Source organism: Rhizobium sp. L51/94 (assembly GCF_019355555.1).
Taxonomy (GTDB): domain Bacteria; phylum Pseudomonadota; class Alphaproteobacteria; order Rhizobiales; family Rhizobiaceae; genus Rhizobium; species Rhizobium rhododendri.
In genome coordinates, this window is record NZ_CP072143.1 from 230,686 (window position 1) to 288,356 (window position 57,671).

Consider the following 57,671-nt stretch of genomic DNA (forward strand, 5'->3'; position numbering starts at 1 on the left):
AACCGGCTTTGCCGATGGCGAACTTACGTTCGACCTTATGGCCGACCCATATCTGGCAGTTGGACCAATAGCGCAAAGAAGTGATCGATATGATTCGCATGACATGGTTGGGCCAAGCAAATCAAGTCACCAGATTATCGCCAGAATCGACAACCTGATAAGCTGATAGATAGTGTCGTTAGTACGTGTGTACTATTCGAAGTTCTCCCATTGAAGCGAATCTGTGGTCTTTTGATCACAACCTGAGATTATTGAAATCGAGGCCAAAGAATGGCATTTTTCTGCTAATAAAACTAGGGCATGCATCGGATATCTCATCCGCGGGATCCCAAGCGCCGGAGTGTCTTTGAGGACATGCGCATGAACATTTCGTTGTTTCTATCAAAGTGGGCAGCAAGGCTGCACATCTCGGCAATCCTCTTGACTGCGTTTTTTGCGATGATCTCTTCCGAGACTGCGAGCGGGGCCACCTCGCCATGCCCGACTTTGAATGCGACCGTGGTTCAGGGCGGTTCTGTGGTCATCGACGTTTCCAGCTGCGATGGTCCAGACAATTTCGGCATCGGCTGGAACGGAGTGCAGCCCGCTCACGGAACGATCTCGATCAGTTCGCAGAGCGGGTCGGGCACGCAGACCGTCACCTATACCCACAACGGCGATTCGGCCACCAGCGACACCTTTCCGCTGGAAGACGAAGACGGCAACAACATCACCGTCAACATCACCATCACCCCGTCGCGGTCGGCGAGCATCGCGGTGAGCCCGTCCAGCCGAAACGAAGACAGCGGCGCGGCCTTCACCTACACGGTGACGCTGAGCCAGACCAGCAGTTCGGCGACCACGGTGAACCTGACCAGGAGCGGGACCGCGACCAGCGGCACCGACTACAGCGGCGCTGTTAGCAGCGTCGTGGTGCCCGCCAATGCCACCACCGCCAGCTTTCCCATCACCCCGGTCGCGGACAGCACGGTGGAGCCGGACGAGACGGTGATCTTCAGCGTCGCCAGCGGCACCGGCTACGGCATCGGCAGCCCTTCCAGTGCCACCGCCACCATCCTCAACGACGACGTGCCCACCGCGTCGATCGCGGTGGCTCCGTCCAGCGTGGCCGAGGACGGAGCGGCCAACTTGATCTACACCGTCTCCCTTAACCAGGCGGCGCAAAGCGCAGTGTCGATTGCTTTCAATGTTGGCGGCAGCGCGAGTTCCGGCACTGACTACGCAGCCGTCAGTTCGCCGCTGGTGATCGCCGCCGGGCAGACCAGCGGTACCATCACCATCAATCCGACCGCCGACAGCACCGTCGAACCTGACGAAACCGTGGTGATCAGCCTCGCCGCGGGTAGCGGCTACAGCGTGGGCTCCCCAAACAGCGCCACCGGCACCATCCTCAACGACGACCAGCCGTCGCTGTCGATCAACGACGTGTCGTTGAACGAAGGCAACGCCGGCACCAGCAACTCCACCTTCACCGTCTCGCTGAGCCAGCCGGCCGGAGCCGGTGGCGTTAGCTTCGATATCGCCACCGCCGACGGCACCGCAACAGCGGGCGTGGACTATGTCGCGTCCAGCCTGACCGGGCAGACCATTCCCGCCGGCAGCAGCAGCGCCACCTTTACCGTGCTGGTCAACGGCGACCCGCTCAACGAGCCGAACGAAACCTTCTTCGTCAACGTCAGCAACGTCTCCGGTGCCAGCGTGGCCGATGCGCAGGGCGTGGGCACCATCGTCAACGACGACGCGGTGCCGTCGCTGTCGATCGACGACGTCAGCGTCAACGAAGGCAACAGCGGTACCAGCACGGCCACCCTCACGGTGAGCCTGAGCGCAGCCAGCGGGCAGACCGTCTCGGTCAACTACGCCACCGCTGACGGCACAGCAACGGCCGGCAATGACTATGTCGGCCGCTCCGGCACGCTGACCTTCGCGCCAGGCACCACCGCGCAAGGCGTGGCGGTGACGGTCAATGGCGACATTGCAGTGGAGCCCAGCGAGACCTTCAGTGTCGGCCTGTCCGGTGCCAGCAACGCCGGCATCGCCCGTGCCACCGGCACCGGCACAATCCTCAACGACGACGCGGTGGTGACGGTCGGGCCGGCATTGCTGCCAGCGGCTACCGCGGGCAGTGCCTACAGCCAGACCCTGAGCGCCAGCGGCGGCACCGCGCCGTACACCTTCGCGGTCAGTGCCGGCACGTTGCCGGCCGGGTTGAGCTTGAGCCCCGCCGGCGTGCTGTCCGGCACGCCCACCGCCAGCGGCAGCTTCAACTTCACCGCGACGGCGACCGACAGCGCCGGCAGCCCCACCAGCGGCAATCGCGCCTACACGCTGGCCGTGGCCAGCCCGACGATTACCCTGCCGGCCACTACCCTCGCGGGCGGTACTGCTAACCAGCCGTACACGGCTGCCATCAATCCGGCGACCGGCGGCATCGCGCCGTACACCTATGCGATCAGCGCCGGCGCGTTGCCGGCTGGAATCACGGTCAACAGCGCGACTAGCGCACTCAGCGGCACGCCGACCGTGACCGGTAGTTTCAGTTTCACCTTGACCGCGACCGACAGCACCACCGGCACCCCCGGGCAGGCGAACCAGAGCTACAGCCTGAGCATCATATCACCGACGCTGACCATCACGCCGTCGACATTACCGGCAGGCGCCATCGGCGCGGCCTACAGCCAGACCCTGGGCACCAGCGGCGGCACCACGCCGTACACATATGCAATCTCCGCCGGCGCTTTGCCGTCTGGGCTAAACCTGACGACTGCGGGCGTGCTCTCCGGCACGCCGACCACAAACGGGAATTTCAACTTTACGATCACTGCGACCGACGCTAACAACGCCACGGGATCTGCCAGCTACAGCCTTGCTATTGGCGTACAGGCCCCGATCGCGGGCAATGTCGTAGCTACGGTGTCGGCCAACTCCTCGGCCAACTCGATAACGCTTAATCTGAGTGGCGGCTCTGCCACATCGGTCGCGATCGCAACCCAGGCCAGTCATGGCATGGCAACCGCATCAGGATCGTCGATCACCTATACGCCGACGACCGGCTATTTTGGATCAGACAGCTTCAGTTATAGGGCAACCAACGCAACCGGCACGAGCTCGGCTGCGACGGTGACCATCACGGTGGCGGCTCCAACCTTCACCTTCTCGCCTGCAGCCGGGACGCTGACGGCCGGAACGGTGAACGTGACCTACAGCGAGACCTTGACGGCCTCGGGCGGTACGGCTCCCTACAATTACTCTGTCACGACAGGCGCTCTGCCGACCGGCCTTACGCTCAATAGCTCGACCGGCACCATTACCGGTTCGCCGACCACAAACGGCAACTACAACTTCACGATCACTGCGACCGACGTCAATACCGTTACTGGATCGGCAACCTATGCCATATCCGTGACGACCCCATCGGTCACACTCGCCCTGTCCCCGGCATCGGGGGCCTTAGCGGGGGCAGCGGTCGGAACCGCCTACAATCAATCGATCACCGTGACCAACGGGACGGCACCCTATACCTATTCGGCGACCGGCCTTCCGGCAGGGCTCACCCTCAATACATCCACCGGAGCGATTACCGGCATGCCGACGACGGCAGGCAATTACACCATCGCGCTGACTGTCACTGACAGTGCCAACCCGGCCGATACTGGCAATGCGTCTTACACGCTTGCGGTCGCTGCAGCACCAGCAGTGACATTCAGCTTCTCGCCGGCTGCAGGCACGCTCCCTGAAGCCATGGCGGGCGAGGATTATAGCCAGCAGATCTCCGCCACCGGCGGAGCCACGCCGCTGATCTATAGCCTTGCGTCCGGCATTTTACCGGATGGGCTGACGCTGAACGTCTCGACGGGCGAACTAAGAGGTCCGATTAGCGCAACGGCGACGGTGAAGGATTATGCATTCACGCTTCAGGTCCGCGATAATAATGGTGCCACCGGGACCGCGGCATACACGCTGACCGTCAAGGAGCGCACCGTCAGCGTCACCGACAAGGTGGTGACTGTGCCAGCGGGCGGAACTCCGAACAATGTCGACCTCACAAGCGGCGCGACGGGCGGCCCGTTCGTCTCTGCAGAAATTGCCTCCGTAGAGCCGGCGAATGCCGGAACACTCTCCATCGTTCGCGGCGAGTTCGCGCAGGCGAGCACACCGACCGCGCTTGGGTGGTATCTGAAGTTTACTCCTAATCCGGCCTATTCCGGGCGGGTGCAAGTTAACTTTCGCCTGAGCAGCGCGCTTGGTACGTCCAACACCGGAACCGTCACCTATAATATCGGCTACGATGCCGCCAAGGTCGCCAGCGACATCGATACTCTGGTGCATGGCTTCGTGCGCAGTCGCCAAAGCATGATCTCATCGACGATCTATGTTCCGGGCCTTCTTGAACGCCGACAGATGGGGCAGTCGACCGATCCGGTCACCGCTCGCATGATGCCATCCGAAAACGGTATGACGGTCAACTTCTCGACCAGCCTTGCGCAGATGGAATCAGCGCGTGATGCGGATGAGGACGCCGGCGGTGGGTATTCCTCGCCGTTCAATATCTGGATTGACGGCGCGTTCCTCGCCCATAACGACAAGGATATTAATGGCAGCAAGTGGGGCCGCTTTGCCATGCTAAACCTGGGCGCTGACTATCTCCTCACCGAAAAGGCCTTGGTTGGCCTTTCCTTCCATTACGACTATATGACCGACCCGACGGATGAGGACGCGATGCTCACGGGTAACGGCTGGCTCGCCGGTCCCTATGCGTCGCTCGAGATTGGCAAAGGTGTGTTCTGGAATGCCAGCCTGCGCTATGGCGGATCGAGCAACGATATCGATACCGTATTCTGGGATGGAACCTTCGACACGACACGCTGGATGGCCGACACCTCGATAGTGGGGCAGTTCAATGTCGATCAGGAGACGACCCTCTCTCCGAAACTTCGGGTGGTATATTTCTCCGAAAAGGTCGAAGACTACACTGTCCAGAACAGCGGCGGCGACGCGATCAGCATCGACGGGTTCAAGGAAGAACAGTTTCGGGTCAGCCTTGGCGCGGAAATCGCCCGGTCGTTCACGCTGGAAAACGGCGGGAAGCTTACTCCGAAGCTTGGGCTGACGGGCGGTTTCTCTGGTCTAGACGGGTCCGGCGCGTTTGGGCAGATCACCGCCGGTCTTTCAATGCAGACAGCTGAAATGTGGTTGCTAGATGCAAGCCTACTCTTCAATCTCGAAGGCGAGGGTGAGAAATCAGCCGGCGCTCGTGTGAGGGCAAGCAAGCAGTTCTGAAGGACGAGACCAAAGGACCACCTTCTGACGCCGATGCGACGCGTCGGCGTAGACGGCCGCGGTGCAACGACGAGACATAGGTATCCACCAGCATTGATAACTAGCGTTGGTGGGCTCATCGCTATCTTCGTTGTGATGTTTGTCGTTCCGAACGATCGCGCTCGTTGGTGAAATGTTGGTCCGCGACCGCACTAAGCGGGGTGATTTCTCTCTTATTAGGCGAGCATAAAATAATCATCGCGTAATCCTCTATTGCTTTTCTTCCCTATTTGTTCCTTTCGCTAGTGTCTCGAGCGCGGCAGAGTTGAGCATTTCACTAACACACATGCGATCGGCGTTGCAGCTACGGGGTGTGATTTTAACCCCGTTTTGAGTACGAAAAGGTGATCGACTGTGGTAATTTAAAATGCGAGCATTGCTTATGAGAAAATTTGTGCCGGGCAAGCGAAGGGATGAAGAATTCGATACGGAGAAGGCTCAAGCCTTAATCCGGATTATTATCGTCACCGGAGCGATTATTTATACAATCGTGCCAATACTGGCGGGCACCGCGCCGGTGGAGGCCTGGGGAGTGCAGATCCTCTACTGCTACTTCTGGCCATTTTCAATCGTGGTCTACTATTGGATTTCAAAGCGACCAGGAGAAAACCTAGTTCGTAGAGGCATAACGATCAGCCACGACCTCAGCGCGCTCACTTACACGATCGCGGTTGGGGGGGCCACGTTCCTCCCGCTCTTTGCGATCATGCTCTGGGTGACGGTTGGGAATGGTCTGCGCTACGGGCAAGCTTACCTCGCGGTGTCAACTTTAGGTACGCTCATTGGGATTGCAGTAATCACACACTTCAATTCCTATTGGAACGATAACCCCTTTATGGTCCTCACCTTTGCGGTCACCACTGTGTTGGTGCCCGCGTACATCTATGCTCTGCTCGGACGACTGCATAAAGCTTACGCTGCCGAACAGGAAGCAAACCTTTCAAAATCGCGGTTCCTCGCCCAGGCGAGCCACGATTTGCGGCAGCCAATCCATGCGATTAGCTTGTTCACGGCGTGCCTGCGCGATTCCAGCTTGCAGCAAAAAGAATTGCAAATGGTGGAAAACATTGACCGATCGTTGCAAAGCGTGTCGCGCCTGTTCAAATCTTTGCTGGATATTTCGACGCTGGATAGCGGCACGGTCACGCCGAAATGCGAGAACATTACGATCGCCGAGGTCATTGAAGATGTCCTGCGGCAAAACTCCGAAGCGGCACATCTGAACGCCGTTGAGCTGCGCGTCGTGACCTGCGATGTCGCTGTCGAGATTGACCGTGCTTTGTTTACTACGATGTTGCAGAATATCGTCAATAACGCTGTCAAATATGCCGCCGGCCGGGTCATCCTCATCGGTTGCCGGCGCCGCTCAGGACGCTTGGCTGTGCAGGTCTATGATCGCGGCCCAGGCATCCCATTCGAACATCAGGCAAAGGTCTTTGAAGAGTTCTATCAGGTCCGTGAACGGGGCGACAAAGATGTGGAAGGTGTAGGCCTTGGTCTGCCGATCGTCCGGCGACTTGGGCACCTGCTCGATATCGACGTGGACCTGCGCTCGGTGCCAGGTAGTGGAACTTGCGTGACACTGGGCAATCTGCCAATCGTGCGCAAGGAGGCGCGGATGGAACCGAAGCCCGTCGCAGGACAGCCGATGATAGTCAACGGGCTGCGCGTGCTTCTGGTTGAGGACGACGAAGCCGTGTTGGCGGCGACGGCAAGTCTTCTACGCAAATGGGGATGCGAGGTTCAGGCGGAACCGGCGATACCCAAAAATCTGGCGGAATGTGATTTGCTGATAACCGATTTCGACCTTGGCGGTGGCATCACCGGGACGGAGTGCATTTCATTCGTTCGCGAGCGGAGCGGTAGGGACATCCCGGTTGTGGTTATGAGCGGCCATGACGAAGCACGCGTCAGAGAGGATCTAGGGTCCGCAGAAATCCCGATCCTATCCAAACCGGTTAGGCCGGCCGAACTGCGCTCAATCATCGTGGTCAAGGCGCTGGAAGCCCGCAAGATGATGGCGATGGGCTAGACGACCCCTCCTAGACGCATCGCAACCAATGCTGCGCGGGGCTTTATCGACAGCGAGAGGCTCGTTGCAGCCGTAGGTCGTGGCCGGCTCGCTAGTACATGTGAGCTAGTTCCCCCCGCTGGCGGTTCGCGATAAACGAAGGGCAGGGCCATTCAACTGGAGGTAACCCGCCTCCCAGGGCCCAGTACCACTCGTGCATCGTCCTCATTCGTATTTAAATTTTGGAGAGAGATAGTGAAGCGTTTAATTATGATCGCCGGCCTGGCGATGCTTGCAGGATGCGTGAACCCATATGTCGGCGGCAATGTGGATAAGATCAACCCGGAATACGCACGGCAGCATCTGATAAGGGGCAAAACAACCAAGGAAGAAGTCCGCCGGGCATTCGGGGAACCATCGCCGAGCTTGTCTAGCATCCAATCCAACGGTACCGAGGATTGGGTATACACCGCAGAAAAGGGCACCAATATGCTCGACGCTGCCAGCTCTCTTATTCCTGTGGCGGGCATCTCGACTGCCTCTCATATCGCTCAAAGTGGACGCCGGGACAGCCAGTATCAGCTGCTGAAAATCTGGTTCGACAAGCGGGGGATTGTCGATCGCTGGGGCATGTAAGGATTTGACGACGTGCGAGGCTGCAAAAATGTAGCCTCGCCAGTTCGCCCAACCGCGTGAGACGTTTTAGGATTACCAGGAACCGGCGCTCGAAAGGACACCTTCCTTGGGTACTGAGTGCATTATAATAGCGGACGATCACCCCGTATTTCGCGACGGCTTGTGCTCATTGATTGCACGTCTTGTGCCAGACGCGACCGTGCTGGGCGTGGATACGTACGAGGCGGCCGTTGCGCTGGCGAGAGCAGAGCCTCAGCAACCGAGCATGTTCGTCCTCGATCTGTTTTTCTCGCGCACCAACATCCGATCGGAGCTCGAGGCCCTTCGGCACGAGTTCGACCGTTCCACGATCGTCGTCGTCACCATGGCCGAGGATCGAGCGACAATGCAGGCAGTACTTGCCTGTGGCGTCAACGGATTTATCAACAAGTCCGTCTCCCCAAAGGAATTGACCGATGCCCTTTTGGCCATGCGCCAAGGGGAAATCATCGTCCGCCTACCGGCCAATGCTTATACGGCCAACGTTAAGGAGGTACACCTGAGCGAACGTCAAGCCGAAGTCTTGAACCTTGTCGCAGCCGGCAAGACGAACAAGGAAATCGCTTCGGCTCTTGAGATATCGCCATTTACCGTTCGCATCCACGTCTCGGCAATGATGCGCGCGCTTGGCGTTTCTTCACGCTCCGCGGCAGTGACCAAGGGCATCAGTGAAGGCTTGGTCAATGTAGATGACAAACAGCTCATGTAACGGGGCCGCGACTGTAAGCCGCCCCTCAGGTGGTTCTCACGGGTAGACTAGTACAGCTGTCCTAATTGCGCCTTGGACTCTTTTCTTGTTTAGCTTTTGGCGGTGCACGCGCCTCCAGGCCGTGTGCTTTAATGTTATCAAAAGAGGAAATAACATGGAACATTCAATGGTTTCGCGGGAAGATGCGCACTCGAACCTGCGCGAGCTCACCGATCAGGAACTTGACAACGTCAGCGGTGGCTGGGAGTTGTCAGGATTTGGCTACTCCATCGGAAAGACCGACGTCGCGGGCGGAAGCTGGTCCTATATCTACAAGGGCCAATCCCTCGTCTATTCGGAACTCTGCATGAGATAAGATTGCGGCGCGCAATCCTGGGTCATTACTGATCTTAAGATCGCCCTCAAAGATTGAGCAGCGGCAATCATGGTGAGCCATCTTGATTGCCGCGCTTCGAATGAACCGTTCAAATATCGGTCGATGCCATCCTAGCAACTTGAGTTGCGCAAATAACGGGGCGTCGTCTGCGTCGCTGGCTGTTTACCTCTGTTGCATACTTAGACCAAGACCCTGCCTCCAGCCTCCTAGCCGTTTTTTGCAATGGCAGCGTCTGCAGGCAGAGGTTGACCCACATGGAAAAGCATGTCGGCGACAGCAAGGGAGGAGGGCCGATGAGCGACAATGACGCGTGTGATAGGCAGTTGCCTAATGGCGTGGTTAACACGCTCTTCGTTCTCCTCATCCAGATGGCTTGTTGCTTCGTCCAGGAGTAGAATCTTGGGTTTTCGGTACAGCGCTCTTGCGAGCACGATCCTCTGCCTCTGCCCTCCTGACAAAGCACTTCCCATGTCGCCCACCACGGTGTCGTATCCCATTGGCATGCGAATGATATCGGTGTGGATGGCCGCGACCTCGGCGCAGAATTGCACGTGCCTAAAGTCAACGTCTCCAGCAAAACCTGCAATATTGTCCGCGATGGATCCCGCAAACAGCCTGTCCTCCTGAAGGACAAACCCGATATGATCGCGGAAATTTGCAAGCCCGAGTGATGCGATGGACTGGCCTGCGAACAATACCTCGCCCCGTGTTGGCTTTATCAACCCGCCCATGATTTTAAGCACGGTCGACTTTCCGGCCCCTGAAGGCCCGGCGATTCCTAAACATCCGCCGGCGGCCACATCCAGATTTATCCCGGTCAGAACATCTGGCTCATTCTCCGAATATCGGAAGGCGATGTCCCGCAGCGCCAAGGCCCCATATGCCGAAGTGCTCTTATCGACCTCAACAAAAGGTGCCGGATAGGTTTCCTCGTCAGTGGTCAACGCAATATCTGCAATTCTCTCGCCATGCAACGATAGCATGCGCAGCGAGACCGCTGTGTCGAGAAAACTGTTGATCCTCTCGGCAAACTGATCCTTGTAAGTCAGGAACGCAATGAACATCCCGACCGAGAGCGTTCCTCCGAGAATGGCGTGACCGCCGAGATAGATCATGAGGATTCGGTCCAATCCGAACAGGGCTTGCGCTGCTGCCTGGAAAACAAGGTTGAATTTTTCCGTCTGGATATTGGCGCCGACGCGTTCGACAAGATAGTTGGTCCAAAGCGAGCGGCGTTGCTTCTCGAGGCCGAGCGCCTTGAGGCTTGCCGCGCCGCGCACGGTTTCCATGAAATGGGATTGTTCTTTGGCTTCATGAATGATCGCCTCGTCGGACAGCGCGCGATATCGGGAATAGGTGAGTGAACGCAGTACCGCGTAGAGGCAGACGGACGCGATCGCGACGAAGACGAGGCTGCCGCCATACGCAATCATCATCGCAACAAGGGCAATCGACATCACGCCGTCAACGATGGCAAAAATAGCCTTGTTGGTGACAGTTCTCTGGATTTCATCCAGGGAACCGAACCGCGAAACGATGTCTCCCACATGCCGTTTTTCGAAGAAATCGAGAGGCAGCTGCATCAGTTTGTCGAACAGCCCGACTTTCCACTGAAGAGTGATGCTGGAACCGACGATAAGCGCTGCCCTTGATCTGACAAATCCAAGGAAGACTTTCAAGAACAGGAGACCGAACAGGCCGATGGCAATCAACGCCAGAAGGTCGTAATCCGATGTCACGACCACCTGATCGATGACGAGTTGGAACCCGATCGGCATCGCAATTGTCACGGTCTCCAGCAGAAGCGAATGACCAAGGATGGCAAGGACGACTTTACCGAGTCCCTGGGTTCTCGACACCATCCTCCAGATACTGACCGCGTCTTTCTCTGTCTTCATCTCAAACTGTTCGGTGGGCCACGCTTCGAGTGCGACACCGGTAAAATGCTTCGATGCTTCGCCAATGTTGATGACCCGCCGGCCGTGGCCTGGGTCATGGAGGACGAGATTGCGCCGATCGACCTTGGTCAAAACAACGAAGTGGTTACGATCCCAATGAAGGATGCAAGGCAATCGCAGCTTCGAGAGCGCGTTTAGCTCCGCACGCAGAGCTCGGGTGGCGAGCCCAAGGGCAGTGCCCATCGTTACCAGATTGCGGATCGTGACCCCTTTGAGGGATGTTGGGAACTTGCGTCGGATTGCCGGCAAATCGATCTGATAGCCATAATACCCGGCAAGCATGGCCATGCAGGCCAGGCCACATTCCGTCGCTTCGGCCTGGATGATGATCGGCGGCTGCGATCGCAATCCGCTGGAGATCTTCGACGTGAGAAGGGACAGGACTGGCGGCGCGTTCATCGGTCTATTCCGTCCGTGGACGTTGCCCGTCCCAAGCTGTAAAGCGGATCCAGTACCCACTGATAAAGAGGGCGCGTGTCAGCCAGAATGCTTGCTTCCAACCGCATCCCGGGCTGAACCGTCGTGGATTTTCCATATGCTTGAACAACTGGATGGTCGGGCTGGACTGTGATCCGATACATCTCCTCCCGTTGGCCGGCTTCCGGTCTCGCCAAACCGGAGATCTGTGTTTCGTCGGCCGATAGCGTCGTACCAGAGACGGCGGCCACTGTGCCCGGGTATTGGCCAAACTTCTGATAGGGGAAGGCATCGTAGCGCATGAGGACGCGTTGTCCTTCTTTGACGAAGCCGATGGCGCTGCTGGGAACAAGCAACTGCGCCGCCAGGGGATCGCCTGCGGGCAGGACTGAAAGAAGCGGCGTACCGGTTGAAACAGTCTGTCCCGCATGCGCGATCAGCGCTGTAACCGTTCCGTCCCTAGGCGCAGTGAGTGTGATTTCCCACTTTGCCTCGCTCTCGGAGAGTCGTTGTTCGACCTCTATGATGTCCTGCTTCATTTTGCCGATCTCGGAGGCCGCGTTGAGATCGAATGAGGCAAGCTGAGCCAACGTGTCTTGCAAACGCGTCTGGATTTCGGCCCGATCGCGCTTGAGTTGTTCGATCTGTGCTTGCTGAGACATTACGTTTTGAAGGCGTGGTTCGTAGTCGGAATCCTTGGCGAAGCCGCGTTTCAGATTGGCTTTCTGCTTTTCCGCCATCGCCTTCAGCAGTACGGCATGTTCCGACGCCAAGGCGATCTGGTCGTCAATCTGCCGTCCCTCGGCCTCGATGCTCTGGCGGACGCGCTCCAGGCCCGTTTTTTTCTCTCGGTTGATCGCGTCCTGCCGATCAAGGTCAACGCGCAAGATTTCTCTCTTTTCTCTCAATAAAGCGATGACAGCTTCTTCGGTCGATCCGTTCGACGTCGTGTTATCGAGGCGAAGGGTATACAACGGCTGTCCCAGCCGAACTTTGTCGCCGTCGTTGACCCATTGCTTGGTGATCCATCCGTTCTGGGGCGAAGCGATGCGGCTGATTCCAGTCGAGGGCATCATTACCCCTTCTACTCGGACCCGCCGTGTGTAGTGTCCGAACACGGTCAACACGACGGCGAACGCAACGACCAACAGCGAGACCGTAGCGCTTAGCTGAAAGGGTAAGTTCTGTATGACAACCGGTCTGCCCACCCACCCCAGAGACTGAGCTTCACGAACTGCCGGCCGGAAAAGATGGGAAGGTTCGTGTTTCAGTGTCGGCTCCTGGCGGTTGGGAGCCTGAACTGCGATGCTCCGTAAGGTTCTAACCCATCGCGAGCGGTCATTAGCCGCTTTGTAGTACCCGGCTGCAGCCTGATCGAAATGATGCGCACTATTATCGCAGATTGCATTAGAGCGTAACTAGTACAGGTGTCCTAGCGCCGGTGATATCGGGGCAGTCTCACGCCAGATTGGCGAACGCGACGGTAGAAAAGCGCACGATTGCTCATCTATTTCTCGACCAGTTCGACCCGACGGTTCTTGGCCCGGCCCGCATCACTTAGGTTGCTGGCAACAGGCGCGTAGGGACCAACGCCCTGAGCGGAAAGCCGGCTGGCGTCGATGCCAAATTTGTCTGTAAGGGCTTTCACGACTGCGGCGGCACGCGCCTGCGAAAGCTCGATGTTGTGCTCGATCGCCCCTGAACTGTCGGTATGGCCGACAATGTAGACCTTTCTCGTTGCATCGCGCACCAACATCTCGGCCATTTGTGCCAGCGTTTTGTCCGACTCCGGCTTCAAAGTCGCACTACCAGTTTCGAACTGGATGCCATTGAGCGCAATGTGGCCGGCTTTGCCCAGGCCATCGCTCATCGCTTTTGCGTCCACAGTGACCTGATTTTTCTGCATCTCGCGGCCTTCAACGACTTGCAGCAACACACCGACCTGCTTCCCACTGTCCTGGCTTACCAGCACGGAAACATCGACCGGTCCCTCAACGCGGTCCAGACGGGCAGTCATTGCCCGCACATCGCCGTTGGTAGCGTTAAGAAGGTCGATTCTGAGATTGAAAAGGCTGGACCCCATCGCTTGATTGACCGGGTCGACAAGTGCAGCGGCGAAATCGTAGCCGCCGCAGGTCTCGCCTTCGCACTGGTATGACGGCTGGAACCCGGCCGCGCTCAATGTTTGTTCGTAGTTACGGTAGACTTCCAGCGCCGTTTTCCCCTCGGGTACGGCGTAGGCGATGCTGGTCAGGCGGCCTTCGGCGGCCTGGCTTTTGGCAAAACGGTTTTTCTGACTGGCGTCATACGGCCCCAAGGGCAAGGTTACTGCCGCATAGTCCTGTTGCCGGTAGCCGATGATTGTCGCACCGACAAAGCGCGAGACGATTGGATTGTCTTTACCTCCCTTGATGTCCTGCGTCGGCGTTTCGGCCGCGGCGAATGTAAATAGACCCGTGACAGCAATGAGGGAGATGGTCGCGAGACCTGTTCGGAATCCAGACATATCGAAATCCTTTCGTTGGTGGATATTGCCAACGCTCCGAGATTCACGGGCGACCAGGCATGAGACGCGCAAACTGGCCTCAATGCGTCGGAAACGGCGGCTGTGTGCCTACAGGGCATACATTCCAGGGAGGCAAATGCAATTAGTATGCTTGCACTAGTTGCCTTGTCCTGGCCCCGCCGGTTCCGTTAGTTTGCATTTTGCAATGGCGAAGAATCCGGTCTACTGAAGGCGTACTTTTTGAGAACTAAATCTAGCGGTGATTGCCGCTGGCCTGCAGATCTGCAGAATAGAATTTCTGGAAAGGTATGGTATTGGCAAAGTAGGCGAGGCGGGATCGTAGGCGGAACAAGAGGAATTATTGGCCAGAGGCGGTGTGAAGACAGATGGCCCACACCCGATCGATATCCATGTGGGTCAGCGGGTACGGATGCGGCGAAATCAAATAGGGATGTCTCAGACAACCCTAGGGGAATGTCTCGGAATTACATTCCACCAAGTTCAGATTATGAGCGTGGAACGAACCCCGCATCAGCACATCCAAGGTCTACGAAATGGCAACCGCTCTCAGTGTGCCAATCACATATTTTTTCGAGGATTTGACGCCAGGAGGCAAAATCGAAATCGAACCAATAGCGAAACTGGAACGCCACAGGGAGTACCTTTCGAGCAAGGAGGGATACAAGCTCATTGATACGATGAGTACGCTTCCCCGTTTGCCAATCTGTCCTCCCATACTGGCTGTGTATGCTTACAAAATTGGCTGTCGTAAGCAAAGCGCATCCGAAATAATTAATAAACGCTTAGGTAGTGCGCGCTACTTTATTAGAAGCTGAAGTCCGCGTGGCGAGTCGCCGATCAGCTGTGATTGACGACGGTGGAAGATGCAGCATACCGGTGGGGTCGGCAAGCTGGTTCCAACCGAGGCCATCTGACCGTTTGCGACGCAAATGATTTGCTAGCGGCACCCTTTGCAAAGATTCATTACGCCGGAGTTACAAGTGAAACACGTATCTATCATTGGAAAATTTCTAATCATTATGGCTGGCTTCGGGCTGTTCGCGCTCGGCGTATCGCTCTATTCGGGCCGGCAGCTCAGCATGGTCGATGCAGGCTACAGCTCCCTGCTCGATCGCGAATCAGCCGCTGCGCTCGCAACAGCAAGAGCCAACCAAAGTCTCCAGGCTGTCCGAGCCTCGGTTGCAGACCTGTTGATGTCGAACACCGATCAGCTCAATGCCGCTGCGGAGAACGCGATTAAGGAGAATCAGGACGGCTTCGTCAAGTATATCGACGAGGTCATCGCGGCCTTGCCTGACAGGGCTGAAGCACCCGCGTTGAAGGCAGAAGGCCTTCAGCTTCTGACAGGAAAGTGCGCTGCAACGATTACCGCGGCTAGGGCTTCTACTACCCCCGCAGAAATCTCAGCCTCGGAACAAATCTTTCTAAATCAGTGTCAGCCAGGTTTTGCTGAAATTTCGCCCAAGATCACTGCATTGGGCAATAGCATTGCCGACTCAGCGTCTAAAGAAAGCGACAGGCTGACCAGCGTGACCAACAGCACGATCATGACGACGCTCACGATCGTTGCAGTTGGACTTGTCGCGGTGCTCGTGCTTGGATTCTTTGCCATTCGTTCCTGGCTTGTTACGCCAATCCAGCAGTTGGCGAAGACGATGAACGTGCTTGCCAGTGGCGATCTGACAGCAGCGGTCGACGGTGCTGACCGGCGCGACGAGGTTGGCAACATGGCCAAAGCCGTTCAGGTATTCAAGGACAACGGGCTTCGTGCGAAAGAACTCGAACGAGATGCCGAATCGACCAGAACCGCCAGTGAATCAGAACGGAGCCGCGTCGCCCAGGCGGACCGCCAGCGCGCCCAGGAGATGGCCCAGGCAACCTCCGGCCTCGCAGACGGGCTCAAGCACCTTTCAAGCGGCGATCTGACGTTCCGCCTTGGGGAGGCCTTCGCCAGCGACTTCGAGAGCCTGCGAGCCGATTTCAATGCCGCCGTCGACCAGTTGGCCTCGAGCATGCGCTCGGTTTCAATAGCGACGGGATCCATCGACAGCGGTGCACGCGAAATCAGCCGGAGCGCTGACGATCTCTCTAAACGCACGGAACAGCAGGCGGCCTCACTGGAAGAAACTGCAGCTGCACTCGACCAGATCACGATCAACGTTTCGAATTCTTCCAAGCGGACTGAAGAAGCCCGTCACGTAGCCATCGAGGCCAACAAATCGGCACGGCGCTCGGGAGAGGTCGTCTCCAACACGGTCATTGCCATGCAGCGTATAGAGCAATCTTCAAACCAGATCTCAAGCATCATCGGCGTCATCGACGAGATCGCCTTCCAGACCAATCTGCTGGCCTTGAATGCGGGCGTCGAGGCGGCCCGCGCTGGCGAGGCAGGTAAAGGTTTTGCTGTCGTGGCGCAGGAAGTCCGCGAACTCGCCCAGAGGTCAGCGCAGGCTGCCAAGGAGATCAAGGATCTGATCCGCAACTCCGGCGAAGAGGTCAGCAACGGCGTCAAGCTCGTGCAGGAGACCGGACAGGCCCTGAAAGTCATCGAGGAGCAGGTCATTTCGATAAACACGCAGCTGGACTCGATCGCAACATCCGCCAAGGAGCAGTCGGTAGGTTTGGCCGAAGTCAACACCGCTGTCAACCAGATGGACCAGGTTACTCAGCAGAACGCTGCTATGGTAGAGGAATCGACTGCGGCGAGCGCCGCACTTGCCGGCGAGGTCGATCGCCTGCGGGAGATCATCGCTGAATTCAACGTTGCCGGTGCCCGTGAATCAACTGCGTCGCGTAGGCCGGAGGTTGCCCATAGTCACCATAAGGCGGTGGCTTCTCCCGCGCGACGCATGCTTGCAAAAGTGGCCGGTGCTGTCGGCATGGGGGGTGCCAGTGCCGCCGCGGCGGAAAGCTGGGAAGAGTTTTGATCGCAGCTAAGCGAACGACGAGCGGTACGGTTTGCGTAGCACCGTGTGCCAATGGCGGAAGCTCTTTCAACACCATCCGCGGCTCTCGCGGATGGTAGAAACAGAGGCTCCGACAGATTTGGTGCCCGGCGTTCCAACGTTATAGAAAGGGATCAATGTGGAAGGCAATGTTATACTCGAAATGAAAAATTTTAGGGCTGCACACCCCGCTCATCCCCCAGAGTCAGAGTTGACTGATCAGCTCAAGAAGCTGAGGAATTGTATGGAGAGGATGCATGGGGTCGTTTGTCATATGATCCATGACGTAGAATCTCTTGCCGAAAGCCAGATGACCCAAGAGGTTGGTGTAGAGCCGAACCCGTCTCATGAAAACCATCGACCACTCTCAGTCCTCCAAGGAAGCGCACTGCCAGAAACACCTTCTGTCTATTCAGTTGGTCCGCTGGAAGTGTCAGGTTCGCACACCTTTGCTTGAGTGCGTCATCTGTCCGGTAGCCAGCCGGTCATCGCGGTGAGTCACATTCAGCTTGGAAAGCTTCCAGAACAATTAATGAGTTCAGGTCGTCGTTTTACTGGATAATTTCCTCGCCGGCCCGTTCCGGTGAGGAAATTGACACGTCGGCAGCGTCAGAAAACATACTTACGGACGGCACCAGGGCGCTGTTGTGATGCTGCGTTCAGTGCGCGACCAAAAAGAGACCCTGAACGCGATCATGGCGTTCAGGGTTTTTAGTGCGTCAGTATTTGTAGTAGTGCGCCCGATCATGTGGGGCATTCACGGGCAGACTTAAATATAAGACTGAGCTGATGTAGAACTGATGGCAACGAAATCTTCGACGAGTCTCCGTCCGAGGTAACATCAAAGTGATAGCCCGCCTCTGATCGGCCTTACGTCTCAAGCGCCTCTTCAGCTTGGGGAGCTTCCAGGCACACGCCCGAAAGCTTCAGACAGAACCCCGACGGCGTGGAGGGCACGCACCCCGGTCGCTGGCGGTTCAAGGCACAACGGCCTGAACGAAGTTACCCGGAAGCCGTATATGGGCTGACAGCGAACAAGCTGCCCAATTATTTATACAACCATTGCCATGGAAAGATTTCTCGTTATTCAGCCTCGGCTCATGTAGCCCATTTAGTAGATGGCTGGCAGCCTGATTGCGATTAGGCAATTTCTCAAAAACTCCAAACGAAGTAACGCGTTTGGAGTTGTTCGCGTTTCTCTGTGATTGCCTGTATATTATTTTAACAATTCAATGAGTATTTGCTACACTCAATACGGGTTTAAATATAATTCGTGCTCGGTAGGTTTTAAATTAAACGTTAACCATACAAATCTATAGCTACAGCTAGCAATAGCAATTATCCTTCGTATTTCTTGTTTAATAGGCATGACGCCGAGCGCTATTTCCGGGCCCGAACCGGAATGTCCCTTCCATCCTCCAGTGCCAAAGGGGCATTCAATCCCATGACGAGTATCAAGACTAATAATGCCGCAATGTCGGCTCTCATGACACTGCGCAACGTCAATAGCAGTTTGACCCAGACTCAAAGCGCGGTTTCTTCTGGCTTGCGCATTTCCAAGGCATCAGACAACGCGACCTACTGGTCCATTGCGACAACAATGAAGTCCGACGTCGGTGCTTTGGGCGCGGTATCCGACGCTCTTGGTCTCGGCGCAGCGAAAGTCGATACTGCATATACCGCAATGGACAGCGCTATAAGTATCGTTAGCCAGATCAAAGACAAGCTCGTCACCGCCAAGGAAGGCAGTGTCGATAAGAGTAAGATCCAGGGAGAGCTTACCCAGCTCCAGGCCCAGCTGAAAAGTGTTGCCACTTCAGCTTCCTTCAACGGTGAAAACTGGGTTGTCGCTGCTTCAGGCGGGTCTGCTTCAGTTGTTTCCTCCTTCATCCGCAATGCCTCTGGCGGCGTCTCAGTTACCACGTCAGCCTTTGCCTTCAACGCCGGATCGCATGGTAACGTTCTGTTCGGCTCGGATGGTGCCGGCGGTGCTGACATGAGCACGGGGATCCTTGGGAGTGCTGAATCGATCGGATCTTCGAGCTTTTCAGTCTACAGCCTCGATATTAGCGGAATGACAGGCGGCGGCATCGATAGCGCCATGAATATGGTGGAATCGGCAATGTCTTCGATGACAAGTGCTGCAGCCCAGCTCGGCTCGTTGTCGAGCCGTATCGATTTGCAGACGACATTTGCATCGTCGTTGAGCGATAGCATTACATCAGGCGTCGGCAAGCTGGTTGATGCCAACATGGAGCAGGAATCGAGCAAGCTGTCCGCCCTCCAGACGCAACAACAGCTTGCGGTCCAGTCTCTCTCAATCGCCAACTCTTCGGCGCAGAGCATCCTCAGCCTATTCAAGTAAATGGCGCCGAATAGTGGGCGTATTTGAAAGCTGCAGATGGGGAGCACGGCTTGAGGATTTAGACGTGCTGATCAGGATCAGAATGCAGCTGTGGAAGCTTCACAAGAGTTATGGTGAAGTCGGCTTCCTCGCTACACAAGCAGCGAAAGCATCAGGGCCAAATCGGAAATTCCTCACGAAATCTAGAAACAGACTTAGTCGCAGGGATTTAATCTACCTCCTGCGGTCTACTTTATCCTTCCAAAGGGAGCGCACTAATCGGTCAACTTATTGAGGTCGATTTACTCGACCATAACGGGGAAACGGTGCAAACGTTTTTCATCCCGACCCATCAGATTTGTGCAATACGGCCCAGTGCCAAGGACGTATGCTGGATACACGCGGTCGGGATGACTATTAATCAAAAGCCAATGGCTCTCCGCTCGAAAATGAAATTCGCCGAAGTAGAAGCCATCATCTCACAGGTTTAGTCTGGAGATGTCTCTATCCTCACCGGCACGGGTTTTTGCCGGTGAGGGAACGGTTATGCGGGCCACCAGTTGAAGCGGCGACTGAAGAAGGTCAGGCGCAGGACGGTCGAGATCATAAAGAGCTCTGACAAAGCGAACGGCTTTGAAGTGCTGCCCCGGCGCGGGGTCGTTGAGCGGACCTTCGCGTAGTTTGGCAGATGCCGGAGGCTGGCAAAGGATTTCGAAAAGTCCATCGCCTCCTCAGACGCTGGATCATGATCGCCCACATTCGCCTGATCATTCGGCGGCTTGCAAGGCATCGATATAATTGAAGGCTTTTTATAGCGCGGCGATCAGGATGAGACGTGTCTCACCTTGATTGTCGCCGCGCACTTTTCGAGTCCGACTCTGAGCGATTATTCCAATCATCCAGTTCGACCAATTCCGAATGAAGAACACCAGTCCATCGGGTTGGGCTTGTCGTTGCGCGGGTCCATGGCATGACAATGGGTCTTTTTGTGTTGCGGCATGGACCAGTTTGCATGTCGGTTGATTAATAGGCAATCGCCCGGCGACGGTATCTAGTCGGCTGGACGAAGCTCGAGCTTGTCCACGCTCCAGAGCCTTAATCGGCACCGTAACGTTAACCGCGGATCGACCAAAGTGTAGGATCTGGCGGCATCAACAAATTTACCCGTGATCCTCTTTATCGTCGGCATCCAGCGGAAGTGATTGCCCAAGCCGTTTGGCTGTATTTCCGGTTTCCGCTCAGCGTGTGGATGGTCGAGGATCTGCTAGTAGCGCGTGACGTAATCTTCTCTCACCAGACCGTTCGAATTTGGGCCGAGAAATTCGGCAGGCGCTTTGCCAATGACAGCCGGAGGCGATCTGCCGGCAAGCTTGGGGACAAATGGCACCTTGATGAGCTTGTCATCACCATCGGTGGAAAGAAGCACTGGCTTTGGCGCGCCGTTGACCAGAACGGCTTTATCCTCGATGGGCTGGTGCAAAACCGCCTCAACGCCAAGGCGGCGAAAATATTTGATGCGCAAGCTCCTCAAAGCACAAAGCCGCGCGCCGCGTGCAATGGTCACTGACAAGCTACGCTTCTACGACGCGGCCAAGTGGCAGATCCAATTATTGTCCAATTGTCTGACCTGCGTGATGAAGAACGCAAGCCAAGCGCGTAAAGCCTCTACGGATCGCCTGCTCGCACGTGCAGCCATTTGGCGAAATTCAGTCTCATATCATTTTAGCAATATATAACTTGCGTGCGCCTGCCATAAAGGGCGCTGGCCTATGAAAGCGGTTAACTCTGATGGAGGCACACAGCCGATATTACATATGTTGGTTGATCTAGGTAATTTCTCTTCATCGGTTGATTCTGGGATAAAAAGCGGCCGAAGAAAAAGCAATAAGTTTTCCATTCGCGGAAGCTGCGGATCGGTTTCTCACTACTCTCTTTCGAGCACACTGATGAATGTCCCCGATGCCGAACTGCTCACGCAATCTGCACACTCGCCTCGATCAAAGAATAGTCGCCTATTCTGAAATTATCCCGCAACATTTTTCGTATCTGAAACAGCGCCGCATCCCAGGGTGAAACAATGCTAAAACGGATCGGTAAAGATCAACTGCGCATCGGGATGTTTATCGAGGCGTTGGAAGGCGTTTGGCAAGATACCCCAAACGCTGGCCGTCGTTTCCAATTGAACCGCGAGGATTTAGCGACAAGTCTAAAAGATAGCAGGATCAGCGGCATTGTCATCAACACATCGAAAGGACTTGATGTTTCTCCGTCGAGCTCGATGCAACTCGGGACCGATGTCCTAGCTCCTCCTGTCAGGACGCTATCGACCTCTAGTACCCGGCAAGCGCGCGTTCTGACGGCTGAGAAAATTAAACGTTCCTCTGCGCTGTTAAAGGACATTTTCAACGGCGTTAGCGCCGGATCTGCCGTCACGGTCGAAATGGTAGCGCCCGTCATTGAGGAAATTACCAGCTCAGTGGATCTTAATCCTTCAATCCTCATCAGTATGACGCGGCTGAAGACAAAAGATCAGGCGACCTTTCTACATTCCTTAGCGGTCGCGGCTTTGATGATCCGGCTGGCGCGACATCTCAAACTCGATGCGGCAATGGTTGCGCTACTTGGAATGAGCGGCCTAGTCCATGATATTGGAAAGATTGGTATGCCAATCGAGATTTTGACGAAGGCCGGCCCCCTCACCGATAGCGAGATGGACCTCGTTCGTCGACATCCTTCGCTCGGGCATCACATACTCTCGCGTGGCAAGGGCATGCCGGACGTTGTGCTCGACGTATGCCTTCATCATCACGAACGACTTGACGGAAAAGGATATCCCATCGGCCTGACGGTCCCGCAGCTCAGTTTTTACGCAAGAATGGCCGCAATCTGCGATGTCTACGATGCCCTCACGTCTGCGCGACCCTATAAGAAGCCTTGGACGTCCTTGGATGCGGCATCATGGATGCTGGATACAGAAGGAGCCTTTGACCGACCTCTCCTCCATCAATTCATCGATGGCGTGATTAGAGCATGACATCGTCGATCCGATTTACAACATCAACGTACAACGGCGTACTACGCAGAGTAGGCGGATATTGGACGAATATATGTCGCACTAGTATCTTTTTCATTCCGACGACCTCAAAAGGTCCAGTCGCCGGAAACCTATGTGGGCTATGCCCGCGCCGAGAACTTTTTGCCGGAAGACGGTCTCGTTAAGCATGCCGCTCACGACTATCAACTCCAGAACACCACTCTCAATCAGTGGGGCCTGACAGGAAACTGAACAGTGGGCGACGAGATGGCCGTGTCGAACACCAGAGATGGCGGTATTTTTTACACATTCCACGCACGGGATCTGCATCTTCTACTCGGACCTGGCGCCGATGGGAAGCCTGTGCGGTTTCAGGTGATGATCGACGGCAAGGCTCCCGGCGAAAGCCACGGAACGGACACGGATGCCGAAGAAAAGGGAACGATCACGGGCCAGCGTCTGTATCATCTGGTCCGCCAGAAGGGGCCGATGCCCGATCACACGTTCCAGATCAAGTTCCTCGACCCCGGTGTTCAGGCCTACGCGTTCACGTTCGGCTAGGACGGACTTTGATGATGGAGAGACGATGAAGCTGTTTATGTTTTATATCGGAGGCGATTGCGGGAATTCAAACATCGAATTGCACGATGTGAGGTTTTCGATCGGTGAGACTGCGGAAGATTGCCGCGACGATCTGCGCAAGCAGTGGTGGGGAGAGCCCAAGAGCCTGCACCTTGATTGCTGGGGTGAGGTCCAACAGGCTGATGGCTACGATGTGACGCTGACGACCAAACCGTTGGCGTCGGAGCCGGAGACGAAACTGTTTTTCGTCAATCTGGGTGGCTATGATCCCAGCGAGTTTGGTGAGTTACACCGCAATATTCTGCTTGTCGCGCCGGACGCGAAAGCGGCCACGAAAAAAGCTCTTCAGCAAATCAGAAACTGGAAGCTCCCGCACAAGGACAACGTGTTTGAGGTGGAGAAGGCGGTCGATGTTACAGAGTTGATGGGCCGATATGGATATTGTCTCCAGCTGACTGAGGAGACAAGCGTAAAGCCATTTGGGTTCACCTGTGCTTATATTCGAATTGGGGTTTAGGCCCGTCTAGGTGGCACGCCAGATGGGCGCGTTGACGACATACCGCTGACTAGCTGACCTACTCAGCGAAAACAGCAAAGTAGTTGAGTCAACTTTCTGAGCGGAACTTCCGTGGTCTGGCGTTTACCGGCGCATCGGATGACAAATAGCCATCCGCCACATATCCATGCCCGGCCAAGGCGAGTTTTGTCGTCGGTGTGAATAAGTGATTGCGGAACAGCGCGGCCGATCCCGCTGCGTTCCGACGCAACGAAACACCGTATTGTGCTGTCGGTCCCAAAGGTTCGGGAAGCGGAACGACAACGACGTCCGGGTCACCTTCACTGAGCAATCCGTTGGATGCGTAGCTGATAAATGCGTCTACTGTTCCTTGTCCGATCAGGTAACTGGCGGGTGTCGCGCCTTTCGGGATCGGAGCGGAATTTCGCCCGCCCACCAACGCCTGGGCCTTGCCAGCAAGCAATCTTCCTTTGCCGGGATGACGACGCTCGACGTTCTGGAAGAACTCGACAGCGTAGTCTCCGGAGGGATCAGCCTTCGGAGTAGATGTTCCCAGCCTCACTTCCGGATCCGCAAGCACATCGATCAGATTTCCTTCGTTAACTGCAAGGCTTCGGCGAGCGATCACGCATAGACGGTTTTGCGCAAAGCAAAGGGCCGGGCCGGTTAGCCCTAGCGAATGCAATTTTTCCGGATGAGTCATGTTGGCGGATGCGAAGACGTCGAACATAGCACCTTCCTCAATCTTCTCTCGAAGTAGGCTTGCCGGACCGTGTTCAATGTGCACAGGTATTCCCAACTGACGTTCGAACTCCGAAATAATTTCGACGAAGACGTTGCGAAGACTTCCCGCTGCTAGGACGACAAGAGGCGTCGGCTGGGTCCTGGTCTGCATGGGTGTTTCCTGTCTAAATCCGTGAAATTCGGTCTCTAAATATGGGCACGATGGAAGTGTACCCATTTCCATCGTGTGTAAAAGTTACGGAGCGTATCGGGATGCCGTATAGCGCCGAGAGATTTTCGTCCGTCATCAGGTTTCCTACTGGCCCCAGAGCCGCTTCGGTTTCATCAAACAGCATCAGAACATGATCGGCGATCGCGAGCGCATGATTGGGCTGATGGGTTGTAAAGGCCACCGCAAGGTTTTGGCTCTGGGCAACACCCCGCATGAGGTCCAGCACGCCTGCCTGATTTTTGAAATCGAGGGCAGATGCGGGTTCATCAAGCAGGAGGCACTCGTTTTCTCCGGCTAACGCCCTGGCAATGAGAACGAGTTGCTTCTCGCCACCTGAGAGGTGATTGAAACTCATTTGCGAAAATGACTGCATGCCCGTGGTGGCCAGGGCGTCGAGAGCGATCGCTTCGTCGGCCTTGCTGGGGCTTCGGAATGTCGAGATGTGGCGAGCGCGCCCCATGAGGACGATGTCAAGCACGGAATAGGGAAATGAGCCTCCAAAATCCTGAGGGACGAAGCCGGTTGAGCCGGATCGCTGGATGCTGCCGACCGTCAGCTTGATCAGGCCAGCGAGTGCGCGAAGCAACGTCGACTTCCCACGCCCGTTTGGGCCGAGGATGGCCAGGATCTCGCCTGAACGAAGCTCAAAATCGAGATTGTGAAACAGCCAACGCTGACCGTCGTAGCTGTGCCCTGCATCCCGGATCGTTACAATGGAACGGCTCATCTGAAACCTTTCGATCTGCTGTGGCGCAGGAGAACGGCAAAGACTGGCGCTCCGATCAACGCCGTCAGTATGCCGAGGGGAATTTCGGTGGCTGACAGGGTCCGGGCGACGTCATCGATGAGGATAATGTAGATGCTACCGATCATCAAAGAAGCCGGAAGCATAAATCGGTGGTCGGGTCCCACAACGGTACGGGCCATATGAGGGACGATCAGGCCGACCCAGCCAATAATGCCGCTCACTGCCACTTGCGCTGCGACGATAACGGTGACGAGGCAAAGGATCAGCCAGCGGAGCACCTCCACCCGCACACCGAGGGCCTCTGCATCTTCGTCGCCAAGCGACAGTAGGTTAATCCGCCAGCGAAGCGCGAGGAGGAAACCGGAGGCCACCAAAACTGGGATAGCGATTAATTCAAGCTTTGAAGCGTTCGCGGTTGCAAAGCTGCCGAGAAGCCAGAACACGATTGCCGGCAACTTCTCGTCGGTATCGGCCAGATACTGTACGAGGCTTACCAGCGCGCCGAAAAACCCGCTGACAACAACGCCAGAAAGAACGAGCGCGAGAATGTTTTTCCTTCCGACAAGGGTGTTCAAGCCATAGACGAGAAAGAGAGCTAATAGTCCCAACAGAAAAGCACTTGAGAGCAGGCCATAGCTGGGGAAACTCAACAATATTGCCAGAGTGCCCCCGAAAGCTGCGCCCGAAGATACGCCGATGATTTGCGGTCCAACAAGAGGATTGCGAAACACGCCCTGTAGTGTGGCACCTGCAAGCGCCAGCCCACCTCCGGCGAACATCGCCAGAAGGACCCTCGGGAGGCGTACGGTGAACACGACGCTGCGCTCCACCGCCGAGACTGTCGGGGTTGCCGAGATGATGGGATCAATCAGGATGGCCACGACCCGTGCTGCAGAAATCCCGTAGCGGCCGACGCCCAACGAGCACACTGCCACCGCAATGAACAGAGCGGCTAGGCCGCATAACACCAATCTTGGTGCTGCGAACGCGGCTGTTAGTCTTCCGCTCACAAGGCCGACTGATAGTCGGTGCGGTAGAACTTTCGGTAGTACGCGTCCGCTTCGCTTTTCATATCGATATCGGCAAAGCGGTCGGGATAAAGCTTTTTCGCCATCCAAAGCTCACCCAAAGCCAGCGCTTCCGGCATCGGATACCCCCAGGCCTTGGCATATTCCGGCATCAGGTAGATCCGGTCGTTCTTAACAGCATCGATGGTCTGCCAGGAGTTGGAAGTTTTGATATCCTTGACGACCTCGGGGTAACGCTCCTGGACGAAGATCGCGGCCGGGTTCCACGACAGAACGTCCTCCATTGTGACCTGCTTGAAGCCGGCAACGCTGTCGGCGACATTGCGGGCGCCGGCCTTGGCCATCATCAGTCCCGTGTACTTGCCATGGCCATATGTGGTTAGGTCAGGATTTGCCATGTAGACCGGAACGCGCATCGCCTCATCGAGCCCTGCCAGCCGATCTGCGACCAGCTTCCGGTTCTTCATCGCATAAGCGATCAACTCCTCGCCCTGCTGTCTCTTGTCCAAGACGTCGGCGATGACCCTGACACCGTTGGCAAAGCCGGTATCGTAGGCTTTCGGCTCATCAGCCACTGATGGGCTAAGTTTGGTAGCTTCCGATGGCGGCACGTCGAGAAGCGAGATCGCGACGACGGGGATACCCGTTCCCTCGATCTGGGAGATCATCTCGGGAGGCGCATAGTTGGTCACGATCACCACGTCGGGCTTCAACTTCAGCAACTCCTCGATGTTGACCTTCGTCAGGCCACCGGGCATCGGCATCTTTGACAGTTCCGGAGCAAGGCGCAGATAGTTCTTTCCGAGCTGTTTTTGCCATTCGTCCAGCACACCCACGACCTTGGACATGGCGTTAAGCTGGACTGCGATGTTGAGACTCTGGTGCTGCAGGATGACAACCCGGGCGACAACCTCTGGCAAGTGGACGGTCTTTCCAATTTGGTCGACGACGACTCGATCTGCCCACGCTGGAGCCGAAAAGAGCATAAGCAGAAAGAAGGATGTAAGACGAAAATATGTGGGCAAACGGTTAAACATGGTGAAAGTACTCGGATGCGAGGTGTGTGATAGGGCGTATCATTATGTTTCTGCGGATACAACGCTATTACAGCATGTGCTCTGTGGCCCTAGACGGCATATAAACGGGTCAAGTTATTCGAGTGCAGTGGGTACGACAGGAACGCTGGCTCGATTGCTTTGCCTTGATCGATGAAAATTTCCCAGTTCCCGACGATACTGGGATTTCAGAGCACGACAACCTCTGTCGTATCAAGGGGGATGCTGAACGTGAAGCAAGTCCGGCCCGTGTCTGACGAGGCTTGAAGAACACCGCCATGCGCCTTCGCGATCTCACTCGCGATATATAAGCCGAGCCCCAAGCCTTGCTTGTGAATGTTGTCTTCGCCCCGATAAAATGGCTGAAACAAGCGCTGCATCACGGCTTCTGGTATCGGCTCGCCGCCGTTGCCTACGGTGAGTTGAAACTCGTTCTCCAACACCCTTGCAGATACGGTTACAGGCTCTTCCGCTGCACCGTGAGTGATCGCGTTTCCAAGTAGGTTCGAAAGCAGCTGTTCCAAGCGGGCCTGGTCTACATTGATAGGCCGATGCAAATTGAATTCGGTCTGGATAATCCGCTCCGGATGCGCGGCTTGGATTTCGTTGACGATTTTCGCAAGCATGGGCTCGATCCGTCCTCCCCGCGTTATTTCCAGGCCGATCCCATTACCCAATCTTCCGCGGGCAAGATCCAGCAGGTTTTCAATCAGGCTACCCATGCGCTGCACGCTCTCGCCCATAAGCCGCAAAACACGGGTAGATTGACGGTCGTTCACGTCTTTGGTGATAATCCGAAGGCCGGCAGACATGGAGGCGAGCGGATTTCGCAGATCATGGCCGAGCACGGCGATGAACTGTTCGCGTTCGCGGGCGATCCCGGCTAGTTCCTCGTTTGCTTTTTTCAGATTATCCTGTGCCTGTCTGGCTTCTGTGACATCGAAGATGACACCAACATAACGGTGACCGCTGCTTTCGCTGTCAACGACATATTCCCCGCGACGCGCCAACCATCGCTCTTGGCCGTCATCAGCGCGCCGGATCCGGAACTCGATGCTTCGCTCCTCTTGACGCCCATCTGGATCCCTCAGGTCAATAATTCGCTCATCGTCCGGATGGATGAGATCGTTCAAAATAATAACCGGTATAACGCGCGACGGGTGCAGCCCAAACAGTCGGCAGAACTGTTCCGAGACATTGACCGTCGCCCACCCGATCTTGTGCTCAAACGTACCGATGCCTCCTGCGGATTGTGCGACGCGCAACTCCTCAGTGATCCGCTTCTGATCCGTGATGTCGATCAATATTCCAACGAAGCTCGCGGGCTCATCATCCTCGTCGAAAATACCGCGGCCTTTGGCGTGAACCCATCGGTACCCGCCATCTGACTTAAGCAACCGATACTCTTTCGAGAATACCTCCGAGCCAGCCAACATTCCAGCCACGGCAAGCTTGACCCGCTTGAGGTCGTCAGGGTGGATCGACTTGAAAAATTGGTCGGTCGACACGCCGTCAGCGAGAGCGACCGGGTCCTGTTGCGTAATGGCCGCGAACCGGACGTCTGCCACGAGCCTCGCACGGCGGATATCCCATTCCCACGCACATGGCGCTCCTGCCACGTCAAGAGTGAGCTCCAATTGTCGGCGTACCATCGCAAGTTCGCGGCGCGTGCGCTCCAGTTCCGGGTCATCGTCAACGCGTGCGTTCATCGTCCACATGCAATCCGCTCATGCCATCACCCGATCAATGAAGTCGGCAATGAGCTTTTTCAGCTTTTCCAACGACGGCAGGTCCATCAACATCGCGATGTATCCACGGATCTGTCGGTCTTGGACTGAGAAGTTGATGTAAAGAAAGAGAACAAAACTCTCATCAGCAGCGCGGTCGAGAACGCCGAACAAGGCGGTACTGTCGCCGCGATGCACCTCGGGCAGTGACATTCTGAGGGTGTGCTGCAACATGTTAGCCATTGAACCAAGGCAACCGTTCAAGATGACGTTGCCAGTTTCAGCCAGTGCCTCGTCTTCCATTTCGGCGAGAGTTGCCTCGTCCATTTCATCGCCGACGATCGCGCGCGCAAGGGAAAGGCCATTACTCTCGGGAAAGATCAGCATGGCACGGCCAGAGAACGGGCCTTCGAATTGCTGCTGGACAGCGATAAAGTCTTCGCTCTCTCGTTGCCCAATCAGCGAGGCAGCGGACCGTCTCGTGACAATTTCGACGGAAGGGACCGAAAGGATCACCTGCTTATTGACCATCTTTCGCAGGCTTGCGGCCGCGCGACTAACGCCGATGTTGACAAGTTCGGTCAGCGCATCTCGTTCAAGTTCGTCGAGCGCGGCAGTTTCATCAGTCATGCCAGGGCCTTCCTGAGCCGAAGTGCGGCGCCAGAGATGAAGCCGCTGATGGCATCCTCCGTCACCGGTTTTGCCACGAATGTGGCATTCAGCTCGCGAACTCTGGCAATGATTTCATCCTGAACATTGGCCGTAATCACGGCGATTGGCATATTCGGATGGGACGCACGCAGTTCAGCTGCAAGCACAAGTCCATCTTTATCAGGCATGTTGAAATCAAGGAGCGCGAGGTCAATCTGCTGACCAGCGATGATCGCCAGAGCATCAGCGGCATTTGCGGCTTCTACCCTTGTCCAGTCGGGCTGCAAGCCTGCAACTGCCTTGCCGGCAACTATCCGAGCAAGCTTGCTATCATCCACAATAAGAAAGTTGACTGTCATATTGCCCCCAAAAAAAATGCGGTGACCTTCATCCCCGTACATGCGTTATACTTATTTTGATGACGATGTTTAAGCAAGTTCGCCATTATGATTTCATGCCTTCGTAATATACAAATAGACTGGATAGAACCCTATCTACTGTCGAAGATGACGCCGGAGTTCCGATTATCTTTGGACGGAAAACCATCAATGCCTGCCAATGAGCTGTATGAATAGCGGTGGCGCCAGCAAGATCAACGGTCGTTTCCGGCTGCTCCTCGAGAAAATTCATGAGCGTTTCAACTTCGTCAACGCCACAAACTCCGGTCATCAAAATGGCGTTTCCGTCCAGAGTGACCGTCATTGCATCAATTCCTCGATATCGAGCACAAGCAAAACTTTGCCATCGCCGAGCAGCGTCGTACCGGACACACCTGCGACACCTTGCAACAGGCCTGATAATGGCCGCGTCAGCGTTTCGGCCCTCTCTGCAATTGCATCGACAGCAACCCCGATCAGGTCGTCTCCCATTCGGACGATCAGCACTTTCAAGTCCTCGGAAGAGGGCCATTTCTTTGCCAATTGTAGCAAATCGGAAAGATAAAGAAGGGGCACCGTCCTGTCGCGGAGAATGAATGCGTGGTTACCTCTGACAGATTGAACAGCGTTGGCCGGCAGCTTGTGCGTTTCTACGACATCAGAAATCGGGATTCCATATCGTTCATTGCCCACCTCGACCACCATCAGCTGGGTCATCGAGAAGCTGATTGGAAGCTTTAACACAAATGACATTCCCACCTCCGGGGTGCTCTGCATCCCGAGCGTCCCACCCAATCGTTCCACGGAGCGCCGCACCACGTCTAAGCCGACCCCTCGGCCGGACAGCTCTGATACGGAGGATGCGGTCGAAAATCCCGCAGCAAAGACCAGTTGGAACATGTCTCTTTCGGATAGAGCAGATGCTTCGATCGCCGGTATAAGACCACTGTCGATTGCCCTTTGTCGAATATGCTCAGTCTGCATACCCCGGCCATCATCCTTGAGTTCGATCTCAATTTGATCCCCTCGTTTCTGCGCACGAAGGAGAAGGCGCCCCCGTGCTGGCTTGAACGCCAGCAGTCGCTCTGCGCCAGGCTCTATGCCGTGATCGAGACTGTTTCGAACGAGATGGAGCAGCGGCTCGAACAGGTTTTCAACGATTTCGCGGTCAGCTTCAACGGTTTCGCCGTCGATAATGAGGTCGACAGCTTTGCCGAGTTTTGCCGCAGTCTCACGCACCAATCTCGGAAACCGGCGAAAGGTCTGTTCCAGAGGGACCATGCGCGCCCGGGTGACGGCGCTGTAGAGCGACGCGACCAACCGCTCAATTTCCTGGTGACTGGACCCGATGCGTCTGGCAAGCGCTCGGTTGCCGCTCTTGCCCGCTTCTTCTGCCAAGGGGGCAAGGCCATTTTTTGCCGTGATAAGTTCGCCGGCGATCTCAATCAGGGTGTCGATGCGCGCCGAATCGACACGCATCGTCGTTGTTTGGCGTCCGGCGCCCCTTCCTGAAAATAAGCCTGATTCTGAGGAAGGCGATTGTTCGACTTCTTTTTTTAGCGGCACCACGATCACCTGATCGGGGATGAGCCGAAAAAGAGCCTGAATCTCGCCGGGTGGCCCACTGCAGACCGCCTCGATCACCATGTCGCAACGAAAGGGATCGTAGTCCCGAGCCGAGGGCGATGGCTCCTTCAGGGAAATTTCGAGGTGCAGAACATTGGGTAGCCGCGATATCATCGCAAGTGGGTCGTCGCCGTTGAAGAAACACTCCGGGTGCGGTTCGTAATGGATGGCAACCAAGTCGCCATCGCCATGACCGGGGGGAAGGTGCCTCCGCAACAAGACCGCCCAATCCGGGACAGCATTGATCTCGCCAACGTCTCCAGCAGTTTCGCGCTCCGTCGTTTCACGCGTCAGCTGCCGAAGGAGCCGTGGCGCCTGCGCCTCCTGCGTTTCCAGGAGACGCCCGGTCTCCATGATGCCTTCGATGCTGCCGTCGACCCACCCGATCACAGCCAAAAGCGTGTCTACAAGAGCCGGATTGACGACGATGGCACCTCCTCGGGCCTGAGACAGAAGATCTTCCGCGCGATGCAGAACCCCTTGCATCGGGCCGAAATCGAAGAGCCCAACAGAACCCTTGAGCGTGTGGACCGCCCGAAAAACGCTTTCCAACCGCTCGCGGTCGCTCGGACTTTGCTCAAGCGCTAAAAGATCGTCTGACGCTTGCTGAACCAGTTCGCGTGCCTCGAGAGCGAATTGTTCGATCAACTCATCCATCGCAAAGTCTCACAGCTTCTCGATAAACAATGGCATCAGGAAACCGAACAGCCTCGAACGTCTGAGATATTCGCGACATAGATTCTGTATGGCCGAGGCAGACGTACCCACCCGGATTGAGCAATTCATGAATGTTGCGCGCCGCCAGCTCACGCGCCGCCTCGTCGAAATAGATCAGGAGATTTCGGCAAAATATCACATCGAAGCGACCAAGTGCTCCGAGGCTCTGCCGGTCAACGATGTTGCCTTTGGCGAACGTAACAGACTCCCTCAGATCGCGGATCAACTGACGCTGCTGATCAACCTCACGTTCGAAATACCGGTCACGGACTTCCGGAGAAAGCCTTGAGAGCGACCTTTGCCCGAAATAACCGTCTACCGCTTGGCGTAGTATAGCCGTATCGATGTCTGATCCGACAATCTCGATATTGTAGGCATCAACGAGTGGCCAGTTTTCAAGAAGCCATATCGCAATCGAGTACGGTTCCTCGCCGCTTGAGCAAGGCATCGACCAGATTCGGATACGATCGCCGGGACCCTTTTTTCTGATGATGTCTGGAAGGATCGATGTGCTGAGACAAGCGAGCTGGTGTTGCTCGCGGTAGAAATAGGTTTCGTTGACGGTGAAGCTGTTGATGAGCAACTCCGTCTCGTTCAGGTCGCTCCGCAAGATGGAAATGTAATTTCTGACGGAATGGGCCTGTCGCTGATTGACAAGGTCGGCAATTCGACGCTCTATGTAATAGCGTTTCGTCTCGCCGAAAACCATTCCGCTGCGCTTGTAGATGATTGCGCAGATCTCCTCGAGATCTCCCGGTGAAAGCGGGACGCCGCTACTGTTTGCCGGGGCCACCGGACGGATCACCATCAGCGGAACCGATCCAGCAACGTTAGTCCAATCTCGTCGACTCGTTTGATTTCGTTCGCACCGCCGAGCCGCACCAGTTCGCCCGGCATACCCCAGACAACGGCGGTCTCCTCGGCCTCGGCGATGGTATAACCGCCAGCTGCCTTCAACTCGGCCATAGCCGCGGCGCCGTCATTTCCCATGCCGGTCATCAACACACCGACCAGATCGACTGCCGGAACGTGCTTCATGGCCGAACGCACCATCCGTTCTACGCTTGGGTGCCATCGGTAGGCCTGGTCACTTGGAGCAGCCAGCGCAACCAGAGCTCCGGCGCGTGAGGCAATCAGAATATCCGCGTCTCCCTTGGCAATGTAGATGTTGCCTGGTTCAAGTCTGGTCTGCCGGATCACCTCCGAGACTGTCAGCGCACATAACTTATCAAGGCGTCGGGCGAGCGGTCCGGTAAACGAAGCTGGCATGTGCTGAGCGACTACAACCGGCCAGGGAAAGTCACCTGGCAACTCGCCGAGCACCGCGTCCAATGCCGGCGGACCACCAGTCGACGTGCCGATCACAACAAGACCCGGCTTTCCGACTACGAGCGCGGGCTGCCCTGGCTCGGTTCTGCGAGCCCGTGTCGCAATGCTTTGGGGTGACGGCATGGGTTGAACCAGGCGAACTCGTTCGGCAAGCCGCCGACTGCGGCGGATACGCACCGCTGCAGCCGTGCGAACCTTCTCGACGAGACGCGGGGTCAATTCGTCAATTCCAAGTGAAATCGCTCCGCTCGGCTTGGCGATAAAATCGACAGCGCCCATTTCAAGGGCGGCCAAAGTCTCCTCTGCACCGTCTTCCGTCAGCGACGACACCATCACCACGGGGCATGGATGTTCAAGCATGATGCGATCAAGACAGGCCAAGCCATCCATCAGCGGCATGTGGATGTCGAGTGTCACCACGTCCGGCCTGAAGCTTGAAATGATCTTCAGGGCTTCCGTTCCGTCCCGGGCAAATTCTATCTCGAAGTCTTTTTCGGCCGAGAAAATCTGGCCAAGCAGTTTCCGCATCAGGGCGGAGTCGTCAACGATGAGGAGACGGATCAATCGGCCACCGTCGTCTCTTGATGGGCGATCGCTGCCACCACATCCCGTTCCGCTCGCGTCAGAAGCTCTTGCGGATCGACCAACAGGATCATCCGGCCGTCCGCCTCGATGTGAGCGATGCGATCGAAGACCCCGGTTTGTTCCGAGGAAAATTCGGGCGCTGCGGACAACGCGGCCAAAGGTACGGCTTTTAACTCGGAGACCGCGTCCACTACGAAACCCGCCTGGAGCGCCCCAAGCGTAACGACGATCGCGCGTGCCTTGGTGCTTTGCGTGGAGTTCGGCGTGTCGAAACGGCTGCGCTGGTCGATCAGCGGGATGGCTTTACCACGCAGGTTGATCACGCCCATGACGAAGGCAGGGACGCCGGGGATGCGGGTAATCTCTCCGAGAACGCGGATGACTTCGTCAACCGAGCCAACAGGAAGGCCATAGTTTTCTTCGCCGAGCTGGAAGATCAGGAACTGTTCGACCGCATCAACTTGTTCAGCTTTTGTCTCCATCGACTTAGCTCCCGTGTTCTGGCTGAGGGCGTGAGCGACCGCATGATGACCGAAGAGTTTTTCGGGCGACAGGATGGAAATCAGCTTTCCGCCTTCGGCAATTCTGCCGATCGCCTCGATCTGCGCATCGCCACGGCCTCTCTGAAGCACGGCCGGCACAGCGTCGATCGCCTGATCGTCCAAACGGTGGATGACGTCCATCTCGTCGACGACGAGACCGATTAGCTCGCCATCACACTCGATGATGACGATACGGGAGCTACTATCCATCGTGCGGAGAGGATCAAGGCCCATCAGAGACGCAAGCGAAACCATGGGAAGGACGCTTTCACGCATCGGTATGAGGCCGATGACAGCATCCGATGCGCTCGGGATGGCGGCGAGATCGCCGCCAACCGTGGTGACTTCGCGAACATATTGCAGCTGCAGGCCATAGAGCTGACCCGCTACCCGGAACGACAGAAACGGCTTTGGTTTGGCACTCGTCCGCTCGGTTGAACCTTGATTCTTATGGCCTGCCCGCTCTACCGGCGCTCGCCTTGCAACCTTGAACGCGGCGTCCAAAAGTTCGTTCAAACCCTGCAGCGACGTTGCCGTGGTGTTTCCCGAGAGCCGAACCACGTCATCAACCAGAAGTCCGACCCAACCGCCGTGATCGTAAATGATGATCTTGGCATCTTCTTGAGCGATTTTGGTGCCACCATTCAGGATCTGGTCCATTGACAGCACTGGTATCGGCAGGCCGCGAAGGTTGGCTATGCCTTTCAATGCCTTGGGACCACGTGGGACGCGGTTTATATGCGGCACTCTGATGATCTCTCGTACGAGGCCGGCATCAACCTCGTAGTTGTTCTCGCCAACACGGAATACCAAAAGGCGCTTCGCGTCTGCCGCTGCTGAGGCTTTCATAGCATCAGTTTCCTGACAGTTGGAGTTCATCCGCAAGCGACGCAATTTCCTCGACCGCGGCTGCCAGGTCCTCCGCTCCGCGCGATTGCTGTTGCGCTGCGGTGGCAGCCTCTTCAGAAGCCGCGCTCGCCTCCTGAGCGACAGCAGCGATTTGCTGTGTCCCTGTCTGTACTTCTTTTGCCGCGACGAGAATCGCCTGCGTCGCATCAAGGATCGACGCGTTGCTCTGCACCATCACGTCGACGTCAGCTTCAGCCGCTTGTAATCGATCGACAATCTGCTTGTTTTTGGAAATCTCCGCTTCGGATGCCAATGCGATCAGCTCAAGCTCCCGATGGACAGCGGCAATCTGGAGCTGGATCAGCCTCACCGAATCCTTGACGCCATCTATATTCTCGGCGGCATCCTGGGCGAGCTTCCGGATATCTGTCGAAACGATCGCAAAACCACGGCCGGCATCGCCCGCTCTTGCCGCCTCGACTGAGCCACTGACTGCCAACATGCTCGTTTGCACCGCTACAAGCACGATCCGGTCAACCGTGCGCTCAATCTGGAAACCGATCTCGCCAAGCGCATTCAGCTCCACCAATGCGTTGCGGGTTTCCTCAAGGGCATCGGACACGCCAGATGCTATGCCGTTCAGCCCGGTTTTGTTCTTTGCCAGGAGCGTTTTGATCTCGTCGGCACGCTTGGTGGCCTCCTTGGCACTTTCCTGGGTCTGGGAGGCGCTCTTTTCGATCTGCGTCATCGCGGTGTTTGCTTGCTGCGTGGCAGCGGCCTGTGCTTCCGCGCCACGGCTGATCTGCTCGATAGCAATAAGGATTTCGCCAGCAGCACCGGATAGCTCCTGAACGGTCGCCGACAGTTCTTCGGCAGCAGTGCTCAGCTCTTCCGCCCGCGATGCCCGGCCGCTTTCGTTCATCAACTCATCGGCAAGGGTCGCGAGCGACTGTGCCGTCTGCTGGCTTTCTTCGAGTGCCGCACTTTGCTGCTGGACCGCTCTCTGAGCCTCCGCAGCCGCAGCCGATTGCTGTTCCGCCGCCGCTGCGACGGCTTCAGCGCCTTTTTGCGATTCTCGGGTCGCCACTTCGGCCTCAACCGCGGCGATCAAGATCATTTGGCTATTTTGCGAAAGGCCGCTTAGACCAGAACGTATAGTATGGAGGTCGTCGGAAACTACTCGACCCGAAACAGTTTGCTCCTGCGCCTTGCCTGCAGCCGTCTTTATGCGGTCTGCTATCCGGCGAACCCCATCGACGATGACGGCCGCATGTTGGCTGACGTCGCGCGAGCTGCGCTCAGCGATCTCCGCAAGCGATCGGACTTCGTCGGCAACGACGGCAAATCCGCGACCGTGGTCGCCGGCACGTGCCGCTTCTATTGCCGCATTCAGTGCCAGAAGGTTAGTACGATCCGAGATATCGGCTACCGCAACCGTCGTCGCTCCGATGGTTTCGGCTTGCGATTGCAGCTTGCCGATGACGGTCACGGACGCGATCTGCCGGTGAGCATTGGCATCGATGGCGGAAATAGACGCATCGATATGCGCGGTGGATTCCAAAAGCGAAGCCTGAAGTTCTTCGGTACGCCTGCGCGCAGCTTCAGCCTCAGACCTCGCTTCAGAAAACCTCGAAGATAAATGCGTGGTAGCCGAGAGCGACTGATGCGCTGCTCCCGCTGCTTCCTCAGCTCCACCGGCAATCTGCTCCAGAGCCCGGCGCAGTTCTTCAGCGGCGGCTGCAGCTTCCGAGACACCTGTCGTCAGTTCCTCCGTCGCAGCCCCTATCCGCTCGGCGGCTTTCTGCTGCCGGACCCGGGACCGGTCTTGAGATCGATTTGTTAGTGGTTTCGCGGCAGGCACTATGGACGAGGTTGAAGCCTCCTTTGCTAGGCCTGCTTTTGCGCCGAGTTGAGACGTTTTCACGAGTGCCATAGGTAGCCCATTCTTATACCCTGAAATGCACGGGCGACGAAGGTTGCCGCCGTTGATTAAATGCCAAATACCCTATCTCCTATGACCCAAGGATGGGGACAAAGCAAACTATTCGAACACCAACTACTGCGGTTTGGACTGCGCCAGCAATTTGTCCGGATACCTACAACAAGACCGCAAAGAATGCCCGCATCATTCACGGCGTCACATCCTTCGGCATTTATTCGATTTCGCTCCATTCGCCCCACCACGCGACCGGAGGTAGGATCGGCTTCCGCCGTCTCAACCACTACCTAATCGCTCGTGAACATCGAATGACGACTGTGCGCGACGGACTTACGCGGGTCAACATGTCGTAGAGCGTCTTGCTGCTGCAAGGGTGCTAGTGTCGAGGGCATCTGGGATCTGTCGCATTACCAGATCACGTCGGCATTCAGATTTCATTCAAGACATGACTACAGCTTACACAGGGGCTAATAAAACACCCGAACGTCAAGGCGCTACATTGCCCTGCGAGGGCAGCTTTACAGCAAAGATATCTTTAACAAATTGATCCTATAGACCAACAGCTTCATCATCCTTGGGGTTTCAGGAACAAAACGCTGTCCCGCAGCTTTAGGGGTGCATGGAAACCGCAGAATTCGAACAGCTTGTTAAACCCATCGCCCTTGTCGTTGACGACGAGCCGCTCATCCTCTTGGACACGGCGGATATGATTTCTGACGAGGGATACACAGTCGTGGAAGCGTCCACGGCCGATCAGGCGTTCGCGTTTCTTGACAGACTTTCATCGCTTCAGCTTCTTTTCACCGACGTTCAGATGCCCGGCGACCTGGACGGCTTCGGTCTGGCGCGCATCGTCGCGGAGCGCTGGCCGCACATCCATGTCGAGATCGCGTCCGGGGCGATCGTCCCCGGTCCAGGCGACCTTTCAGCCAACGCGAAGTTCATACGCAAACCGTTTACGGCGGAACTCGTCCATCAAACACTGGTAGAGCATGGTTTTAGCAAACAAGACCCTGATGCCTCCATCTAGTTTTAGCACTGATCGGGATCGTGATCCCGAAAGCATAGGACCTTCGATGGACCCGATTGTCGATTGTCCGCCCTAGCATTCTCCCCAGGCGCGGAACCGCTGTAGCCATGGCCTGATCCGGAAGAATCTGTCGGTGGATCCATGGCTATCGGCTGAGTTGGGGCGGGTGGCTATAAGCGACGCCGCCTAGACAGAAGGCCTGTGGAGCGTTCTCACCTGAGGTAGTCGGTCCCGCCTTCCGCGTTGCGGCGCTATGCTAAGGCTCCCGCGGCTACCCGGGTACCGGCGAGACCGCTTCGAGAATTCCCGCTTTCCCGCCCGGTTCGGCCGGCGCTATACTGAAAGCTGCGATACTCTTCTTTATCCTCTTGAGGCTTTGCTCCCACGCTGTAAGAGTCTGTTCAAGAAAGCGGGTATCGAGCGAGCCTTCTTGTCATGAGCTTGATCATTGCTGTTTGGATGAAGGCTAGGCTTGTGGCCGAGAAACGCTCGAAATCCTTTGCCATTCGGCGGTTTATGCCGAGCCAAGCCAGCGTTCGTTCGACAATCCATCGCTTCGGTAGCACCTGGAAACCGGCCTGGTTTCGTTTGATAATCTCCATCGGTCGCGGGCTGGCCTCTTCTACCGTTGTGCCCTGATAGCCGCCGTCGCCACAGATTTGATCGTGTCCCGTAGCGTGGTGTAGCTTTTGACATCCACGGCATATCCCGGTTTTGGCCGGAGGGAATATCAGCGAGCCACCGCTGGCATTCTGATGAGGGGATCATCGCTCATTTGTGCGATTGTTTCCAGCGTCATATAGCGGGACCGCTGGACGGCCCATTCATCGTTCTGTTCGAGGAGCAGAGCGCCGACGAGCCGAATGATGGCATCCTCGTTTGGAAAGATGCCAACCACCTCGGTGCGGCGCTTGATCTCACCGTTTAGGCGTTCGATGGGATTTGTCGAATGCAGCTTTGCCCAATGCTGTTTGGGAAAGGTCATATAGGCCAGCACATCGTTCTCTGCCTCATCCATCAGATTGGCAAGTTTGGGCACCTTGAACCGCACCGGGTTTGCCGGAGGCTCCAACTTCTGAGAGAGTGGAGCCATCATGAGCAAGACAACGAACAAGTTTTCACCTGAAGTCCGTAACCGTGCCATCCGTATGGTGCTGGACCACGAAGCCGAGCATCCATCACGCTGGGCTGCCGTTTCATCTATTGCGGCCAAGATCGGCTGCTCGCCAGCCACGCTGCACGAATGGGTCAAGAAGACCGAGGTCGACAGTGGTAAACGAGTAGGCCTGCCGAGTGATGTCGCCGAGAAGATGAAGGCTCTTGAGCGGGAGAACCGAGAACTTCGCCAGGCCAACGAGATTCTGCGCAAAGCTTCGGCCTATTTCGCCATGGCGGAGCTCGACCGCCCCTTCAAGCGATGATCTCGTTCATCGACGAACACCGTGGTGTGTTCGGGGTCGAGCCGATCTGCAGACTGCTGCCGATCGCCCCGTCAACCTACTACGAGAATGTCGCCAAACGCCTGGACGTGGATCGCCTATCGACCCGCGCCCGCAGCGATATCAGTCTGAAGATCGAGATACGTCGTGTCTTCGAGCAGAATTTCCGCGTCTATGGCGTTCGCAAGGTCTGGCGGCAATTGAAGCGTGAAGGCTTCGATGTCGCCCGTTGCACTGTCGCCAGGCTTATGAGGTCGATGAGCCTGCAGGGGATCATTCGAGGAAAGCCGGTCCGCACGACGTTCTCGGACAAGACGGCTCCGAGCCCGCTTGACCGGGTCAACCGCCAGTTCAAAGCCCCAGCACCAAACAGGCTGTGGGTTTCGGATTTCACCTATGTCGCCACCTGGCAGGGTTTCGTCTACGTGGCCTTTGTCATTGACGTCTTCGCTCGTCGCATCGTCGGCTGGCGGGCGAGCCGGACGGCACATGCAGGCTTTGTCCTTGATGCCCTTGACCAGGCGCTTCATGATCGGCGTCCAGTTCATGGCGGCGGCCTCGTGCATCACTCGGATCGCGGCGTTCAATACGTGTCCATCCGGTATTCTGAGCGGTTGGCAGAAGCTGGCATCGAGCCGTCTGTCGGAAGCGTCGGCGACAGTTACGACAACGCCCTCGCCGAAACGATCAACGGTCTCTACAAGGCCGAGGTCATTCATCGGCGCGGACCATGGAGGAGCTTCGAGACGGTAGAATTCGCCACCCTGGAATGGGTCGACTGGTTCAACCATCGACGGCTTTTGGAACCCATCGGGAATATACCGCCAGCCGAAGCTGAAGAGCGGTATTACGCCATGCTGGACGAACCAGCCATGGCCGCATAACTTAAACGAAATAGCCTCCGGCAAACCCGGTGCGGTTCACCTTCGGCCTGATTTGGTCGGCGACATTGCGCCATTGCGTGCTGGCAGCCTCCGGCGTCTCCTGGGCAAACGCTGTGGCGACGAAGGCGGAGACGACGCGTCGCCCGCTCTTTCCCGCATGCGCCAGGGCATTGCGCATGAAGTGAACGCGGCAACGCTGCCAGGTCGCATTAAGCACCTTGCTGACGGCCGTTTTGATGCTCTCATGGGCGTCGGAGACGACGAGCTTCACACCCCTCAAGCCCCGGCGCGTCAGCTTGCGCAGGAATTCCGTCCAGATTGGCTCAGCCTCGGACGTCCCGATCTCCAGCCCAAGCACCTCCCGGCGTCCATCTGTGTTGGCACCGACGGCGATGATGGCCGCCACCGACACGATGCGTCCACCACGCCTCACCTTGAGATAGGTGGGATGAGTAGGCGATGCGCGCCTTACCGCATTACGGCGGCAGGTTTCGCATCGCCTCTCGCCGAACCGGACGTGCGCCTTTCGTTACGCATCCGGCTCTCCAGAAGACATGGCAAAGTCAGGCATGTCCATCCACGCGAGACGGTATCGCTCGACAGGTGTCCAGCCGAGCACGTGTTGCTCAATGGACCCTTCTCCCCAAACCCGTCTCGTCGCCCGGCGCCTGCTTGGCTGTTTTGAGCCCCACAGTTCGCTGGGTGTTCCCTTTGGACGTTTCTTACGTAGCCAGCAGTAAAGACGCAGGCCAATATACCAGTCGAGATCGACAAATACGCGGCCAGCGCCGACACAGTAGCGATAATAATTCGCCCATCCGCTGGTGATGGAATTCACCTTCCGGAGCTTTTCGCCAAGACTGACGGATATGCTGTCACGCTGCGTCAGTTGCTTGACCTTGTGACGCAGGTTGGCGGCCTTCGCCTTGGGTATTTCAACGCGCGGGCCATAGCCGTAGCGTTTATCCCAATGCGCGCTGAAGCGGAATCCGAGAAACTCGAAGCCCTCTGTCATGGCCGTTACCTTTGTCTTTTCCGGCGACAACGTTAGCCCGGTCGTCGCGATCAGGTAGTCGGCCAGAGCGGATTTCTCTGCCATAGCCTCCTCCAGCGATCCAGACACCAAAACCACGAAGTCGTCGGCGTAGCGCACCGGCAGAAACACACAGCGTCCTGCTATGCGATCACTGTCGCGGGCGCTCGCCGCTGCCGCCACCCCGTTGCTTTTGCGACGGGCTTGGGCCTTTCGGCGGTGATAGGCCACCTTTCATACCGCTCCTCGATCGCACTAAGGGCGATGTTCGCAAGCAATGGTGAGATGATCCCGCCTTGAGGGGTACCGGCGTCCGTCCGTAAGAACTGATCCTCCGTCAAAACACCGGCCTTCAGGAAGGATCCGACCAATCGCACCACTCGTCGATCGCCAATACGCTTGCGCATCCGCTCGAGCAGGTGATGATGATTGATATTGTCGAAGCACCCTTTGATGTCCCCCTCAATCACCCAAGGGTATGGCAGCCGGTTTCGCCGGGTGTCCTTGTCCCGTTTTTGGGGCAAGGCTGCCCGACGAATGTACTCCAAGGCACCGTGCGTGTTTCTACCGGGTCGGAACCCATAAGAGACATGCCAGAATTGCGCCTCGAAGATAGGCTCCAGAAGAATCTTGACCGCGCCTTGTACGACGCGATCTCTGATGGTGGGGATGCCCAAGGGCCGGAATTGCCCTGGTTTCCCAGCCTTTGGAATCAGTTTGCGTCTGGCCGGACTTGGCTGATATGCACCACTGCGCAGATCAGCTTGAAGATCGACCAGGAAGCGATACTCACTCCGGTTCCGGATGCGTCCCACCGTCATCCCGTCGACCCCGGCAGTGCGTCCTCCTTTGTTGGAGGCGACACGATGCCAAGGCATGGCGGAGCACTCTGAGGTCGGTCAACCAACCCCACATGTCGCGCCACTGGTCGTCGGGATTTGCCTTACTCCACTGATAGAGTTTGCTTTGAATGCCGAGTACCCAGACTTTGTCTGCCCGATGATCCATGTCCACAGATCACTCCTCCGTTTTTGCAATCCTATCGTCTTCCTGCTTTCCTTCGCCCTGTATGCGGCTTTCCCGCACTCCGACTACTACGAAAGCTCCGCCCTTGGTGTCGTCCATATCTGGCCGTCGCAGCGAGCCCGGCTTCCGACCGGGCAAACGATCCAAGTTCCCGTGTTCCGATTTCCAACCTTTGTGCCGTTAGGCGGTGAGCTCTACCCCGTGCAATGCGGGAGATGGGGCATAGGAGCCAGTCCCATCTCGGGTCTCTTCGAGAACCCGGCAGTAAGGATAGACGAGCCTTACCGCCTCTGATCGCTCTTTCGTGCCTCCACGCCATCACGCTAATGAAAGCGATTTCTGTGGTTCGAGGCTTCTGACGCTCACTTCGTTGTCTCGCCATGGGCACTGCGGTAGCCCGGCCCGCGGTTGATGGCCCGCATCCGGTACAGTTAAGGCCAATCTGCTTATGCAACCCAATCGGCGACGCCCGATTAGGCTTCTTGGCCCCCTTCGATCTACTGCTCCTGCAAATCGGACGGCATCACAGCCGTCGGTCAAAAATCGGCAAGCTTGAGAGGTCACGCTAACTCATACGCACCTCCCGCGCCGCACGGCGCACCATCGATCCACAGGTATGGCCATTCGCCCTCGATGGGGCGGTCGAGGAAGGCTTTGACCTTGTCGTCAATCTCTTCGCAGAGCCGTGAAACCTGGCTCTTCGAAATGCCCGACATGCCCATGGCCTTTACGAGGTCATCGACGGACCGCGTCGAGATGCCCTGGATATAGGCCTCTTGTATAACGGCCGTCAGAGCCTTCTCGGCCATGCGGCGTGGTTCCAGGAAACTCGGGAAATAGCTACCTGTTCGCAGCTTGGGAATGCGCAGCTCCACTGTCCCGGCTCGCGTTTCCCAGTCGCGATCGCGGTAGCCATTGCGCTGGGCGAGACGAAGCGCTGTCTTCTCGCCATAGCCAGCACCGGTCGCGGCCCCAACTTCCAGTGCCATCAGCTTCTCGGCGGCAAAGCCAATCATCTCGCGCAGCAAATCCGCATCGGCGCTCTTCTCAACAAGCGAGCGCAGGTTCATCATGTCGTCGGTCATCGGTGGTGTCCTTCAGGTTGGTCATAAGCAACCCGACCCTACCGGAAAACACCGATGGCTATGAAACCCAGATACACCACGCGCTGGGACACGATCCGTCTTGCGTCTGCGGCCCAGTCGAGGCTGCCTCGGCATGAAGGGCTCGATCAAGCTCCACTCACGGTCATTCAGATCACTTGCGTAGCGCATGCGGCTTCTGTCATGGTGACGCCGGGTGAAGGGTGTCCAGGCCATTCGATCTCTCCGTATTTGTCGCAAAATACAAAGAATCTGATTGCCGCCCTTCACTCAACCCCGCGCACGCCCGCCATTCTTGAACAGACACTAAGAGAGCGGAACCTGTCCTGTTACGCCTTCTTGGTGGAATTTCCGGTGGAGCTGGATCACCATCTGTTGATCGCCACTCGTGCCAGATCTGTTATTCAACACGGATACCCGCAGGCCTTCCTCGGTGAGTACCGCGGCATATTGATGAGCGACTGCTACACCGCCTGGCGCACGTTGGTTGGTGCAACGCATGTTGGCTGCATGGTTCATTCCAGACGGCGCTTCGTCGAAGCCTTCAAGACCAGAAAGACAGGAGGCGGACTGCCGGAACAGGCCCTCCGGTTCTTCGAGCAGCTCTACAGAGTTGAGAAGCGGGCGCGAGATGCAGAGGCGCAGAACGGCGAGACCATAGCCGACCGGATTCGCCGCTTCCGCCAGCAACACAGTGTCCCCATCCTCAACGCCCTCAAGAAATGGCTCGACGAAATCAACCCGAAGGTCTTGCCCGACAGCAAGCTTGGCGACGCGATATCCTACACCCTCAATCAATGGGACTATCTGACCCGCTACATCGAGGACGGCAGGATGCCGATAGATAACAACCTCCTGGAACGCGACATCAGAATTTTTGCAACAGGCAGAAAGAGCTGGCTCTTCAGCGATACCGTGGACGGAGCTAAGGCAAGCGCCGTGATCTACAGTCTGATGCTGACCTGCCTGGCCTGTGGCGTCGAGCCCCTAGCGTGGCTGCGTCACGTCCTCATTGAGCTGCCTCAGCGCCCCGCAGACGCAGATCTTGGTGACCTATTGCCATTCAACTTTGCTCAAGCCAAAGCGGCCTGAACGCCCCGACGCATACAACGCAGAGCGGCATGGTCAGCACAAAACGTCAACGCGCGTAGAAAGAGCGCTTACTATTAAGTGACCGAGCTCAGACCAATTTGGTCGTAATTGCTCACCACAACAAACGTAAACAAGAAAATCGAGCATCCCAAGCGCGTTAGCTTTGAGAAGAACAGAAACTGCTCATGGAAATAAATTTGTCGACCCTCTAATATTCATAATTCACGTAGTATTTGAAGCTATCCTGCCTCTGAAAACAGCAGCTGCTCTGATGAAAAGCTATGTAGTCTACCAGCCGGTAGGACGTGTCACCTCAAATCACCGAGATCTGTCTTAAATAAACGCGACACCGAAGGGTGGCCTCACCAACCCGCGACACCAGAAAAGTAGGTCGAATATGAAACGCATGTCTGTCGGACTTTTGCTCTCCTTGTTGTTCTGTATCATCCTGGTCGTCGTGATAGTGCAGGGAGCTTATTCAATCATATCTCTGCAATCGATTGAACAAAGCTCGACACAGATTGTTCAAAAACGCGTACCGTCGTTCATAGCGCTTGGACAATTAAATGCCGACATTGGTGATGTTCGTATCGCGCAGAGCGCGTTGCTAATCTCCGGCAAAGATGAATTCGACGGGCGCCGCGTAGCACTTGGTAAGGCAGAGCAAGATGTTGCAAGTGACCGGGCCATTTACGAGCCCTTGATGGTCGACGAAGGCGATCGAGAGCTCTATGGAAAATTTGCGGCTGCATGGACATCGACCCAGGAGCTCTGGGACAAGGTTGTAGCGACTAAGCAAGCGGATCAAGTAAGTGCATCAGCGTTATTTTATGGCGATTCGTTCAAAGCCTACACTACGGCGTCAGACGACATTCAGGCGGCTGTAAACGATCTCGCTCAGAATGCCAAGGATGAAGGCGCTGCAAGCCAAGAAGCGATTTCGTGGACCAAAAGCGCAACATACATTGGCCTATCGATTGCGGTTGTGCTCGGTATTTCCGCGATGGTGATGAGCTATATCCGGATCGTTCGGCCCGTCATTTCGATGACAAGCTTTATGACGCAGTTGGCGAATGGGGACACGACCACTGGCGTCCCCTCTCTAGGGAGGGGTGATGAAATTGGTGCAATGGCTGCTGCTGTCCAGCATTTTAAGGATGGCATGCTGCGCAATAGCGCGCTTGAACTCGAGGCGGAAGCCTCTCGTCGTCAGGCCGAATTCGATCGTGCTCGACTAATTGAAGAAGCAGAGACCGCCGCTCGGAAACACATGCAGGAGGCAACGGCCGGTCTGGCGTCTGGCCTTAAAAGACTGGCAGCTGGCGATTTGTCGTTCGAACTAACTGAGACCTTTTCGCCGGACTTCGAGGCCCTTCGTCACGATCTGAATGGGGCAGTTTCCCAGCTTGCGAATACATTGCGATCCGTCGCACAATCGACCAGCTCGATCGACGGCGGTGCACGCGAAATAAGCCGTAGTGCCGACGACCTGTCGCGCCGCACGGAGCAGCAGGCTGCCTCCCTCGAGGAAACCGCCGCTGCTCTCGACCAAATTACGGTTAACGTTTCGAACTCGTCAGAGCGTGCTGATGAAGCGAGAGCCGTTGCAATTCAGGCCAATGCGAGTGCTGCCCAATCTGGAACAGTGGTTGCCAACGCCGTTAATGCCATGCAGCGAATCGAAGCGTCGTCAACACAAATCTCCAACATTATCGGCGTCATCGATGAGATCGCCTTTCAGACCAACCTTCTGGCGCTGAATGCTGGGGTCGAAGCAGCCCGAGCCGGCGAAGCCGGCCGTGGATTTGCCGTCGTTGCCCAGGAGGTCCGCGAATTGGCCCAGCGTTCTGCAAAGGCAGCTAAGGAGATAAAGGGGCTAATAAGCACGTCGACTGCGGAGGTCGAGAGCGGCGTCAAGCTTGTGCGAGCGACCGGTGATGCGCTGAAAACGATCGAGACCTATATCGTCACCATCAACCAGCACATGGATTCGATCGCCACGTCGGCGCGCGAGCAGTCGACAGGCTTGGGCGAAGTCAATACCGCCGTCAATCAAATGGACCAGGTGACGCAGCAAAACGCTGCCATGGTTGAGGAGACGAATGCCGCGAGTGCCACATTGGCCGCGGATGCCGTCAACCTTCGTGACGTGATTTCGCAGTTCAACCTTGGCGGCAACGCCGTCAGAGCGTCAAACGTTTCCGCACTCCGCGAGACAGCATCAGCTATGGCAAAGCCTTCGCATGTGCCACAAAGGCAGGTCCCAGTTCCAGCGCGCAAGATGGTTGCTAACACCGGTCGCGCGGCTGAAAGCTGGGAAGAGTTTTGATTCCCATCGAACTCACTATACCGCTTGAGACCGAGCGAGCACGCTTCGAAGGGAGCATTAATGAACATTGGCGAGTTAAACGAACGTGTACGCGAAGCAGATGACTCCCTTCGGCCCTCTGAACGGAGGGTTGCTGACCTACTCCTATCGGATTGGGAATTTTTAAAGACGGCTTCCGCATTTGATTTTGCTGTTAGGGCGAACGTCAGCGAGCCAACAATCGCTCGGTTTTGCAAGGCGATCGGGATGACGGGAACTAGACAGTTACGAAGAGCGCTTGTCGATTCTGATATTGTAGATGCGGATCAATTGGCCTGAAGATATCTGTACTGCCAAGCGCACATAACCGGACAGTGGCCCAGATTTTTCGATTTGGGTATCAATCGAGCCCATATTAAGTCATCTCTATATTAAGAACCGCGTACGGAGTCGGAGTATGACGCTGGGATTGTCCAATCGAGATGCCACAAATTTCCTGGAACGGATTTCTGCGACAACAATTGTTAACCATGCCTGTTGGAGATGTACCGTAGCGGGACTGCCAATTACGCGCGACAACGTAAACCTCTTCATTGGCGATTTTGCCAACCCTAGTGAGCCCAGAGCAGCGAGTCTTATTCGTCGTGTTGAATTAGTGGTACGCGAACTCATCGCCACCAAAGACTTATTCGAGCGAGCTTCCAATTTTTTGCAGTAATCTTGGTGGGCGGTGAGGCTGGAAATTCTTCACAAAAAATATCGGCGTGGCTGTCCTAGAAATTGCTAGACCGTGCGTACTGTTGGAGCAAATGGCGATGCCTACGAGAAAAATCCTCAAGACTGCGGACTCAAAACTCAAGATGATCGAGGAGAGTATTGGGGTGGGAACCTGGACATGGGACCTTGATACGTCGGAGGTGGCGTGGTCGTCCGGTCTTTGTCAAATTTTAGGAGTTGATTTTCACACAGTTATCCCAAGCATCGACCTCTATCAATCGCTGGTCTATCCAGACGACCAAGTCGATTTCGACGACGCCATTGGGATTGTAAACGAGCGCAGGCTCGAAAACAGAAAATTCCGTATCATTCGGCCTGACGGCATAGTTCGTTGGCTCCAGAGCAAGGCGAGACCGCATTGCGATCGGACTGGCAAAACGGTGATGCTAACGGGCGTTATCCGGGATGTTACAAGCGATGAGGATATGCAGGCCAAGTACCTGAGTCAGAAAAAATCAACAGCGATCCTGACAAAGCTCTTGGGCGGCTGGGTTTGGCGGGCGCACCCGAATGGCAAACTAATGGAAACAACGCACTGGACCAAGCTCACTGGGCAGACTTTACAAGAGGCCCATGACTGGGACAAGCTGGACGCAGTTCATCCGGATGACCGGCAGTGTTTTCGCGATACCTGGTCCTCCGCAATTAGACATCAGGATAGGTGTGAGGTTACGGTACGGGTAAGAACAGCAGAAGGGAACTACGTAACCATGCACAGTCGCGCGCTCCCTTTGACAAATGTTGACGGAAACATCTTGCTATGGCTAGGCCACTCTGCTTTGGTTGAGGAAGCTGCCAAACAAGGCGAAGTGGTATTGTTGGACAGCGCGCAAATTAGGGCGTCGAGATCGCTACTCAATTGGACAGGCCCAGAGTTAGCAACGAAAGCAAATCTGTCATTTTCAACTGTCCGCCGGATGGAGCAAAATTCCATTACGGTCAAGTCCGACAACCTTGTGAAAGTGCGTGCGACCTTTGAAGCTGCAGGCATCATGTTTACCACGAACGCTTGGGGTAATGTGGCGATGAGCTTAAACCGATCTACAGGACTCGCCCGCAGGGTCGAAATGCAAGCTAAGCCTTAGTGTCTGTTCAAGAATGGCGGGCGTGCGCGGGGTTGAGTGAAGGGCGGCAATCAGATTCTTTGTATTTTGCGACAAATACGGAGAGATCGAATGGCCTGGACACCCTTCACCCGGCGTCACCATGACAGAAGCCGCATGCGCTACGCAAGTGATCTGAATGACCGTGAGTGGAGCTTGATCGAGCCCTTCATGCCGAGGCAGCCTCGACTGGGCCGCAGACGCAAGACGTCGCTTCGGGCGGTGATGGACGCGATTTTTTATCTGCTGCAGTCAGGCTGCCAATGGGCATTGCTGCCGCATGATTTTCCACCGAAGAGCACGGTCTACCATTATTTCAAACGGTTTTGCCGGGACGGGACGTGGCGTCGTATCCATGACGCGCTCTACTGCCGAACGCGGCAGCTTGAGGGGCGAGAAGAGCAACCGTCATTTGCCATCATCGATAGCCAATCAGTGAAGACCGGCCCGGATGCTCGTCTCGATATCGGCTATGATGCGGGTAAGAAGATCAAGGGCCGCAAGCGGCACATTCTGGTCGATACTCTTGGCATGCTTCTGAAAGCCGAGGTCCACTCGGCAGGAATTCAGGATCGTGATGGAGCAGCACTTGTTTTCGACAGGCTCGCCAACCGTTTTCCCTTTATCGAGAAAATCTGTGGCGACGGCGGCTATCAGGGCACAACGGTAGAAGAGGCCAGCCCGCGACCGATGGAGATTATCAAACGAAACCAGGCCGGTTTCCAGGTGCTACCGAAGCGATGGATTGTCGAACGAACGCTGGCTTGGCTCGGCATAAACCGCCGAATGGCAAAGGATTTCGAGCGTTTCTCGGCCACAAGCCTAGCCTTCATCCAAACAGCAATGATCAAGCTCATGACAAGAAGGCTCGCTGTATCCATCCGAGGTGAACCGCAGGATTTTTGCTTTTGCGCGTGGTAAATTGGCGGGATGGAGATCGACGAAGGCAAAATCGACGATGCTGTGCTGGCGCTGCTATGGCTGACGCTTCACAACGAGCGTTGCGCCTGGAAGGGTTTTGACTGGGCTACGACGGATCGGTTGCATCAGAAAGGCTTGATTGGCGATCCGGTGAACAAGTCGAAGTCGCTGGTGCTGACGGATGAGGGTCTACGCCGATCGGAAGAGCTTTTCCGGCAGTTATTTACGCAGCAACCGCAATCTCCGCCGCCTTGATCCTCTTCCATTCCCATGGCAACAATTCGTGCAGGTGGGAGACGGGCAGATCGGCGATGCGAGCCAGCACGTCCGCCAGCCAGGCCTTCGGATCGATATCGTTGAGACGGGCCGTGGTGATAAGGGTCAGCATGATGGCAGCCCGGTCTGCGCCGCGATCGGACCCGGCGAAGTTCCAGTTTTTCCTTCCGCAAGCCACGCCGCGCAGAGCTCTTTCCGCCGCGTTGTTCGTCATGCAGATCCTGCCGTCATCGGCGTATCTGGCAAAGTCCTGCCAGCGCGACAGCATGTAGTTGATCGGCTCAAGCACCGGTGAGGATCGCGACAAACCTTCGCGCTCCTGCCGCAACCAGGTCTCCAGCTCTTCGAGCAGCGGTTTGCTCATTTCCTGGCGCACGGCAAGTCGCTCACCGGCGCTCTGGCCGTTAATGTCGCGCTCTATGTCAAACAGCGCATCGATACGCTTGACCGCCTCCAACGCCGTCGCAGAGACAGGCTTTGCCCCTTTGCCCCGCCGGGCACTTCGCGAGACATCTGCCAACTCGAAGAACTTTCGGCGCGCGTGGGCAAAACAGAAGGCCGGCGTCACCGGGATCTGTTTCTTGGTCCGATCGAAGAGCGGCCTCTCGGCACATGCAAGCATGCGCCTGCCGGCTGAGAGATTGAAGCCATTGTAGCAATCAGCCTGCAGGATACCGGTGAACTCGGCCAGGTGTCCTTGCGGATGCTCACCCCGCCTATCACTGGAGGCGTAGAAGACGGCCGCCGGCGGTGATAGCCCACCAAACGGCCTGTCGTCGCAAACGTAGGTCCATATGCGCCCCGTCGTGCACTGGCCCTTGGCGAGGATCGGGATGGTGGTGTCGTCGCCGTGCAACCGCTCGGCCGCAAACACATGGGTCTCAATGAGATCGAACAGCGGTGTGACTGCGGCGCTGACGTAGCCAACCTGGTCGGCAAGCGTCTGGGTGGACAGATCGATCCCTTCACTGCGAAAGCGACGGCTCTGGCGGTTGAGCGGCTGATGCTCAGAGAATTTGTCGAAGACGATGGTGGCGAGTAGCTTGGGGCCGAGAAAGCCACGTGGCGTTGCATGGAAGGGTGCGGGCGATTGGCTGATGCAGCCGCAGTCCCGGCACGTGAACTTCTCCCGCACGGTCTCAACGACCTTGAAGCGGCGCGGGATCTCCTCCAGCGTCTCGGTGGTGTCCTCACCGAGCTTCGACAGGCGTTCGCTGCCGCAGTGATCGCAGGCACTGGGCGCGTCGATGACGACGCGCTCGCGCTCGATAGTCTCTGGCCAAGGCTTGCGCACTGGCCGCTTGCGGGTGAAGGCACGCACGACTTGGGTTTTGGCGGCAGACACTTGTGAAGCGAGCTCGTCCTCGGTGGCATCGGCAACCAGCTCCTCGAGCTGCAATTCCATCTGGTCGATCAGCCGCTGGGTGCGCTCCCGGCTTGGACCATGTTTGTCGCGTTCCAGCTTGGCGATCAGCAATTGCAGATGGGCGTTGAGCGCCTCGATGCTGGAAAGTTTTGCCTTGGCGCTGGTGGCTTCCGCCTCGGCCCGCAACCGTGCCTCGCGTTCTATCAGCAGCGCGGCGTGGGCGCTGGCAAGATCGTCAGGAAAGGAAAGCGGTGGTAACGACATGCCAGAATAAGAGCATATTTCTTCAACAAATTCAATGATGAAGAAACTCAAACGCGTGTTGGACGCCAAGTTTCCTGAGGAGCTCGCCAGTCAATTCCAGAGAGCAAATAGGAAAGCTGCGCCGGTGTGATCGCCACCGCGCCACCCTGCACATTCGGCCAGATAAACCGGCCGCGTTCTAATTTTTTCGTGAACAGGCATGCGCCCTGGCCATCATGCCAGATCAACTTTATCAGGTCACCGCGGCGGCCCCTGAAGCAGAACAAATGACCGCCCAGCGGATCATGCTTTAAAACTTCCTGCACCCGAAGGGCCAAGGATGGAAAGCCACACCGCATGTCGGTATGTCCGGTCGACAGCCACACCTTGATCTCCGCCCCCATCGGAAACGGATTCATCGCAATGTCTCCAAACCACGCATGATCCGTAGCAAAACGTCCACATCGATATCCTGGCCCATGATCACACGCCGGCCGTTCGCACTCACCACCTCTATGCGACCCCGGTCGGTGATGGGAGACGGCACCGCGACAGTTTCCGCAGGAGGCGTGCTCGCAAAAACAGGCTCGGCAGCAACGACAATCGCTGGAACAAACTCGTTCGTCGAGCGGTGGACAAGGCGTCCTTCCCGCACGGCCCTGCGCCAGGCATTCAACTGCCAACGCGTGATCCCGTGACGCTGCGCCGTGACTGTTACCTGCCGCGGGCCAGCATAACTCTCAGCCACGATCGCCAGCTTCGCTTCATCCGTGAAACGCCGCCGACGCCCGCTATCGACAATCTCCATCCGGCTGAAACGCCCCGAGTGATCGCTTGTGATGTCCATGAAAGCACCGTCTATATTGCCGTCTATATAGACAGAGCATCCACACGATCACTCAAATCCGCAATCCGGTTCAGCTCGGATGCGTACGGCTCGCTCGATACCCGCTTTCTTGAACAGACTCTTAGGGCTCTTTGCAGATGTTAATCAAGACTAGTCGGCCTGTGGCCAAATCTCGCTCAATCTGGCCGAATGGGCAGCTTTAACGTGCGAGCGGTGGAATTTCGATTTCTAGTCGTTGACCTACCACTCCTGCGGATCGATGTAATTGAGCTTTGCCGTCATGATCGGTACGGCCATGAAGGCACGATCAGCGCCACGATCTGATCCTTTGAAGAGGCGACATTTTCTGCCGAGTGCCATCACATGTTCATTCTGCTCATGTCGGGCAGGTGGTTTCATTATCGCTGGCACCCATTTTACGGTGGTTGGTTTCGGCAGGATACCCGCCTCGGGCCGTATAACAAGGTTCGCGTAACGCCCGCCTCATATGATGGTTCGACGCACCTTGGAGTGATTTGAATGCCGGTTAGCGCCCTGTCGGTCCTCGCGCCCAACGCGCTGGATGGCTTTATTGACCTTAGATCGGTCCCGAAGCATAGATACTTCGGTAAGAACGACATCATAGATAGGCTGCGACGGGCGGTATCGTTTGACTATATCGCAGTGTCGGGACTTGACGTCGACCACTATCGGTTTGGGGAGGGCTTCTCGATCGACTCCGATCTGCCGCCCGCTTTTCTCGAGGCCTACGACGCCGATCAACTCTATCGCGACGACCCGTTTATCCAAGCGGCAAAATCGGCGACGTCGGTGATCGCCGAGAACGAAGTCTATAGGGAGAGGGAGCCGCTTCAGAGGCTTTTATACCTTCAGCGGACCTTCGGCGTTTTCAATCGGACCATACTCCCGATACTTCGTGATGCCACCGTTTACGGAGCGGTGACATTCACCCGGTCGACGCCATTTGACGACGACGAACTTACGTTCCTGGCACTCGTGGCGGAAACCATCCATACAGCCGTGACCAAGCCTTTAATGGAGAAGTTCGCGGCCGAGCACCTGAGACTGTCGAAGGGCGAAATGGCCTGCCTTTCCAATGCCAGCCTCGGCCTTACGAGCGATGGCATAGCCAAGGCCACAGGGTACCAGGTGGACACTGTTAACAGCTATGTCAAATCAGCCGTGAAGAAGCTTGGCGCAGCGAACCGAACCCAGGCGATCGCCGAGGCGATACGTCGACGTCTTATCGCCTGATTTACCAAGTTACACGACGACAGACGAGCATTTTCGAATATGCCGTATTTATCAGATGCGATTAACGCTCGCTAAACGGTTCGCCCCTATTTCTGGGGTGTCCATGCAAATCTGCTGACGCCGATATGATATCGGCGCTGACTTTCGGGCGTAAATAACGCTGTTGAAAGCCTTGGACGAGCCCCCACGGCATGTCGTTCCGGCCCAGCATCGAAATCTGACAAACAAGGTGTTCAAATGCGCACATACGTTCGCACGGCAGCGATTGCTGCCGTGATGCTTTTTCCTGCCTGCTCCTTCGCACTCGACGCGCCGAAGGGTGACGTGGTCCTTACCGTCACCGGGAATTTGGATCATCCCAATGTCGGCAAGACAGCCCAGTTCGATCTCGCCATGCTCGAAGGATTGCAAGGTCGCAGGGCGACGATGGCCACCCCCTGGACCACAGGCAACGTAGAGTTCTCCGGGCCACTTCTGCGAGCCGTGCTGGATGCGGCTGGTCTTCACGGTACGACGATCAAGCTGGTCGCGCTGAACGACTATGCCGCAGAAATACCTTTTACCGACGCTACCGCGATGGACACAATTCTAGCAACGCGGATGGATGGACAAACGATGCCTGTCCGGGACAAGGGGCCCTTGTTCCTCGTCTATCCATTCGACAAGGATAGCTCCCTCTACAACGAGAAGTACTTCTCGCGTTCCGTCTGGCAGATCAAGACGATCGAAGCCAAGTGATGAAAGGAACCGCCCGACAGAACGGCGACGTGATACGCCGCGTCAGCAAGGTGACTGCGCTGCTGCAGCTTTTCTCGGCGCTCCTGCTGGTCGGGGTCATATATCTCCTTTCGGGTATCTACCACCGGTATGAGGCGCTTCAGGACGGAATACGCGAGAACGCTCTCTGGTCCGTTTACCAACTCGATCGGGAGGCGCGTCGCCTGAGCGAAGTGGCCAATGCGATGGGCATTCGTCGGGACATTTCACCCGGATCGCTCGAGGAGCTGTCAACACGCTTCGACATTCTCTATTCGCGCATGGCCATTCTGAAAAAAGCCAACCTCGATCTCAATCTGAAGAGGGTGCCGGAGTTAAGCCAACGCGTCGCTCAAATCGAGACGGCGGTTCTGTCCCAAGCCCCGTGGTTCGACGCGATAGCCGCAAAGAAAGATGCCAGCCTCGCCCAATTGGATGAGTTCGTCGTCATGCTCGCACCTTTGCTTTCGGAAACGGAAGAATTGCTGACCGGCGTGAACAGCAAGGTCAGCGCGGAGAGGGCCGACGCCAGAAATGCCGTTCAATCGCTCCAAATCCAGACCGGGATCGTCACGGCGTTGTTGGCCATGTGTGTCGGCGTGCTCGTTCTCACACTCCATCGGCAACTGCGGTCCGTCCGTCTCGCTGGTCTTGAATTCGAGAACATCGCGCGCGAACTGACCGACGCCTACGCTAGGGCCGAAGCCGGAAACCAAGCCAAGTCGCAATTCATGGCGACGATGGGTCACGAAGTTCGAACGCCGCTGAACGCCATTCTAGGGACCGCGGAGCTTCTGGAACTCGGCGACCTTCCGGACGGCACGAGGATCGGCATCCAGACCATCCGCAGGTCGGGCCAGGCGTTGCTCGAAGTTCTCAACGAAGTCCTTGATTTCGCCAAGCTGGAAAACGGCAAGATCGACGTCCACCTCGGACCTGCGGATATCGCCGGGCTTGTGTCCGCTGCTGTCGAAATGCTCCGCGACAGGGCGGCTGAGAGGGAGAACACGCTTGTTGCCGACATTCCCCGAGAGCTGTTGAACATGCTGGTGGTGACGGACGAGACGCGCGTCCGGCAAGTCGTCCTGAACCTCCTCAGCAATGCGATCAAGTTCACCTCTAGGGGTGTTGTCGCCGTCAAGCTCTCGCAGGAAACAATTGCCGGACGCAGCAAACTGCATTTTGCGATAAGCGACACCGGGATAGGCATAGACGAGGAGGGCCAGACCAAGCTGTTCAAACCCTTTTCGCAAGTCGACGCGTCTATATCGAGGACATACGGCGGGACGGGTCTCGGCCTTACCATCTGCAAGGAGATCACTGAGTCACTCGGCGGCAGGATCGGCGTAAGAAGCGCGAAAGGGCAGGGCAGCACCTTCTGGTTTGAAATCCCGGCTGAGGCGGCGGATCGTGCGCTAACCCCGGTACCATTGGTGGACCCGATCGCGATTGGCGATCTCGGGTGCCTCCGTGTCTTGCTGGTCGAAGACAACGCCGTCAACCAGCAGGTGGCGGCGGGGTTTCTGCGCCATCTCGGACAGCAGGTCGTCATCGCCAATGACGGGGTGGAAGCGGTCAAGGCGGCGGAAGCCGCCGACTTCGATCTGGTGCTCATGGACATGCAGATGCCGCACATGGACGGGATAGAGGCGACCAGACGCATTCGGGCGGGCTCTCCCTGGGGGCACAACGTTCCCATCGTGGCGATGACGGCCAACGCCTCCGATGACGACAGGCGTCTCTGTGCAGCTGTCGGAATGACGGGTTTCGAGACCAAGCCTGTCACGTTGCGCCAGCTTTCCCAACTGATCGGGCGAACCGACAGGAGCGCTTTGCCCGGGAAGAAGGATCGCGGGCGTCTTAGTCCGGTTTCTGACACTGACCAAGGGAGCAGCCACAGGCGGGACGTTTTGGAAGCTCTTGGCGAGCAAGCGTATGGCGAACTTCTCGACGGCTTCTTCGACGACGCGGGCGTCATCCTCGTCCAGCTGCGAGAGGCCATGGCCGCCAGTAGCAACGGCGACCTCGATCGGCTGCTTCATAAGCTCACCGGCGCTGCGGCCAATCTCGGATTGGAAGACCTCGCGTGTCGTGCGCGGGCGTTTGCAAGTCGACCGTTTTCGGTCCGGGAGCTGGAGGCGCTGCATCTGGATTTACAGAACCATAGACAGTTGATTGCCTCTTAGGGAGCTACGCATGCGCATACTTCTCGTCGACGACAACATAACGAACCTGAGTTTCCTGACGAAGCTGGTCGCCAAGATCGGTGGCTGCGAGGCAGTGACATTCAGCGATCCCGGCGATGTCCTCGCAGCCATGCCAAAACTTGATTTCGATCTAGCGGTCGTTGACTACCAGATGCCGGGTTACAACGGTGTCGAGTTACTCCGAGAAATCACCATGTTCGAGAAATACCGCGGAAAGCCATTCGTCATGGTGACCGCGGACACCGATATGGCGACCCGCATGGCCTGCCTCGACGCTGGCTCCATCGACTTCCTAAACAAACCCGTCAATCCGCTCGAATTCCAGGCGCGGATGCGTAACTTGATTGCACTGGTCGACGCGCGTAACAAGCTCGCGGATAAGGCCGAATGGCTACGCCAGGAAGTCGACAAAGCAACTGCGGAGATCAGGGAGAGAGAGGAGGAGATTATCGACCGCCTTTCGA

Annotated in this window: 41 protein-coding genes, 9 pseudogenes and 1 other annotated feature (2 of these 51 only partly in view); of the genes and pseudogenes, 25 read left to right on the plus strand and 25 right to left on the minus strand. The window is 56.6% G+C overall.

Going from position 1 to position 57,671, the window contains the following annotated elements; genetic code table 11:
- The 6 genes and pseudogenes from J5274_RS25210 to J5274_RS25235 all read left to right on the plus strand — a co-directional run.
- Positions 1 to 166: the 3' end of a hypothetical protein gene (locus J5274_RS25210; protein ID WP_257625763.1), read on the plus strand. Its footprint begins 1,271 nt before the window's first position; the window shows 166 of its 1,437 coding nt (coding positions 1,272-1,437); the start codon falls outside the window, past its left edge; its stop codon occupies positions 164 to 166.
- Between the two features lie 194 nt (positions 167 to 360).
- Positions 361 to 4,056 (plus strand): annotated as a pseudogene (locus J5274_RS25215) (beta strand repeat-containing protein); the annotation flags it as partial.
- A 1,645-nt stretch (positions 4,057 to 5,701) separates the two neighbouring features.
- The gene (locus J5274_RS25220; protein ID WP_219275723.1) at positions 5,702 to 7,351 is read left to right on the plus strand and encodes a hybrid sensor histidine kinase/response regulator; all 1,650 of its coding nucleotides are present in this window, start codon (positions 5,702 to 5,704) and stop codon (positions 7,349 to 7,351) included.
- A gap of 234 nt (positions 7,352 to 7,585) precedes the next feature.
- On the plus strand, positions 7,586 to 7,966 hold the full coding sequence (locus J5274_RS25225; RefSeq protein WP_219275724.1) for a hypothetical protein: 381 nt from the start codon (positions 7,586 to 7,588) through the stop codon (positions 7,964 to 7,966).
- A gap of 160 nt (positions 7,967 to 8,126) precedes the next feature.
- On the plus strand, positions 8,127 to 8,714 hold the full coding sequence (locus J5274_RS25230; protein ID WP_374113770.1) for a LuxR C-terminal-related transcriptional regulator: 588 nt from the start codon (positions 8,127 to 8,129) through the stop codon (positions 8,712 to 8,714).
- Between the two features lie 154 nt (positions 8,715 to 8,868).
- Positions 8,869 to 9,069 (plus strand): bacteriocin, encoded by a 201-nt coding sequence (locus tag J5274_RS25235; RefSeq protein WP_219275726.1) that lies wholly within the window; start codon positions 8,869 to 8,871, stop codon positions 9,067 to 9,069.
- Between the two features lie 227 nt (positions 9,070 to 9,296).
- Here J5274_RS25235 and J5274_RS25240 read toward each other — a convergent pair whose 3' ends face one another.
- From J5274_RS25240 to J5274_RS25250, 3 genes are all read right to left on the minus strand, one after another.
- Complete coding sequence (locus J5274_RS25240) at positions 9,297 to 11,447, minus strand: peptidase domain-containing ABC transporter (RefSeq protein WP_219275727.1); 2,151 nt, start codon at positions 11,445 to 11,447, stop codon at positions 9,297 to 9,299.
- Positions 11,444 to 12,541: an HlyD family secretion protein gene (locus J5274_RS25245; protein WP_219275728.1), complete on the minus strand. Its 1,098-nt coding sequence runs from the start codon at positions 12,539 to 12,541 to the stop codon at positions 11,444 to 11,446. The genes J5274_RS25240 and J5274_RS25245 overlap by 4 nt, the downstream gene beginning before the upstream one ends.
- A gap of 431 nt (positions 12,542 to 12,972) precedes the next feature.
- On the minus strand, positions 12,973 to 13,971 hold the full coding sequence (locus tag J5274_RS25250; RefSeq protein WP_219275729.1) for an OmpA family protein: 999 nt from the start codon (positions 13,969 to 13,971) through the stop codon (positions 12,973 to 12,975).
- 1,001 nt (positions 13,972 to 14,972) lie between these two features.
- Here J5274_RS25250 and J5274_RS25255 point away from each other — a divergent pair.
- The 7 genes and pseudogenes from J5274_RS25255 to J5274_RS25285 all read left to right on the plus strand — a co-directional run bounded on the left by J5274_RS25255 (position 14,973) and on the right by J5274_RS25285 (position 23,414).
- Positions 14,973 to 16,919 carry a methyl-accepting chemotaxis protein gene (locus J5274_RS25255; RefSeq protein ID WP_219275730.1) on the plus strand — a complete coding sequence of 649 codons (1,947 nt, stop codon included), beginning with the start codon at positions 14,973 to 14,975 and terminating at the stop codon, positions 16,917 to 16,919.
- A 1,462-nt stretch (positions 16,920 to 18,381) separates the two neighbouring features.
- Entirely contained in the window at positions 18,382 to 19,302 is a 921-nt protein-coding gene (locus tag J5274_RS25260) for a flagellin (RefSeq protein ID WP_219275731.1), read from the plus strand.
- Between the two features lie 521 nt (positions 19,303 to 19,823).
- Positions 19,824 to 20,083: pseudogene (locus tag J5274_RS25265) on the plus strand (transposase); the annotation flags it as partial.
- Between the two features lie 348 nt (positions 20,084 to 20,431).
- A pseudogene (locus tag J5274_RS25270) lies at positions 20,432 to 20,891 on the plus strand (IS6 family transposase); the annotation flags it as partial.
- A 467-nt stretch (positions 20,892 to 21,358) separates the two neighbouring features.
- Positions 21,359 to 22,315, plus strand: coding sequence for an HD-GYP domain-containing protein (locus J5274_RS25275; protein WP_219275732.1), 957 nt, complete (start codon positions 21,359 to 21,361; stop codon positions 22,313 to 22,315).
- Positions 22,316 to 22,429: 114 nt separating this feature from the next.
- Positions 22,430 to 22,876 (plus strand): annotated as a pseudogene (locus J5274_RS25280) (cytochrome c biogenesis protein DipZ); the annotation flags it as partial.
- Positions 22,877 to 22,901: 25 nt separating this feature from the next.
- Entirely contained in the window at positions 22,902 to 23,414 is a 513-nt protein-coding gene (locus tag J5274_RS25285; protein WP_219275733.1) for a DUF1543 domain-containing protein, read from the plus strand.
- 88 nt (positions 23,415 to 23,502) lie between these two features.
- Here the strand turns inward: J5274_RS25285 and modA are convergent, their stop codons facing one another.
- From modA to J5274_RS25350, 13 genes are all read right to left on the minus strand, one after another.
- Positions 23,503 to 24,309 (minus strand): molybdate ABC transporter substrate-binding protein, encoded by an 807-nt coding sequence (modA, locus tag J5274_RS25290; RefSeq protein ID WP_219275734.1) that lies wholly within the window; start codon positions 24,307 to 24,309, stop codon positions 23,503 to 23,505.
- Between the two features lie 13 nt (positions 24,310 to 24,322).
- Positions 24,323 to 25,096, minus strand: coding sequence for an ABC transporter ATP-binding protein (locus J5274_RS25295; RefSeq protein ID WP_219275735.1), 774 nt, complete (start codon positions 25,094 to 25,096; stop codon positions 24,323 to 24,325).
- Positions 25,093 to 26,088 (minus strand): iron ABC transporter permease, encoded by a 996-nt coding sequence (locus J5274_RS25300; RefSeq protein ID WP_219275736.1) that lies wholly within the window; start codon positions 26,086 to 26,088, stop codon positions 25,093 to 25,095. The genes J5274_RS25295 and J5274_RS25300 overlap by 4 nt, the downstream gene beginning before the upstream one ends.
- Positions 26,089 to 26,123: 35 nt before the next feature.
- Complete coding sequence (locus J5274_RS25305) at positions 26,124 to 27,182, minus strand: ABC transporter substrate-binding protein (protein WP_219275737.1); 1,059 nt, start codon at positions 27,180 to 27,182, stop codon at positions 26,124 to 26,126.
- Between the two features lie 206 nt (positions 27,183 to 27,388).
- On the minus strand, positions 27,389 to 28,918 hold the full coding sequence (locus J5274_RS25310; RefSeq protein WP_219275738.1) for a PAS domain-containing sensor histidine kinase: 1,530 nt from the start codon (positions 28,916 to 28,918) through the stop codon (positions 27,389 to 27,391).
- A 9-nt stretch (positions 28,919 to 28,927) separates the two neighbouring features.
- Complete coding sequence (locus J5274_RS25315) at positions 28,928 to 29,557, minus strand: chemotaxis protein CheX (RefSeq protein WP_219275739.1); 630 nt, start codon at positions 29,555 to 29,557, stop codon at positions 28,928 to 28,930.
- Entirely contained in the window at positions 29,554 to 29,937 is a 384-nt protein-coding gene (locus J5274_RS25320) for a response regulator (RefSeq protein ID WP_219275740.1), read from the minus strand. Before J5274_RS25320 ends, J5274_RS25315 begins: the two co-directional genes overlap by 4 nt.
- An 85-nt stretch (positions 29,938 to 30,022) precedes the next feature.
- A complete protein-coding gene (locus J5274_RS25325) occupies positions 30,023 to 30,280 on the minus strand; it encodes a hypothetical protein (RefSeq protein WP_219275741.1) in 258 nt (85 codons plus the stop codon).
- Positions 30,277 to 32,238, minus strand: coding sequence for a chemotaxis protein CheA (locus J5274_RS25330; RefSeq protein WP_219275742.1), 1,962 nt, complete (start codon positions 32,236 to 32,238; stop codon positions 30,277 to 30,279). The genes J5274_RS25325 and J5274_RS25330 overlap by 4 nt, the downstream gene beginning before the upstream one ends.
- Positions 32,231 to 33,106 (minus strand): protein-glutamate O-methyltransferase CheR, encoded by an 876-nt coding sequence (locus tag J5274_RS25335; RefSeq protein WP_219275743.1) that lies wholly within the window; start codon positions 33,104 to 33,106, stop codon positions 32,231 to 32,233. Before J5274_RS25335 ends, J5274_RS25330 begins: the two co-directional genes overlap by 8 nt.
- A complete protein-coding gene (gene cheB / locus J5274_RS25340) occupies positions 33,106 to 34,191 on the minus strand; it encodes a chemotaxis-specific protein-glutamate methyltransferase CheB (RefSeq protein WP_219275744.1) in 1,086 nt (361 codons plus the stop codon). The genes J5274_RS25335 and cheB overlap by 1 nt, the downstream gene beginning before the upstream one ends.
- On the minus strand, positions 34,188 to 35,603 hold the full coding sequence (locus tag J5274_RS25345) for a chemotaxis protein CheW (protein ID WP_219275745.1): 1,416 nt from the start codon (positions 35,601 to 35,603) through the stop codon (positions 34,188 to 34,190). The genes cheB and J5274_RS25345 overlap by 4 nt, the downstream gene beginning before the upstream one ends.
- 4 nt (positions 35,604 to 35,607) lie before the next feature.
- Positions 35,608 to 37,164 (minus strand): methyl-accepting chemotaxis protein, encoded by a 1,557-nt coding sequence (locus tag J5274_RS25350; RefSeq protein ID WP_224129732.1) that lies wholly within the window; start codon positions 37,162 to 37,164, stop codon positions 35,608 to 35,610.
- A 997-nt stretch (positions 37,165 to 38,161) separates the two neighbouring features.
- Here J5274_RS25350 and J5274_RS25355 point away from each other — a divergent pair.
- Entirely contained in the window at positions 38,162 to 38,572 is a 411-nt protein-coding gene (locus J5274_RS25355) for a response regulator (RefSeq protein ID WP_219275747.1), read from the plus strand.
- Between the two features lie 730 nt (positions 38,573 to 39,302).
- On the opposite strand, the pseudogene J5274_RS25365 reads toward J5274_RS25355, so the two are convergent.
- Positions 39,303 to 39,632: pseudogene (locus J5274_RS25365) on the minus strand (transposase); the annotation flags it as partial.
- A gap of 34 nt (positions 39,633 to 39,666) precedes the next feature.
- Here J5274_RS25365 and J5274_RS25370 point away from each other — a divergent pair.
- Positions 39,667 to 40,895 (plus strand): IS3 family transposase gene (locus J5274_RS25370; RefSeq protein WP_219275748.1). Its coding sequence is split into 2 segments (ribosomal slippage): positions 39,667 to 39,961 and positions 39,961 to 40,895, totalling 1,230 coding nucleotides; the frame shifts between segments, so codons are not numbered across the junction.
- Positions 39,948 to 40,064, plus strand: a sequence feature (AL1L pseudoknot). Its footprint overlaps the gene before it by 117 nt.
- 37 nt (positions 40,896 to 40,932) lie before the next feature.
- Here the strand turns inward: J5274_RS25370 and J5274_RS25375 are convergent.
- The 5 genes and pseudogenes from J5274_RS25375 to J5274_RS25390 form a co-directional block, all read right to left on the minus strand.
- Positions 40,933 to 41,340: pseudogene (locus J5274_RS25375) on the minus strand (transposase); the annotation flags it as partial.
- A gap of 84 nt (positions 41,341 to 41,424) precedes the next feature.
- Positions 41,425 to 42,060, minus strand: a complete 636-nt coding sequence (locus J5274_RS29155) for a group II intron maturase-specific domain-containing protein (protein ID WP_257625752.1) — start codon at positions 42,058 to 42,060, stop codon at positions 41,425 to 41,427.
- 11 nt (positions 42,061 to 42,071) lie between these two features.
- Positions 42,072 to 42,749 (minus strand): reverse transcriptase domain-containing protein, encoded by a 678-nt coding sequence (locus tag J5274_RS29160; RefSeq protein ID WP_257625753.1) that lies wholly within the window; start codon positions 42,747 to 42,749, stop codon positions 42,072 to 42,074.
- An 807-nt stretch (positions 42,750 to 43,556) separates the two neighbouring features.
- A pseudogene (locus J5274_RS25385) lies at positions 43,557 to 44,039 on the minus strand (transposase); the annotation flags it as partial.
- 93 nt (positions 44,040 to 44,132) lie between these two features.
- Positions 44,133 to 44,273, minus strand: a pseudogene (locus J5274_RS25390) (transposase); the annotation flags it as partial.
- A gap of 198 nt (positions 44,274 to 44,471) precedes the next feature.
- Between J5274_RS25390 and J5274_RS25395 the strand changes: the two are divergent.
- The 6 genes and pseudogenes from J5274_RS25395 to J5274_RS25420 all read left to right on the plus strand — a co-directional run.
- Positions 44,472 to 45,149 (plus strand): annotated as a pseudogene (locus tag J5274_RS25395) (IS66 family transposase); the annotation flags it as partial.
- A 397-nt stretch (positions 45,150 to 45,546) separates the two neighbouring features.
- A complete protein-coding gene (locus J5274_RS25400) occupies positions 45,547 to 47,478 on the plus strand; it encodes a methyl-accepting chemotaxis protein (protein WP_219275749.1) in 1,932 nt (643 codons plus the stop codon).
- A gap of 60 nt (positions 47,479 to 47,538) precedes the next feature.
- Positions 47,539 to 47,796: a MurR/RpiR family transcriptional regulator gene (locus tag J5274_RS29485; RefSeq protein WP_219275750.1), complete on the plus strand. Its 258-nt coding sequence runs from the start codon at positions 47,539 to 47,541 to the stop codon at positions 47,794 to 47,796.
- 476 nt (positions 47,797 to 48,272) lie between these two features.
- Complete coding sequence (locus tag J5274_RS25410) at positions 48,273 to 49,319, plus strand: PAS domain-containing protein (RefSeq protein WP_219275751.1); 1,047 nt, start codon at positions 48,273 to 48,275, stop codon at positions 49,317 to 49,319.
- Positions 49,320 to 49,409: 90 nt separating this feature from the next.
- Positions 49,410 to 50,258, plus strand: a complete 849-nt coding sequence (locus tag J5274_RS25415; protein WP_219275752.1) for an IS5 family transposase — start codon at positions 49,410 to 49,412, stop codon at positions 50,256 to 50,258.
- Positions 50,259 to 50,267: 9 nt separating this feature from the next.
- Entirely contained in the window at positions 50,268 to 50,513 is a 246-nt protein-coding gene (locus J5274_RS25420) for a DUF6429 family protein (RefSeq protein WP_142832635.1), read from the plus strand.
- On the opposite strand, the gene J5274_RS25425 is transcribed toward J5274_RS25420, so the two are convergent.
- Genes J5274_RS25425 through J5274_RS25435 form a run of 3 tightly spaced genes read right to left on the minus strand, consistent with a single transcriptional unit; the run spans position 50,482 to position 52,990 of the window.
- Positions 50,482 to 52,164, minus strand: coding sequence for an IS66 family transposase (locus J5274_RS25425; protein WP_219275753.1), 1,683 nt, complete (start codon positions 52,162 to 52,164; stop codon positions 50,482 to 50,484). The two genes, J5274_RS25420 and J5274_RS25425, sit on opposite strands and share 32 nt — an antisense overlap.
- Positions 52,165 to 52,211: 47 nt before the next feature.
- Entirely contained in the window at positions 52,212 to 52,562 is a 351-nt protein-coding gene (gene tnpB, locus J5274_RS25430; RefSeq protein WP_143122947.1) for an IS66 family insertion sequence element accessory protein TnpB, read from the minus strand.
- Positions 52,559 to 52,990: a transposase gene (locus J5274_RS25435; RefSeq protein WP_142832636.1), complete on the minus strand. Its 432-nt coding sequence runs from the start codon at positions 52,988 to 52,990 to the stop codon at positions 52,559 to 52,561. The genes tnpB and J5274_RS25435 overlap by 4 nt, the downstream gene beginning before the upstream one ends.
- Positions 52,991 to 53,509: 519 nt before the next feature.
- Between J5274_RS25435 and J5274_RS25440 the strand changes: the two genes are divergently transcribed.
- The 4 genes from J5274_RS25440 to J5274_RS25455 form a co-directional block, all read left to right on the plus strand.
- Positions 53,510 to 54,244 carry a LuxR family transcriptional regulator gene (locus J5274_RS25440; protein WP_219275754.1) on the plus strand — a complete coding sequence of 245 codons (735 nt, stop codon included), beginning with the start codon at positions 53,510 to 53,512 and terminating at the stop codon, positions 54,242 to 54,244.
- A 237-nt stretch (positions 54,245 to 54,481) separates the two neighbouring features.
- A complete protein-coding gene (locus tag J5274_RS25445) occupies positions 54,482 to 54,982 on the plus strand; it encodes a molybdopterin-dependent oxidoreductase (RefSeq protein WP_219275755.1) in 501 nt (166 codons plus the stop codon).
- Positions 54,982 to 57,186 (plus strand): ATP-binding protein, encoded by a 2,205-nt coding sequence (locus J5274_RS25450; protein ID WP_219275756.1) that lies wholly within the window; start codon positions 54,982 to 54,984, stop codon positions 57,184 to 57,186. Before J5274_RS25445 ends, J5274_RS25450 begins: the two co-directional genes overlap by 1 nt.
- Positions 57,187 to 57,196: 10 nt before the next feature.
- A protein-coding gene (locus tag J5274_RS25455) for an HD domain-containing phosphohydrolase (RefSeq protein WP_219275757.1) crosses the window boundary here: on the plus strand, positions 57,197 to 57,671 show its 5' end (the start). 611 nt of this gene lie beyond the right edge of the window; the window shows 475 of its 1,086 coding nt (coding positions 1-475); it begins with the start codon at positions 57,197 to 57,199; its stop codon lies off the right edge, out of view.

Excerpts from the sequence above, each read along its gene's own strand:
- J5274_RS25295 (WP_219275735.1), bottom strand. The coding sequence starts at position 25,096 with ATGAGCCGTTCCATTGTAACGATCCGGGATGCAGGGCACAGCTACGAC.
- J5274_RS25235 (WP_219275726.1), top strand. The coding sequence starts at position 8,869 with ATGGAACATTCAATGGTTTCGCGGGAAGATGCGCACTCGAACCTGCGC.
- tnpB (WP_143122947.1), bottom strand. The coding sequence starts at position 52,562 with ATGAATCCGTTTCCGATGGGGGCGGAGATCAAGGTGTGGCTGTCGACC.
- J5274_RS25330 (WP_219275742.1), bottom strand. The coding sequence starts at position 32,238 with ATGGATGAGTTGATCGAACAATTCGCTCTCGAGGCACGCGAACTGGTT.
- J5274_RS25445 (WP_219275755.1), top strand. The coding sequence starts at position 54,482 with ATGCGCACATACGTTCGCACGGCAGCGATTGCTGCCGTGATGCTTTTT.
- modA (WP_219275734.1), bottom strand. The coding sequence starts at position 24,309 with ATGCAGACCAGGACCCAGCCGACGCCTCTTGTCGTCCTAGCAGCGGGA.
- J5274_RS25285 (WP_219275733.1), top strand. The coding sequence starts at position 22,902 with ATGAAGCTGTTTATGTTTTATATCGGAGGCGATTGCGGGAATTCAAAC.
- J5274_RS25245 (WP_219275728.1), bottom strand. The coding sequence starts at position 12,541 with ATGATGCCCTCGACTGGAATCAGCCGCATCGCTTCGCCCCAGAACGGA.
- J5274_RS25315 (WP_219275739.1), bottom strand. The coding sequence starts at position 29,557 with ATGACTGATGAAACTGCCGCGCTCGACGAACTTGAACGAGATGCGCTG.
- J5274_RS25320 (WP_219275740.1), bottom strand. The coding sequence starts at position 29,937 with ATGACAGTCAACTTTCTTATTGTGGATGATAGCAAGCTTGCTCGGATA.
- J5274_RS29485 (WP_219275750.1), top strand. The coding sequence starts at position 47,539 with ATGAACATTGGCGAGTTAAACGAACGTGTACGCGAAGCAGATGACTCC.
- J5274_RS25325 (WP_219275741.1), bottom strand. The coding sequence starts at position 30,280 with ATGACGGTCACTCTGGACGGAAACGCCATTTTGATGACCGGAGTTTGT.
- J5274_RS29160 (WP_257625753.1), bottom strand. The coding sequence starts at position 42,749 with ATGACGGTGGGACGCATCCGGAACCGGAGTGAGTATCGCTTCCTGGTC.
- J5274_RS25220 (WP_219275723.1), top strand. The coding sequence starts at position 5,702 with ATGAGAAAATTTGTGCCGGGCAAGCGAAGGGATGAAGAATTCGATACG.
- J5274_RS25450 (WP_219275756.1), top strand. The coding sequence starts at position 54,982 with ATGAAAGGAACCGCCCGACAGAACGGCGACGTGATACGCCGCGTCAGC.
- J5274_RS25415 (WP_219275752.1), top strand. The coding sequence starts at position 49,410 with ATGGCCTGGACACCCTTCACCCGGCGTCACCATGACAGAAGCCGCATG.
- J5274_RS25250 (WP_219275729.1), bottom strand. The coding sequence starts at position 13,971 with ATGTCTGGATTCCGAACAGGTCTCGCGACCATCTCCCTCATTGCTGTC.
- J5274_RS25305 (WP_219275737.1), bottom strand. The coding sequence starts at position 27,182 with ATGTTTAACCGTTTGCCCACATATTTTCGTCTTACATCCTTCTTTCTG.
- J5274_RS25310 (WP_219275738.1), bottom strand. The coding sequence starts at position 28,918 with ATGTGGACGATGAACGCACGCGTTGACGATGACCCGGAACTGGAGCGC.
- J5274_RS25425 (WP_219275753.1), bottom strand. The coding sequence starts at position 52,164 with ATGTCGTTACCACCGCTTTCCTTTCCTGACGATCTTGCCAGCGCCCAC.
- J5274_RS25335 (WP_219275743.1), bottom strand. The coding sequence starts at position 33,106 with ATGGTGATCCGTCCGGTGGCCCCGGCAAACAGTAGCGGCGTCCCGCTT.
- J5274_RS25435 (WP_142832636.1), bottom strand. The coding sequence starts at position 52,990 with ATGGACATCACAAGCGATCACTCGGGGCGTTTCAGCCGGATGGAGATT.
- J5274_RS25440 (WP_219275754.1), top strand. The coding sequence starts at position 53,510 with ATGCCGGTTAGCGCCCTGTCGGTCCTCGCGCCCAACGCGCTGGATGGC.
- J5274_RS25355 (WP_219275747.1), top strand. The coding sequence starts at position 38,162 with ATGGAAACCGCAGAATTCGAACAGCTTGTTAAACCCATCGCCCTTGTC.
- J5274_RS25275 (WP_219275732.1), top strand. The coding sequence starts at position 21,359 with ATGCTAAAACGGATCGGTAAAGATCAACTGCGCATCGGGATGTTTATC.
- J5274_RS25345 (WP_219275745.1), bottom strand. The coding sequence starts at position 35,603 with ATGAAAGCCTCAGCAGCGGCAGACGCGAAGCGCCTTTTGGTATTCCGT.
- J5274_RS25420 (WP_142832635.1), top strand. The coding sequence starts at position 50,268 with ATGGAGATCGACGAAGGCAAAATCGACGATGCTGTGCTGGCGCTGCTA.
- J5274_RS25410 (WP_219275751.1), top strand. The coding sequence starts at position 48,273 with ATGCCTACGAGAAAAATCCTCAAGACTGCGGACTCAAAACTCAAGATG.
- J5274_RS25260 (WP_219275731.1), top strand. The coding sequence starts at position 18,382 with ATGACGAGTATCAAGACTAATAATGCCGCAATGTCGGCTCTCATGACA.
- J5274_RS25240 (WP_219275727.1), bottom strand. The coding sequence starts at position 11,447 with ATGAACGCGCCGCCAGTCCTGTCCCTTCTCACGTCGAAGATCTCCAGC.
- J5274_RS25400 (WP_219275749.1), top strand. The coding sequence starts at position 45,547 with ATGAAACGCATGTCTGTCGGACTTTTGCTCTCCTTGTTGTTCTGTATC.